Origin of the sequence: Pseudomonas sp. WC2, from assembly GCF_050586545.1 — a bacterium.
Taxonomy (GTDB): Bacteria; Pseudomonadota; Gammaproteobacteria; order Pseudomonadales; family Pseudomonadaceae; genus Aquipseudomonas.
The window spans coordinates 286,841-343,203 of the sequence record NZ_JBOBDR010000003.1 but is presented as its reverse complement, the minus strand read 5'-3'; the positions used below and the strand labels follow the sequence as shown (position 1 = coordinate 343,203).

The following is a 56,363-nucleotide window of genomic DNA, read 5'->3' as shown; positions in this document are numbered from 1 at the left end:
TCGGCGTCATGATGAACTTGCGCTCCAGCGAGGTGACGGGGAAGGGCAGGCGCTCGTGTTCTTGCGGCAGCATCAGGTGGTAACCGCGCTCGGTGTCCAGCGGGACTTTTTTGCCGGTGAGTGCAGTGGTGAGTTTTGCCGAGTGGGCACCGCAGGCAATCAGCACGCGGCTTGCACTGATGTCGCCATTGCCGGTGATCAGCGAAACGCCGTGCTCCTGCACATAACCCCCTTGCACCTGTTGTTGCACGAAACTCACGCCACTGACTTGCGCCGCTTCGACCAGTTCGCAGACCACGCGATACGGATCGAGGAAATGCCCGGTGCGCGGGAAGAACAGGCCGCCCTGAATCTGTTCGCTGAGTTGTGGCGCGGTGTCGCGGATGGCGCTGGCTTGCCAGAAATCAACCGCCACTTGCTGCTGAGCCATACGGGCTTGCAGGGTTTCGATGGCTTGGCGGGATTCAGGTTTTTCGAACACCAGCAACGAGCCGTCGACCTTGAGCAGTTCAGGGCGCTGGATATCGCTGAGCAACCGCTGCCAGGCGTCGAGACTGCTTTCGTTGAGCGCACGCAATCCAGCCACGGTTTTCTGAAACGGCTCGGCGCGCAGGTTCAGCAACAACCGTGTAAACCACGGCAGAGCGCGGGGCAGGTATTTCCAATCGAGGCGCAGCGGGCCCATCGGGTCCATCAGCATCACCGGCAAGCGCTTGAGAATGGACGCGTCGGCAATCGGAAAGACCTGTTCGGTCGCCAGATGCCCGGCGTTGCCAAACGAGGCACCGTGGCCGGGTGGCTGCTGATCGATCACCACCACGCGCAAACCTTGGCGCGCGAGACGCAACGCGCAGGCGACGCCGATGATCCCGGCGCCGACCACTGCGATGTCGTACGAGAGGTTATTCGCCATGGTTCGAGGCTTCCCTTTGCCCGTCGAGCAAACGCCGCAAGTGCAGCGGATTGGCGTGTTTCAGTGCGCTCGGCAACAGGCTGTCGGGGAAATCCTGATAGCAGACCGGGCGCAGGAATCGCAGGATGGCGGCAGTGCCAACCGATGTCGTGCGGGCGTCGGAGGTGGCCGGGAAAGGCCCGCCATGCACCATGGCATCGCAGACTTCGACGCCTGTTGGCCAGCCGTTTACCAGCAGGCGACCGGCCTTGCGTTCCAGTGTCGGCAGCAAGGCGCGCGCCAATTCAAGATCAGCCTCGTCGAGGTGCAGAGTCGCGGTCAGTTGGCCTTCCAGATGCTCGGTGACCTGACGGATTTCATCTTCACTGCCGCATTGCACGATCAATGACGCCGCGCCGAACGCTTCGGCTTGCAGGGTGTGATCGGCGAGGAAATGCGCCGCTTCGGTGACGAACACATGGGCCTGACCCTGATTCATACCCGTACCGATTTGCCCGGCCGCAGCGATACGCGCGTTCGCGTTTTCGGCCAATGCATTCACGGCCGATTCGTAAGCCTTGAAGATTCCCGGGGTCAGCATCGTTTGCGCCGCACGCACCTCGACGAGTCTGGTGGTCGCATCAATAAACGCATCGAGAGCCGGCCCTTTGAGTGCGATCACCAGCCCCGGATTGGTACAAAACTGTCCGGCGCCCAGGGTCAGCGAACCGACAAACCCTTCAGCCAATGCCTGCGCACGGTTGTGCAACGCTGCCGGAAACAGCAGCACTGGATTGATCGAACTCATTTCCGCATACACCGGAATCGGCTCGGGCCGCGCCTGCGCCGCATGAATCAACGCCGGTCCACCGCTGCGCGAGCCGGTGAAACCGACGGCTTTGATGCGCGGATCGCTGACCAGCGCGATGCCGACCTCGCGCCCGGAACCGTACAACAAGGAAAACACGCCCTCTGGCAAACCGCAGGTTTTCACCGCCCGAGCCACCGCGCGGCCAACCAGTTCGCTGGTGCCGGGATGTGCGCTGTGCGCCTTGACCACCACCGGGCAACCAGCGGCCAGTGCCGAAGCGGTATCACCGCCCGCCACTGAAAATGCCAGGGGGAAATTGCTCGCGCCAAACACCGCCACCGGCCCCAGCGCGATCTGGCGCTGACGCAAGTCCGAACGCGGCATCGGCTGGCGTTGCGGCTGCGCGCTATCGACGCGCACATCCAGCCATTCACCGGCGCGCACCGTGCGCGCGAACATTTTTAATTGCTGGCACGTGCGCCCGCGCTCACCCATTAAACGCGGGTGGGGCAGGCCGGTTTCGGCGTGTGCGCGGTTGATCAGATCATCGCCAAGGGCTTCGATTTCCACGGCGATGCTTTCCAGAAATTCGGCGCGGGCATCCAGCGTGGTTTCGCGGTAAGCGTCCAGCGCCGCCCAAGCCAACGCGCAAGCCTGATCGACATGCTCGGCCGATCCACCGGCGTACGGCGGTTCCAGCGCTTGATCCGTGGCCGGGTCGATCCCGCGAATGGCTTCGCGGCTGCCCGCAACCGAGTGCTGCCCGATCAGCATATGGCCCGTCAGAGTCATGGTGTCTTCCTGATAAAAAAGGGAGGGCTGCCGCGAAACGCAACGTTTCGCGGCAGGAGAGAGCGGCTGTCAGGCGAAGTTCTGTTGCGCCGACCAGTTCTCGTACCAGTGACGGAACAGCGCGTACTGCTTCTCGGCATAACGCCGTTGCGAGTCGCTCAATACATCGGTTTCGTTGAAGTGCAGGGTGTATTCCTTGTCGCCGTTGAGCACCATCAGATGCTTGTAATACAGCACCAGATCGCAACCCTCATCGAACGACGACAGCACAGCCAGCGCCGACTCCAGTTCCCGCGCCTGCTGTCGGGCCTTCGCATCACCTTGGGCCGCCTTCTTGCTCAGCGCCACCAGTTGCAGCACCTCGCGGGGCAGGGCGTTGCCGATGCCGGTGATCGCGCCGGTGGCGTTGCAGTTGACGAAGCCGTGCACCACTTGCGTGTCGACGCCGACCATCAGGGTCACGTCATCGTCTTTGGAGGTGATGTTTTCGGCGGCGTAACGCAGGTCGGCACCGCCGCCGAATTCCTTGAAGCCGATCAGGTTCGGGTGTTCGCGGCGCAGTTCGAAGAACAAGTCAGCGCGGGTGGCAAAACCGTAATAAGGGCTGTTGTAAATCACCGCCGGCAAGTTCGGCGCCGCTTTTAGAATTGCCGCGAAGTGGGCCTTTTGCGCGGCGGGCGAAGCACCACGGGACAGCACGCGTGGAATCACCATCAGACCTTGCGCGCCGACTTTCGCTGCGTGCGCCGCGTGGGCAACCGCTTCACGGGAGTTCACCGCGCCGGTACCGACAATCGTTGGAATACCTGCCGCCACCAGACGCGCCACGCCTTCCTGACGCTCAGCCTCGGTCAGCAGCGGCCAGTCGCCCATCGAGCCGCAATACACCACGGCGCTCATGCCGATATCGATCAGCTCGCGCCCTTTGGCCACCAGTGCGTCGAAGTCCGGCTTGCGCTGGGCGGTGCATGGGGTCATCAGGGCCGGCATGCAACCGGTGAAGATGTTGTCGCTCATTGTTTTAACTCCTTGGCACATCATTCAAATTGAGGTGAAGAATCAGCGTGGGCGCTCAGATGCCCCACGCAAACGGGTCTGCTTCGTCGATCAGCAAGGTGCTGTCGGCGGTCATGTAGGCGCGGCCAGTGATGAACGGGCGAATGCGTTCGCCCTCCCATTCGAAGCGACCCTCGAACTGACTGCCGGTGATGCTCGCCTGCACCCAGATAGCGCCGGGCTGCAGCTTGTCGTCGGCGGCGAGGCAGGCGAGTTTGGCGCTGGTGCCGGTGCCGCACGGGGAGCGGTCGTAGGCTTTGCCGGGGCACATGACGAAGTTGCGGCTGTCGGCGCTGGCGTCATCGGCGAACAGTTCGATGTGGTCGATTACTGCGCCGTCTTCGCCGTAGATGCCTTGGTCTTCGAGGGCTTTGAGCATCGCCCAGGTGTAGGCGGTGAGGTGTTCTACGTTGTCCATCGTCAGCGTCTGGCCGTGCTCGGACACCAGGAAAAACCAGTTGCCGCCGTAGGCGATGTCACCGAAGACGCGGCCGAATCCCGGCACGTCCACGGGCACTTGTTTGCGATGACGGTAAGCGGGGACGTTGCCCAGCGTGACGGAGCCATCGTCATGCAGCGTGGCGCTGACCGGGCCGACTGGAGTGTCGATCTTGTGCACGCCCGGTTGGATTTTCCCCAGGTATTGCAGCGAGTTGATCAGACCGATGGTGCCGTGGCCGCACATGCCGAGGTAGCCGGCGTTGTTGAAGAAAATCACCCCGCACGTGGCGTCCTGTGAGACCGGCGCGCAATACAACGCGCCGACCAGCACATCGTTACCGCGCGGTTCGAGCAAGCAGGCGCGGCGCCAGTCATCATGTTGATTGCGCAGGGCATCGCGCTTTTCCACCATGCTGTGGCCGGGCAGATCCGGGAAACCGCTCATCACCAGACGCGTGGGTTCACCGCCGGTGTGGGAATCAATGACGTGTACTCGTTTCATGAACAACTCCCGTTGGGTGATTCAGTAAGCGCCGGCAGGGCGCGCGGACGCGGTCGAGACAGGTGCGGCGACTTCGCTTTCTTCGTCGTCTTCTTCAAGGCGCAGCAGGTGCGCGGGCACACCGGTCGCGGCGCCCCAGTAATAAATGCCAGTGGCACAAGCCGCGACGACGATAGTGTCAAAGGGGTGAGTGAGGATGCCGAGGCCGCCGAAGGTGCCGAGTTTCGACAGGACGATGGTCACCGCGTAGAAGGCGATCAGCCACGCCGACGAGCGCACCTGGCTGGCCAGATTGAGGTGGGCGGTTGGCACAAAACGGCCGCACAGCAGATACACAACGAACATCAGAATTTGCAGGCCAAGCAGCCAGGACACGGTGTTCCAGCCTGACCAGTAGACGATCAACGCAGCAATGATGAACGACACCGGCCCAAGCACGCCCATGCACTTGACCCGAAACGGGCGCGGCATGTCCGGCGCGTTGCGACGCAGCGCTGCGACGGAAACGGGGGCCACGGCGTAGCTCAACACCAATGCAGCGGAGACCACGTTGATCAGCGCTTCCCACGACGGGAACGGCAGGGTCCAGAACACCGAGAGGGCGAAGGTCAGCCACAGCGCCGGACGCGGAATGCCGGACTTTTCATCGATGTGGGTGAACACCTTGAAGAAGGTGCCGGTCTGCGCCCAGCCGTAAATCACCCGCGGAGTGGCGTTCATGTAGATGTTGCCGCAGCCGCTCGGCGAGATCACCGCGTCGGCGACCACCAGATACGCCAGCCAGCCCACACCCAGTGCCAACGCGATGTCGCGATACGGCAGAGCGAATTCCTTGCTGATCCCGGCCCAGCCGTTGGCGAGCATTTCCGTCGGGATGCTGCCGAGAAAGGCGATTTGCAGCAGCACATAAATCAGTGTCGACAGCAGCACCGAGAGGATCAGGGCGATGGGAATGGTGCGCTGCGGGTTCTTCACTTCACTGGCCACCGAGATGATCGGGGTCAGCCCCAGATAAGCGAAAATCACGCCACCCGCCGACACTGCCATTTCGATACCGGACAAGCCGAACGGCGCGAAACCTTGCACTTGAAAATTAGCCGGTTTGAAAAAGGTGAACAGCACCCCGATCACCAGCAGCGGCACGATGAACTTGAACACGCTGACCAGATTGTTGGCCTTAGCGAAGGTCTTCACGCTGCGGTAGTTGAGCAGGAAAAACACGCACAGCAGCGCGAACTGCACCATCCAGCCGAGGATCGTCGGATCGCCACTGCCAGCCTTGGTCAGGCCGGGAAACCACGCCGCCGCGTATTGACGCGAGGCAACCACTTCAATCGCGACCAGACTGGAAAACGCGATCAGGGTGATGAAGCCCATCAAATAACCGAGCAGCGGCCCGTGGGAGTAAACCGGATAACGCACCACACCGCCGGCACGCGGTAACGCCGCGCCCAGTTCGCAGTAAACGATGCCCAGCAACAGCACGGCAAAACCGCCCAGCAGCCAGGAGAAAATCCCCGCCGGCCCGGCAATCGCGGACACATGACTGGCCGCGAACAGCCAGCCGGAGCCGAAAATCGCGCCGAGTCCGATAAATGTGAGGTCGATCAGTGAAAGCTGTTTTTTGAACTTGCCTTGGCCTGACATGGCATCGCCTTCTTGTGAGTTATTGGATAGGCAGTTGTGTCACTGGGACGGCCAGACTTTGAACTCATCGAGGGCATGGCGATTGATGTTTTGCGCTGGGTTGGATGACGAAATCAGCACAATCGGGTTGATCGGACGCGGTCCTCGACATGACTTCATTGATCCTGCAATCTGCACGCAAACGCCGCAGGGCGGGCTTTTGGCCAATCCACGTTACGAGGGGGTTGTTTGATGCAGCAGGCGTTTTCGATCTTGGCCCAAGGCGTTGACGGCCATCGCCCGCAGACCCTTGAGGAGCTGTTGGCCGGCGCGGCACTGCTGTTGCCGATGCTCGACGTGATCCCCAACGCGGCGATTTTCATCAAGGATGTGCAGGCGCGTTACGTCCTCGCCAACCGCACGCTGGTGCAACGCTGTGGCTTGAAGGATTTGCGTCCGTTGCTCGGCAAAACCAGTGCGCAGGTGTTCCCGGCGCAACTGGGGCCGGGTTATACCGAGCAGGATCGCAAGGTGCTGGAAGAGGGGTTTGTGCTGGAGGATCAGCTGGAGCTGCATTTGTACGGCAGCCGCGAACCGGGCTGGTGCCTGACCCATAAGCATCCGCTGTACAACCGCGACGGACATATCATTGGTTTGGCCGGCATCTCCGTCGATCTGCAATCAGCCAGCGAAACCCATCCGGCGTTCGAACGGCTGGCCGCCGTCGATGAGCATATTCGGGCGAATTTCAATCGCCGGGTGACCCTCGGCGAGCTGACGCGAATTGCCGGAATTTCCGTCGCGCAACTGGAGCGCTACTGCAAGCGCGTGTTCCATCTGACGCCACGGCAAATGATCCAGAAAGTGCGCCTCGAACACGCGCATCGGTTACTGCATTCGGACCTGCCGATCACCGAGGTCGCGCTGCAATGCGGTTACACCGATCACAGCGCCTTCACCCGCCAGTTCAAGGCCTCGACCGGCTTCACTCCACGCCAATATCGCCAAGCGACCGGGCATTAGACCAATACCGTCAACCACGCCGACACCAGCAGCAAAAAGGCCAGCACCGCATTCATGCGCTTGAATGCCTGCGCTGAGCCGATCAATCGCCTGCTGCCCACGCCCAGCAGCGCCCACAACGTCATGCATGGCAACGACACCAGCAAAAACGCCAGCGACAGCACCATCAGTCGCAACGTCTTGTCGCCACCACCGAGAAACACGCTGACCACCGCCATGGCCATCATCCATACCTTGGGGTTGACCAGTTGCAGCATCGCCGCGCCGAACACGCTCAAGCCTTGTTCTTGCGGCTCGGCCGGGTCGAGTGATGGCGGCGCGCTGCGAAAGATCTGCCAGGCCAGCCAGCTCAGCCAGAGCACACCGGCCCAGGCCATGGCTTGCTGCACACGGGGAAAGCGCAGCAGTGTTTCGCCAGCGCCGAGGCCCACTACCAATACAATCAACGCCGCCGCTGCGCAGGCGCCAAAAATGATCGGCAATGTGGCGAGCAAGCCTTGGCGAGAGCTATGGCTGAGTACCAGGATATTGGTCGGCCCCGGGGTGATCGAAGCAACGAATGCAAACAGCAGGAAGGGCAGTAATGACGCCATGGTTCGGATTCCCTGAAAGTGAAAACAGGGGGCCATGATTACCCGTCGAGGTGCGTCAGTCTGGAAGGTTTGAGCAGCGCTTGCGGTAGTCGGCGGGGGTGAGTTGGTAGGCGCGGCGAAACCAGCGGCCCAAGTGGCTTTGATCGGCAAAACCCAGCACGCTGGCGACTTGCGCCGGCGTTTCACCGCGCGCCAGCAACTGCCGTGCTTTGGCCAGGCGTAATTGAATCAGGTAAGCATGGGGCGCCAGACCGAAGGCGGTCTTGAAGGCGCGGCTCAGACGAAAGCGATCGACCCCGCAGACACGCGCGAGGTCATCGAGACCGATATCTTCATAGGTATGCGCGTGCAGATAATCCCGCGCCATCTGCGCCACCAATGGCAGGCGCGGATCGAAGGCCTGACGCTTGCGCCACGCGAGGTGGCCAGTGAGCGAACCCAGCAGGCCGTCGATGGCGGTCTGGCGGACGATGCGCAGATCACCGTCATGCAGTGCGTGAAAGGCCTGAGTGATTGCGGTGGCCAGACGCGGATCCTGGCTGAGTGTGTCGGCAAAACCGGGCTGGCTGTCGGCCGGCGCGTCTTCGAACAGCGCGTGCATTTCACGCTCCAGCCAATGCGGATCGAGGTACAGCATCGAATAGGTGAAACCGTCCTCGGTCGGCGCATGCCCATCGTGGATTTCCCCCGGCTCCAACAAGATCACCTGACCCGGCGTGCTGCGATGACGCACACGGCGGCAATTGAACTGCTGCACCCCTTGCTCGGTGACGCCGACGAGAAAGCTGTCATGCCAGTGCGGGTCGTAGGCATGGCCTTCAAAGTGAGCACGAATCGATTCAATCCCGGTGTCGACATCCTGGGACAAATCGATCCAGTTGCGTTTATCCACGGAAGGCTCCAGGGCTCGTCTTTGAAAAATGCGGCCTCATAAAATAACGCGCAATGCGCAGTGACGTTTAGAAGATTTGTGCAGAAGGCTGAGTGCAAACCGCTAGAATCAATAGCACACGACCCTCCTGCGACAGGTGCCTCTGCAATGATCAACCGACGCTCGCTATGGGTTCTGCCTGCACTGATCGCCCTAAGCCTGACGCTGATCGCAGGCTGCTCAAGCCGCAAACACTATCCACCCTCGGGCGTTGGCGACAGCTGTTATGCCAAGGCCTTGCCGACGGTAGGTGAGGGAGGCTTGGCGTGGGGTTCGAGTCTGAACATGGCGCGGCAAAAATCGATGAACAACTGCATTCGTTATGCCGGGCGCTCGGGAGGCACGCCGAACACCTGTCAGGTGGTATTGGCGAAGTGTAAATAGCGTTGCGTTGGCTGGGGCGCGGAGCTTGTTTGCGCATGAAGTGCTGAATTGCAGACGAAAAAAAACCGCCTTTGCGGGGCGGTTCTTTTTGTAAACCTCGGTTTGCGGTCGAGGTTTGCTGCTTCACTAGCCGAACTGACGTGGGGGAATGGTAAGAGTCTACGCTTCACCTTGCAACGTTAATCTGTGCGCGGAATCGGTTTTTTTATAGTTGTTTATTTGGTTAAACAGGCAGAAATAACGAAGGCTGTAGGTCATTTCCACCGACCGCTGTAGGCATCATCTCAATCTACCTATTATTGACTGCATCAATAACGACCATTAACCCAATGAAGTTCTCATATCAAACCGGCGGCGTAAGATCGGCTCCATTCCCAACACATGCAATCGGAGCACATCACCATGAAACGCCAAGTCCTTCTCGGTATCGCTTTCTCGATCTTCGCACTGAATGCTTTTGCTGCCACTGAAACCGATCCGTTGTTCAGCGATGCCGTCGCCGCTACCGAAACCGATCCATTGTTCAGCGATGCCGTCGCCGCTACCGAAACAGATCCATTGTTCAGTGACGCCGTCGCCGCGACTGAAACCGACCCACTGTTCAGCGACGCCGTTGCTGCTGACGGTTCCGATCATCTGCAGGGCAATCGAGTCGCCGAAGGTGGCGCGGATCGTCTGCTCGAGCGCCGTGCCGTCTGAATGCCACAACTGACCGCAATCCTCAACGAAAAGCCTGGCTTCAACCGCCGGGCTTTTTTACGCCTAAGGTAATGCGAAAAAGATATTGGATTGGTGTTTTTAAGATCGTTTAGTTTTGTCTCAACCACGAATCAAAACGCATCAAACCGATAGACCCCGATTGCCATGACGGCACACGCTGAATCGATCACAGGTTCTTCAGGTTTGATTCACACGGGAGTGAATCATGCCGCATGCCCTCGACATCACCACATTACCGACCCTCGACCTGTCTCTGTTCGAAGGCACGGCGCAGCAGCGCTATGGGTTTCTTGAAGATCTGCGCCACGCCGCCCGCGATGTCGGGTTCTTCTATTTAACCGGGCATGGCATCGACAGCCGCTTGCTCGAGCAAGTACAAGATCACGCCCGTCAGTTTTTCGCTTTGCCTGACGCCGAAAAAGCCGCCGTCGGCATGATCAATTCGCCGCACTTTCGCGGCTACAACCGTGCAGCGTCGGAAATCACCCGAGGTCAACCCGACTGGCGCGAACAGTTCGATCTGGGCGCCGAGCGCGAGGCTTTGCCGATAGAAGCGGACAGCCCGTTCTGGGCACGGCTGCAAGGTCCCAACCAATGGCCGACGGCATTGCCCGAACTCAAACCGTTGCTACTCGAATGGCAGCAGGCGATGACACGCATGTCCCTGCGTTTGCTGCGTGCCTTCGCCCAGGCCCTGTCGCTGCGGGCCGATGCGTTCGATCAACTCTATGGCGACAAACCCAATGAGCACATCAAACTCATGCGCTATCCCGGGCAATCGCCCGAGGCGAGCAAGCAAGGTGTTGGCGCGCACAAGGATTCCGGGTTCCTGAGCTTCTTGCTGCAAGACCAGCAAGCCGGCCTGCAAGTCGAAATCGAAGAGGGCCGCTGGATAGATGCGCTGCCACGCGAGAACACCCTGGTGGTGAACATCGGCGAGCTGCTTGAACTGGCCAGCAACGGATATTTGCGCGCCACGGTGCACCGGGTTGTCTCGCCGCCGCAGGGCAGTGAGCGCCTGTCGATTGCGTTCTTCCTCGGCGCGCAACTTGACGCCACGGTGCCGCTGTATCCGTTGCCTACTGCGCTGTTGCGCGAGGCGCGGGGGCCGGCGAGTGATCCGCTCAATCCACTGTTTCGCGATGTCGGCTGGAACTACCTCAAAGGTCGTCTGCGCTCACATCCCGATGTCGCGCAGCGCTTCTATGCCGACGCGCTGTTGCCGCCGGCACCCGTGCGTAAAACTGCCTGATTCATCCCCCGCTCAAGGACTATCGATATGTTGAAAAAAGCAGGCTTGACCCTGGCCGTCCTCGGCGCGCTGGTGAGTTCGTGGGGTGTTCAGGCGCTGGAACCGTTGCGCGTTGCTGCCGATCCGGTGCCCCACGCGCAGATCCTTGCGTACATCCAGAAAATCGATCCGCAACTCAACCTCAAAGTCATCGAAATCCCCAACGGCGTGAATTCCAACGAGCTGTTGGTGCACGGCGATGTCGACGCCAATTACTTTCAGCATCTGCCGTACCTGAAGTCTCAGGAGCAGGCGCTCGGCGAGAAGTTGGCGGTTGCCGCCACGGTGCATATCGAACCGTTGGGCATTTACTCGCACCGTCACAAAAGCTTCACCGCCGTCCCGGAAAAAGGCATCGTCGCCGTGCCCAACAACGTCACCAACTTGAGCCGCGCGCTGTACCTGTTGCAGGACAACGGTCTGATCAAACTCAAACCCGGCTTCAACGATCCCGCCACCGACCAGGCAACACCCAAGGACATCGCCGAAAACCCGAAACAGCTGAAGATCCTCGAAATCGAATCACCGCAGATCCCGCGCTCGCTCGACGATGTCGATCTGGCAGTGATCAACGGCAACTATGCGCTCGACGCCGGGCTGGTGCCGGCCAAGGATGCGTTGGGGCTGGAGAAGGCTGAGCACAATCCCTACGCGAACATTCTGGTGACCACACCGAAGCTTGCGAACGACCCGCGCATTGCGCAACTGGCCAAGGACCTGACCTCGCCCCAGGTGGCCAAGTACATCACCGACAACTTCGCCGGCTCTGTGATTCCGGTGGTGGGCGGCAAGCCATGATCGCCGTCGAGCAGTTGAGCAAGACCTATGCGGCAGCCACGCAACCGGCGCTGGATCAGGTATCGCTGAGCATTCCCGACGGCGCGGTGTACGGGATTCTCGGGCGCAGCGGGGCGGGCAAGTCGACGCTGTTGCGTTGTCTCAACCTGCTCGAACGCCCGGACAGCGGGCGCATTCTGTTGGATGGCGTTGACCTGACGACGTTGTCCGCCAGCGACCTGCGCCAGCAACGCCAGCGCATCGGCATGATCTTCCAGGGCTTCAACCTGCTGCATTCGCGCAACGTCTTCGACAACATCGCAGTCCCGCTGGAGATCGCCAATGTCGGCAAACCGTGGCGCCATGTGCGGGTTCGCGAGCTGCTGGAACTGGTCGGCTTGAGTGACAAGGCGCAGGCCTTTCCTTCGCAATTGTCTGGCGGGCAAAAACAGCGTGTGGGGATTGCCCGAGCGCTGGCGGCGGAGCCGGCGTATCTGCTGTCGGACGAAGCGACCAGCGCCCTTGACCCGGAAACCACCGCGTCGATTCTCGAACTGCTCAGCGACATCAATCGGCAACTGGGCCTGACCATTGTGCTGATCACCCATGAACTGGACGTGGTCAAGTCAATCTGCGATCACGCGGCGTTCATGGCTGACGGTCGCTTGGTGGAGGCCGGGCCGGTGCCACGCTTGATGGCCGACCCACAATCGAATCTCGGCAGCCTGTTGCGCCCAACGTGCGGGTTGCCACTGGGCCATGCGGCCCCCGGCCTGAGCTTCCTCAAGCAATACGGCGTACGGGCAGCGCAGTCATGAACCGCTCAATCGATTGGCATGAAATCCTCCAATTGGTGCTCAACGCCACCGGGGAAACCGTGTACATGGTGCTGCTCGCCGGGTTGTTCACGTTGCTGATCGGTTTGCCACTGGGCGTGTTGCTGTTCATCAGCCGCCGCACCGGGCTCTATCCGCTGCCACGTCTGAATACGGCGTTGAGTGCCTTGGTCAATCTCGGTCGCTCGCTGCCGTTCGTGGTGATGCTGATTGCCCTGATTCCGCTGACCCGCCTAGTGGTCGGCACGACATTAGGCAGCACCGCCGCTGTGGTGCCGATCACTATCGGCGCGTTTCCGTTCTTCGCGCGCATCGTCGAAAACGCACTGGATGAAGTCGACAAGGGGCGCATTGAAGCGATCCTCGCCATGGGCGGTGACATCGGTCATGTGATCTTCAAAGTGTTGTTGCCCGAAGCGTTGCCAGCGTTGCTCGCCGGGATCACGTTGACGCTGGTGATGTTGATCGGTTTTTCCTCGATGGCTGGGGTGATTGGCGGCGGTGGACTCGGTGATCTGGCCATCCGTTACGGCTATCAGCGTTTCAATAATGAAGTGATGGTCGTCACCGTGGTGGTGTTGGTCATCCTCGTTCAGGGCGTGCAAAGCCTGGGCGATCGACTGGTACGTTCGCTGGCTCATCGCCGCTAAGGAATTTTATGAGTGCGCCTGTCGCCGTGGCTCGCGAGCCACTGATTCGTGTGCGTGAGCTGAGCAAGTCGTTTGCTTCGAACCGTGCGCTGGATCGCGTCAGTCTGGAGATTTATCCCGCCGAAGTGGTGGCTTTGCTCGGCGCCAATGGCGCGGGCAAGTCGACGTTGGTGAAGATTCTGGCCGGTAGCCAGAGCGCCGATGCCGGCGAGATCAGCGTCGATGGTCAACCGCTTCATTTCAACTCACCGTTATCCGCGCGCCGGGTCGGGATTGTTGCGGTGCATCAGCAGATCAACGAGGGCATTGCGCCGGGTTTGAGTGTGGCCGAGAACCTGCTGCTCGATGAGTTGTGCAAGCCTGACGCAGACTTCTGGCTCAATCGAAAACGCCTGCTGGCGCGTGCTGCGAACATTGCTGCCGGGCTCGGCCTGACGTTGCCGCTGGAGCAGCCAATCGAACATCTTGGCCAAGCCGAACGCCAATTGGTGGTGCTGGCCCGAGCGTTTGCCTTGCAGCCCCGCTTGCTGATTCTCGATGAACCGACGGCGGCGTTATCCGATGCCGAAGCGCAGCGCCTGTTTGCTTTGATCGACACTTTGCGCAGCCGTGGGGTGGCGATTGTCTACATCTCCCATCGACTGTCCGACCTGCAACGCGTGGCCGACCGCGCCATCGTGCTGCGGGATGGACGGATCGCGGGTGACTTCACCTCGCAACAATTGCCCGAAGCGGTCACCGCCATGCTCGGCCAGGCGCTCGCCGAGCATGCGTATGCCCCGCGAGCGTCCGGGCGCGCAGTGTTGCAGCTCGACGCGATGAAGATCCTGCCGCGCTCGAAGGCCTTCGATCTGACCCTGCATGAAAACGAAGTGGTGGTGCTCACCGGCCTACTGGGCGCGGGTAAAAGCGAGATCGCCGAAGTGCTGTTCGGCCTGCGCCAAGCGACGTCGGGCAGCGTTCGGCTGGACGGCGTCGAAGGGGTTGCGCGCTCGCCGCGGGAGGCGATTCAACTCGGTATTTTTTTCGCTGCTGAAGACCGCGCCAGTCAATCGCTGGTGCCGGATTTCTCCCTGCGTCGCACGCTGACCTTGCCGTTTCTCGAACGCTTTACCCGTGGCGGATTCATCCGTAATCGCGCCGAAGCGGCAGCGGTCGAGGCGCAGGTCGCAGCGCTCGGCATCAAGACCACCGGCATCGATGTGCCCATGACCGCGCTGTCCGGCGGCAATCAGCAAAAAGTCGTCCTCGGCCGCTGGCTGCTGGGGGAGGGGCGGGTGTTGATTCTCGACGAACCGTTCCAGGGTGTCGACGTGCGTGCCCGCCGTGAGATTGGCCAACTGCTGCGCGACAGCGCCCACGGCCGCGCGACGTTGGTGATTTGCGCCGATGTCGATGAAGCCCTGGAAATTGCCGATCGCATCCTGCTGGTGCGTGATCACACCTTAGTTGCCGAGTACCCGCGCGCCGATCTGAACCGCGCCGATCTGGTCGCCGCACTGGCCGGTATCGAGGTCGGCGAACATCCCCTTCAAGCCACGCCAAGGAGCAGAGCGAGTGCCTGATTCAAGTTCACTGTTATCGACTAACACGGCACCCGCCGAACGCCTGCTGCAAGCGTTGATCCGCTATGGCCTGCTGTGGCTGCTGGCATTGATCGTGGTGTTTTTCAGCGTTGCCGAACCGGCGTTTCTGCGGGTTGGCAATCTGTTCAGCATTCTGCAATCGGTGTCGATCGTCGCGCTGTTGGCATTGGGCGTGACCCTGACCATGGCGGTCGGCGGCCTCGATCTGTCGATTGGCGCAGTCGCAGCCATGAGCCTGATGATCGCCAGTTACGTGATGGTCGTGCTCGGCTGGGGCGCCGTGCCTGCGGTGTTGATCAGCCTGGCCGGCGGTGCGTTGGTCGGTCTGCTCAACGGTTGGCTGATCGTCAAATTGCGGGTGCCGGACATTCTCGCGACGCTCGGCAGCATGTTTCTGGTGATCGGTGTGCAGCTGATTCCCACCGGCGGCCGCTCGATTGCAGTCGGCATGACCTTGCCCAGCGGTGAAGAAACCGAAGGCACATTCAGCGCCGCGTTTCTCGCGTTGGGGCGCGGGCGCTTGTGGGACGTGGTGCCGATTCCGGTATTGATCACTGCCGTCGTCGCGCTGGCGGTGTGGCTGTTTCTCGAGCGCACGCGCATCGGCCGTTTGTTCTACGCCATCGGCGGCAACGAGCAGGCAGCGCGACTGGCCGGTGCGCCGGTGCACCGCTTCAAGTTGCTCGCTTATGTGCTCTCGGCGGTGCTGGCGTCGCTGGGCGGTTTATTGCTTGCGGCGCGGCTGGGCCGTGGCGACGTCAGTTCCGGTAACGGCTTGGTGCTGGACGCACTGGGGGCGGCGCTGATCGGTTTTGCCGTGCTCGGCGCGAAGAAGCCCAATGCCTTTGGCACGTTGATCGGCGCGCTGTTGGTGGCATCGCTGCTTAACGGCCTGACCATGCTTAACGCGCCGTATTACGCGCAGGATTTCGTCAAGGGACTGGTGCTGGTGCTGGCCCTGATGTTCACCTTCGGCCTCGCGCATCGGGCGCGCTGAGCCGCATTTATTCAAGGAAGTGGTATGCACGGTTCAATCAAACAGTTCGCCCGCCAGTGCGTCGCGGCTGCAGTGTTGTCGACGTTGGCGCTGGGCGCGCAAGCCAAGGCCTTGCCCGGTGCGCCGGCGCCGTTCGACAAAGGTCAGGTGCAGATCGCGCTGGTGGGTTACCTGTTCTCCGGGGATTTTCCCGAGGCGTATTTGCGCGGCGTCGAGCAACAGACGCAAGCGCTGGGTGCCAACCTGCGGGTGTTCGATGCACGCCAGCAAGCGGCGAGTCAGGGCGAGATGATCGATCAGGCGATTGACCTGGGCGTTGACGGCATCATCGTTCAGCTCGGCCTCGCCGAAACCCTTAAAGCGCCGATTGACCGGGCCATCGCCAAAGGCATCAAAGTCGTTGCATTCGACGTCGATCTGAACACGCCGCAAGTGACCCAGGTCGAGCAGGATCACCACGCCCTGGCACGTCTGGCCCTGGATCAAGCGGTGAAGGACAACGGCACGCGCTTCGATGCCGGTTATGTGTACATCAGCGGTTTCACCCCGATGGAGCGCCGCGACGAAATCTGGAGCCAAGTGAAAAAGGCCAATCCGGGGATCGTCGAGAAGGCCCGCTTCGGCACGCTGAATCCGCCGATTGCCAACTCGGTAGCCGATCAGGCGAGTGCGGTGCTGCGGGCGAATCCGGGGATCAGCGTGATCTTTGCGCCGTTCGATGAATTCGCCAAAGGCGCGAAAATCGCCGTGGACGAGGCGGGGCTGGCGAGCAAAGTGAAGATCTACAGCGCCGACATTTCCACCGCCGATATCCAGATCATGAAAGAACCGGACAGCGCCTGGGCCGCGACGGCGGCGGTCAACCCGCAAGTGGCCGGAGCGATCAGCGTGCGCAGTCTGGCGATGTTGATTGCCGGGGAAAATCCGGGGCATCAGGTGCTGGTGCCGCCGACCTTGATCACCCGTCAGCAGTTGCTCGACCTGGACGTGAAAAACGTCCGCGACCTCGCGCAAAAACTCCCGGCGTTTGGTGATACCGCGAATGTCGCGCGGGCGCCGTGGATTCCGGTGGCTAACTGAAAATCTCTGGCTGACTGACCTATTGCCATCGCTAGCAGGACAGTTAATGGTTGTGTCGGCTGACACACCGCTATCACTGCGGGAGACAAGGAGTACACATGAATAACAAGGCTGCGCGTTTGCGCAAAAGCCGTTCGCCAAGCGCGGATCCGCAGTTCGGCACACGACTGCCGCCAGGCCAGGTGCTCACCGAGCGTTTTCCGATTCTCCACGAAGGCGAGGTACCGCAATACGCCCTCGCGGATTGGTCGCTACGGCTATTCGGCACACGCCAACAGCCGCTCGAATTGCGCTACGCCGATCTGCAAGCCCTGCCGCAACGTCAATTGCAATGCGACATCCATTGCGTCACGCGCTGGTCGAAGTTCGATACCCATTGGAGCGGTGTACATCTGCGGGATCTGTTGCAGGCTTTCGAGATCCAGCCGACCTCATCCTTCGTCATGGCCCACGCCGACCACGATTACCAGACCAACCTGCGGCTCGAAGACTTGCTGCACCCCGACAGCCTGTTGGCCACCCATTACGACGGCCAGCCCTTGACCGCGCAACACGGCTGGCCACTGCGGTTGGTGGTGGCTGGCCGGTATTTCTGGAAGAGCGCGAAGTGGTTGCGGGGTCTGGAATTTGTCGATGAGGAGAAACCAGGATTTTGGGAACAGAACGGCTTTCATCTGCACGCTGATCCGTTTACGGAACAGCGCTTCAGTGGGGATGCACTGGATATTGCTGAGGATGCGTGGAAGGAAAAAGCGTTCGACTGAGCCTCTTCGAATCCATCGCTACGCGCGCAACCGCATTGACTTTGCAATGCGATCAACCTGTGGGAGCGAGCCCGCTCGCGAAGGCCTCGGGTCAGTTACATAATTTGTGACTGTTAAAACGCTTTCGCGAGCAGGCTCGCTCCCACAGGGATATTCGTTTGCGTCTGAATTAGTTGTTCGTTAGTTGGATAAACTGTTCGCCCAGCAACACTTCTGTTGAACTAAGCACACACCATTAACGCGATATAACCTAAGCGTTATTGGTTCTTTGTCGAACGGCGCCGGCTCGTCTAGCATCAGGCTTCAGGGGGGAATTTATTACGCTGGGGATCTTGCGCTTTACCGATATTCTTCACTCAAACTGCCTTTCAAAATCAAAACTACAGCAGACATTGCCGTGCACTGATTGTCGAACTTTTATGTGTCGGCAACGGGCCGGTATTAACTGCGATTCCAGGAGCTGTTACATGCACTACCGTTCCCGTTCATTACTGGCCGCTGCTGTTGTAACAGCCATTTGGCAACTTCCCGCCAAGGCTGAAGAAACTTCTGCGAGCGTAGAAGACGAATCACGCCTCGGCACGGTGTTGGTCACCGGCACCCGCGGCACTTCGCGCACGGTGCTCGACTCACCGGTGCCAGTCGATGTACTCACCGCCGAAGACCTGAAAACCGCCGGCGCCGCTGACGGCGAATTGGGCGCGGCGTTGCAGACGTTGTTGCCGTCCTTCAGCCTGCCGCGCCAATCCAATTCCGGTGGCGCTGACCATGTGCGCGCCGCGCAACTGCGGGGCATGAGTCCAGATCAGGTGCTGGTGCTGGTCAACGGCAAGCGCCGCCACACCTCGGCGGTGGTCAATGATTCGTCGAAAATCGGTCGCGGTACAGCGCCGGTGGATTTCAACTCGATCCCCATCAGTGCGATCAAACGCATCGAAGTGCTGCGCGACGGCGCAGGCGCGCAGTACGGTTCCGACGCGATTGCCGGGGTGATCAACATCATCCTCGACGACGCTCCCGAGGGCGGCGAAGTGTCGACCAGTTATGGCGCCTATCACACCCATCAGGATGCGATCGGCAAGACCACCACCGACGGCCAGAACAGCGTGACTACCGCGAAGATCGGCACACGTCTTGGCGAGGAGGGCGGTTTCATTCGTGGCGGCACCGAATACAAGGATCGCAACCCGACCAACCGCGCCGGTTTCGATGGCTTCGACGACACCCCCAACCAGCGCAATTACGTGATGGGCGACGGCATCGCCCGTGACGTCAACCTGTGGTTCAACAGTGAACTGCCGCTGGCCGGTGGCAAGGCTTACAGTTTCGGCACCCTCAACCAGCGCCACACCACCGGCGCCGAATTCTATCGCTACCCGTACGAGCAACCGCAGTTCTATCCCAACGGCTACCTGCCGCAATCGCTGGGTGACAACAAGGACGTCTCCGCCACCGCCGGTTTCAAAGGCATGCTCGGTGACGACTGGGACTTCGACAGCAGCGTCACCCACGGCCGCAACCGCTTCGAGGGATCGACGCGACGCACCCTCAACGTCAGCCTCGGCGAAGACTCACCGACGAAGTTCGACACCGGTGATTACGAACTGCGCCAGACCACGTCCAACCTCGATTTCAGCCGCGAATTGCGCCTCGGCGAGCGTTCGTTTGTGCTCGCGGTCGGCGGCGAATACCGCTACGAAAACTACCTGACCTACGCTGGCGATGAAGCGTCGTATATCGGCTCCGGAGCTGACGGCGCGAATGGCCTGCGACCGAGTGAAGAGTCGGATCTGGATCGCAACGTATTCGGCACTTACGCCGAATTGTCCGGGGATTTGACCGACAACTTTTTCGTCGATGCCGCCACGCGCTGGGAGCATTACGACGACGCCGGCAGCAAACTCACCGGCAAGCTCAGCGGTCGCTACAAGTTGACCGAGCAGTGGGCGTTGCGCGGCGCGATGTCCAACAACTTCCGCGCGCCTTCGCTGGCGCAGAGCGGCTTCCAGAACACCACCAGCAACTTCGGCGATGGCGGCACCCTGACCGATATCCGCGTGCTTTCGGTCAACGACCCGATTGCCCGCGCGTTGGGTGCGGAAAAACTCGATCCGGAAACCTCGAAAAACTTCAGCCTCGGCCTGACCTTCCAGTTGAACGAGCGCTTCGATGCCTCGCTGGACGTGTTCCGCATCGACGTCAAAGACCGCATCACGTTGTCGCAGCGGATCGGCAGCGATGCGCTGGAAAACTACATCAACGACAACTTTGGCGTGGCCGGCGTGCACGACGTCAACTTCTTCACCAACGCCGCCGACACCAGTACCCACGGCGCCGAGCTGGTGCTCAACTACCATCAGCCGTTCTACGAAGGGCAACTGGGCCTGACCACCGCGTACACCTACAACCACACCAAAGTCACCAGCACCAAAGGCACACCGTCGCAACTCACTGCGCTGGGCATCGGCAACGACGCGCTGGTCGGCGTCGAAGAAACCAACACGCTGACCGACGCGGCGCCAAAGGATCGCTTCATCGTTTCCGCCAACTGGGCCAGTGAGCATTGGGGCTTGCTCGGACGTCTGACCCGCCAGGGCGAGACCACCCGCGTGTTCGATTTCGGCGATTCGCAACCGGAACAAACCTACGGCGCGGTGTGGCAACTGGACGCCGAGGTGACCTACAAATTCACCCCGAAATTCAACATCGCCGTGGGCGGCAATAACCTCACTGACAACTACCCGGAGCGCTCGGGTTCGGAGATCAACTACGGCGGCAATTTGCCGTATGACGTGCTGTCGCCAATCGGCACCAATGGCGCCTATTACTACGCCCGCGCCACTTATGGGTTCTAACGTTGGGCCGGGGCGGCATCTGCCGGTATTTCAGGCGTTGTTGATCACGCTGGGCATGGTGATCACCACCGATATCCTCAAAACCGCGCCCACCGTGGCACTCAACGTCGGGCCGGATTATTTCTACCTGGTGTGGGTGCTCGGCGGCGTCGCCTCGATGATCGGCGCGCTGTGTTTTGCCGAGATGGCCACGGCGTTTCCGCATCCCGGCGGTGACTACCACTTTCTGCGCACGGCGTATGGCGAGCGCATGGGATTTCTGTTCGCCTGGTCGCGGTTTTCGGTGATGCATACCGGGTGGATTGCGTTGTCGGCGTTCATGTTCGCCGATTATTTCAATGCGGTTGTGCCGCTGGGGCCGTACGGCTCTGGATTGTTCGCCGGCGCGGTGATAGCGGCGTTGGTCCTGCTCAATCTCAGCGGCAAACACATCGGTTTCATCACCCAGACGTTGTTGGTGGGCCTGCTCGCATTGGGCTTTTTGAGCATTGCCAGCGCCGGCGTCTGGCTGAAATGGCAGGGCATCGAACCACCCACACCGAGCGTAATGGTCACGCCGGAAAACACCGGCATGGCCGGGTTTTCGGCGGCGATGATTTTCGTTTTCCTGGCCTTCGGCGGCTGGAGTGATGCGGCGACGTTATCGGCGGAAGTGCGTGACGGTCGGCGAGGGATTTTCATCGCCATGCTCGGCGCGTTGACCGTGTTGATGATCATCTATCTGGCGCTCAATTGGGCATTCGTCCAGGGCTTGGGATTCGCCGGACTGGCGGCGAGCAATGCGCCTGGGGTTGAGTTGCTGAGCCGTGCATTCGGCGCCCCCGGGGTCCTGCTGATTCTGTTGATGGTCGGGATTGCCGCCATCGCCACCATCAACTCGACGTTGCTGGTGGGCGCGCGCACCACCTACGCCGCCGCCCGCGATGTACCGCAATTGCGCAGTTTCGGTGACTGGGACGATCGCCACGGTGTGCCACGCAAAGCGCTCTTGGCAGAAGGTGCAGTGGCGTTGCTGCTGGTGGTGTTCGGCAGTTTTACCCAGAGCGGCTTCAACACCATGGTCGAGTATCTGACCCCGGTGTATTGGCTGTTTTTGAGTTTGAGCAGTGTCGCGTTGATCATTCTGCGCCGGCGCTTTCCGCGCGTGCCGAGGCCGGTGCGGGTGCCGTTGTATCCGCTGTTGCCGTTGCTGTTTTTGGCGTTGTGCCTGTACATGCTGTATTCCAGCGTGACAGTGGTCGGGTACGGGGCGTTTGTGGGGATTGGCGTGTTGCTGATGGGCGCGGTGTTATTGGCGGGATTGAGCCGCGTGGCGTCGACGCCTCGGCAGGCTCCACAGCAGACCCTGGACTAGAACGACACCTCGGCCGGTTGTGACAGGCGCAGGACCGACAAATCCCCGGTAATGCGTTTGTACGCCAGGCGAATCGCTTCGATGCTGCCCGCATTCTTCGGGCTGTTCTCATGCAAAATCACAATGACTTTAGTGCTCAAACGCTCAGGCTCCTTCGCGCCTTTATCGCTCCACTGCCCATAAGCATCGAGCACCGTGAACCCATCCGGAAAACGCGGCGTCACTTCCTTGTCGAGAAACTCGCGCCAGCGCGCCGGGCTGACCGCGCCTTCCTTGCGATCAATCGACCCCACGGAGAAGTACAACTCAGTGCGCAACCATTGCGCCTGCGCCGGCCGCGCGGCATCGCCTTGCAGGGTCGAACTGGCGGGATCGTGGGTGTGAACGGAAGCAGGAGGAGGGCTGGCGCAACCGGCGACTGCGAGGAACAGTGCCGCCAGTAAAAGACGTTGAGGCATGGAGCATCCTTAGTGAACGGTGGGTGAATGTGGCGAGTATAAGGTTGCCCGTTGACCGTCAATAAAGACCTAAAAAGCAGCCTGATAGGCGCTTCGGGAATAACTCATTTACACCCCTTGTAGGAGTGAGCCTGCTCGCGATAACGGTGTGTCAGCTTAAGGAAATATTGAATGCTCCGGCCCCTTCGCGAGCAGGCTCGCTCCCACATGAATTTGTGGCTGCTACGCACTCGCCGGTTTGGCCAACGCAATTCCCGCCGCCCCCAGTCGTCTGAGAATCTCGAACAGCAGATCACTCTTGGTCACTCCGACAATCCTCGGGCTGGCGACATACCCGGTCACCGTCAAGGTAATCCCGTCCGGCGACAGCTTGCTGAAGCGCACAAACGACGCCGGTTTATCGAGGATGGTTTCGTTCTCGCGGTAGGTATTGAGCAGTAAATCCTTCACTTCCTCAGGATCGATATCCAGCGGGAACACCAGCTCCAGCGATGCCACACCCTGAGCGCTGCCACCGAGCGTCACGTTGCGCAGGTTCTGCGAAATCAGCTGCGAGTTGGGCACGATCACGATCGAACGGTCGCTGAGCTGAATCTCCGTGGCGCGCACGTTGATCCGCCGAATGTCGCCTTCGACGCCGCTGATGCTGATCAAATCGCCAACCTTCACCGGTCGCTCGGTCAGCAGAATCAGACCGGAGACGAAGTTCTTCACGATCTCCTGCAAACCAAAACCGATGCCCACCGACAGCGCACTGACGATCCACGCCAGATTGGTCCACTGCACGCCCAGCGACGACAGCGTCAGCAGGATCACAAAGGCATAACCGATATTGGAAAACAGCGTGCTCAGTGACGCGCACATGCCCGGGTCCATGTCGGTCTTGGGCAGGAACTCGTTGTCGAGCCAACGGCGCAGCGCGCGGATCAGCCAGATGCCGATCATCAGCGCGAGCACTGCGTTGAGCAGATGCGCCGGGACGATGTTGAATTTGCGCAACCCGGCGCCGCCGAGAATCGCCATGATGTTGCTCGCCAATTGCCCCAGCGTGGTGCCGATGCCGCCCACGAACAGCGCGATCACCGCCAGCAACAGCAGCGCGGCGCGGCTGAAACCGGAGAGCAGAATCGAGATCTGGTCGAGCCGTCGATCGCCGATGCCGAGTAACTGTTTGAGCGCTTTGCCGCTCGCATGCTTGGGCGAAAACGCGTATTCGCAGCCGTCCTTGATCACCTGAATCAGCAGGTAAAAACCCGACAGCACGATGTACGCCCAGACCACCTCGTAGGTGATGAAACGGGACAGCGACACGTAACCGGTGAGCAGCGCAATCGCCGAGACGAACATCGCAATACTGGCGATGGTGTACATCACGCCGGCAAACGTACTGTTGGCTTGCGCGTCATTGGCGGCGACCAAAGCCTTGCGCACTTTGCCGACGCGCAACAGCAACGTCACGACAATCACCATGACCACGATTGAAGTGACACCGCGCCCGGCCAGCACAATCTGGCTGCTCATGCCGGTGGCATTGCACACCTGCACCAGCGTCACCAGCACCAACAGCGTGCCCGACAGAATCCGTGGGAAACGCTTCAACGCTTGCGCCACCTGATCATGAATTGCCGGCAGTCGCCACGACGGGTGATCGATCGACAACAACGCGCGGCTCAGGCCGGTGATCAATACGCAGGCGTACACAGCTTTTTCGAATTCTTCGGAAAACGTCGAGAGCACCGGCGTCAGCGGCGCGTGGCGGGTGAGCGCGTAAAACAGCAAATGCAGGGCGAGGGCGGTGGTTGCGATTGTCGCCAGCGCCGACGCAAACGCCAGCGCACTGCGGCGCAAACGCCCTTCGGGCACGCGATGGATGCACAACCACGTCAAACCGCGCTCCGCCAAACGGCGCCCGACCGTCCACACCACGAGCGCCAGCAGCACCAGCACCACCGTAAAAAAATACCGACCCGGCACCCACACGGTCGCCCAGGTTTGGCTTATTTGCTCGACGAAAAAACCGAAGCGCTGACGATCATCCAGCGAAGGCTTGACCAGCGGCGCCCAGAAATCCGGATTGAGCACGCTGAGCGTGCCCAGGGTCAGTTCGCTCTCCAGCAACGTACGCCGAATGCCGGCGATCTGCGTGATCAAATCCGCCGCACTCTGCTTCAATGCCGCGAGACTCTTCAGCGTCCCATCGACCTTGTTCTTCTGCTCCGTCAGCGCTGCCCGTTGCGCGACAATATCCGCCTGCTCAGCGGCGATTTCCGTATCCGGCGCCGCGCCCAACACACCCAATTGCACCGTCAACTGCGCCTGCTGCGGCAACAACGAGGCCGACAACTTATCGACATCCAGAATGAACGCCTGTACCCGATCCTGCGGGCCTTCGAGCTGGTTGTAATTGTTGGCGGCAGAGATTTGCTGTTTTAGGCCGTCGAGGCGTTGTTGCAGGGCCTGAAGATCGCTTTGCGAAATCACCGGAAGCGGGGCGGCACTGGTTGTCGAAGACGCAGGAAGATCGGCGGCCCACAGCGAGGGGCTGCCGATCGTGCACAGCAGAAGTACAACGGAAAACAACGATCTGAGTAGATGGCGCATGGATGGAACAGGCTCGGATTGATCACACAGTCTAAGAGGTTAGGTGATCAGGCCGTACAGGGCGGAAAAGTTTCGGGGGCAGTGTTGCCGGGTCAGGTAAAAGCCCCACCTTCAACATGGTAAACCGTCGGTTCTGCAGAAAAGCAGGCCTCCAGACCCAGCATGAACAGGCGATGGTCTTCGCTCGCCTCGAAGCCTGGCGTGTGATCCTCGAGGGATTGCCATTTTACGATCAGGTTGAATACGTCAGGGGTTTCGATCCCTTGCGCCAGCACGTGGCCCAGGTAGCCCTTGGCACGGGTGAGCAAAGGGACGACCTCGGCAAACGCTGTCCGGAACATTTCGAGGCGTTCCTGACGAATGGGAAGTTGAGCGATTTCATAAATCATGGCGTGCCTCTTCAGCGGTTCAAGCGGTTAGAAGTTTTGATCAGGCGACAATCGATGGCCGGACAGCGATGGCGATTTTTCCTTGAACACCGTTGTTGGGTGTCTCAAGTCGGCTATGGGCGAGCGGGATGTCGACCAGTGAGTAAACAGCGCCAACGTGTGGGCGCAATTGGCCGCGCTCGACCAGCGCGCTCAATTCATCAAGCTTGCCGCGATTCTGCCGGGTGAATACAAAGTGAATACTGGCGTTCTTGCCCCAGGCCTGAACCAGGTTTTGCGGTTGGGCGATGTCGACAATCGTCACCACGCGACCCAGTTGCGCCAGCACATCCGGGCTGCGCGACAGGGTGTTGCCGCCGATGGTGTCGAACACTACATCGACACCTTGGCCCTTCGTTTCGCGCAGGATGACGTCGAGGTAATCCTCTTTCTCGTAATCAATGACCACGTCGGCACCCATGCTCCGTGCGAACTCGGCATTGGTTTCACGCACGGTGGTGAACACTTTCGCGCCGATTGCTTTCGCCAGTTGGATCGCCACATGACCGACGCCTCCCGCACCGCCGTGTATCAGGATGCTTTCGCCCACCTTGAGCGCCGCACGTGTGACCAGTGCTTCCCATGCCGTACCGCCAACCAGTGTCAGGCTGGCGGCCTCGAGATGGCTCAGCGAGGACGGCTTTTTGCCGATGATGCTTTCGCTGGCGACGTGGTACTCGGCGTAACTGCCGGGGCCGTCGAATATCTGTGGCGTGTACCAGACCTCGTCGCCCACCGCGAACGCCGTCACCCCGGGCCCGACGGCTTCGACAACGCCAGATACGTCGTGGCCGGTAATGCTCGGCAGTGTCACCAGGTCCGGATAATCCCCGCGGCGGATCTGATAGTCCAACGGATTGATGGAAGTTGCGTGTACTTGAACCAACACCTGTCCCGCTCCTGGCGCCGGTTTGGGCACGTCACGGAGCTCGAACGATTCAGGGCCGCCAAATGCTTTAAGGGTCATCGCTTTCATGGTGTTACCTCGTATCGATAAAAAGGGATATCGAGATATCTCGATATCATGCGGTAAAAAATTACAGCTCTTTTCCTATGATCTCGGCCAGAACACTGATGGTTGCTTCATTGCGCTTGTAGTAGGTCCACTGACCGATACGCCGGACTTCGACCAAACCCACCCGTTGCAGCGTCGCCAGATAACCCGACACGGTGGACTGCGACAGCCCGATGCCTTCTTGAATACTGCTCACGCAGACGCCCACCTCATGCACGTCCCCTTCGTCTTGCGCAGGGAAGTTCTTGGCTGGGTCCTTCAACCCCTTCAGGATCTGAAGGCGCGTCGGGTTCGAGAGGGCTTTGAAGATTTCGAGTAGGTCCATGGGGTCGAGGATATCGAGATTTATCGATATGTCAATGCGTAAGTTTCTGCGCGCCGGACCGCGCTCAGGCAACACCGAATCAAAAGGTCAGGGCAGGAGATGGATCAGTTGCGGCTCCAGAGCATCGGCGCCCAAGTCCAGCAGGGCCAGCGTGACCGGAAGTTTGAAACGCCGGCGACCGGCGCTGCCCGGATTCAGGTACAGCCGCTCACCACGCCATTCGATCAACGGCTTGTGGGAGTGGCCAGTGATGATCAGACGGGTGTGGCTGTCGAGCAGGGCGGGGACGTCGGCGATGTCGTGGATGAGTAGGGTTTGCCAGCCGTTGAGGTCGAGGGTGAGGTGATCGGGAAGGTCTTTTGCCCAAGGCAGATCCAGATCATTGTTGCCGCGGACGGCATGGACCGGGGCGATTTGCGCCAATTCGCTGAGGATCTCCGCGCTGCCGATATCGCCGGCATGGAGGATGAGTTCAACGCCCTGGATCGCGGCTAAAGCCTCGGGACGGAGGAGGCCGTGAGTGTCGGAGATGATGGCGATTTTCATGGGCAGAGATTAGCAGGATTGGCCCGGATGGAGCATTCAGTCAGTGGGTACCAAAGTGGTTGCGGGTGTACCGCCGGTATACTGCGGGATCAAACAATTTGAAGATGATCTTTTGAGGAGCATGCAATGCCTGCCGGGAAACGTGAACTGGCGCGAATGGAACGCCTGCTGATCACCACACTGACCGAAGCGTGCGAAACAGCCAAAAGTGAAATCAAAGGCTTTACCTGGCTCACCCACACGGGTGACCTGAACGCAGCGGCTCAAACCCTGAAAATAACCTGGGTGTTCGAAACCCTCGCCGACAGAAAGCTCGCCCAGGTTGAGGCGAAAGCGCGCATCTTTGAGCTGACGGCCACCGCATTGAATGAAGCCGGCGTCGAGCTGAAACTGACCGATCACAATGTCCGCTTCGACTCGGAGCAAGAGTGCCAGAGCAGCCAAGGTGGCGATTGGCAGAAGCGTCTGGCCAAGCGCTAGGTGCGGGCATTCGCCGGAAAAGTGCTCGAAGTCAGTCATTCATCTACGACGTCAAAACGCAGCAAAAGAATTTGAACCGCTTCCGGGCACGCTCACCTAATGATTAGCCCATGGATAATTCCACAGGCGATCTGCCAATACCGGCATGCTCCGAGAGGTGGTCAACGTGGCTAAAGACGATAAGAAAAGCAAAGGTGAAGCTTCCAAAGCCAGTAAGGAACTGAAAGACAAGAAGTCATCACCGACGAAGAAGGCTGCGGCCGTTTCGACTCTTTCGAAATCCTCCGATAAGGATAAGAAAGACAAGAAAAAAGATGCCGAACCGAAGAAGTCTGCCAAGAAGGCTGATAGCAAGCCCGAAAAGGCCAAGAAGTCAGACAAATCAGAGAAAGCAGAAAAACCGGCGAAGAAGAAAAAGTAACTTCGCTGTCGGCCAGGGCTTTGTGCCCTGGCTACTTCTGGCCGTTAAAATCAATTCGGCATCAGCACTGTATCGATCACATGAATCACACCGTTGGATTGCATGACGTCAGCGATGGCAATAGCTGACTTGCCTCCTTTGGCATCCACCAACCACAGCTTGCCCTCGTGCAGCATGATGGTCAGCGACTCTCCCTGGACGGTTTTCAGCATAACTTTGCCGTCGTGCATTTTGGCGTCAGCCATCAACTGCTTTGCGGTATGAGTCCCCGGTACGACGTGGTAAGTCAGGATCTTTGTCAGGTCTGCCTTGTGTTCCGGTTTAACCAGCGTATCAACAGTCCCAGCGGGCAGTTTGGCAAAGGCCTCATTGGTGGGGGCGAAGACGGTAAACGGTCCTTTACCGTTGAGGGTATCGACAAGCCCGGCAGCCTTTACCGCAGCGACGAGCGTCGTGTGATCCTTGGAATTGACTGCGTTTTCGACAATGGTCTTGGTCGGATACATGGCGGCGCCACCGACCATCACGTTGTCGGCGGCGAAACCGAGTCCAGCGCCAAGGCTCAGCACTGTCAGGCAGGTAATCGCGATGCGTTTGAAGAGAGTGTGCATGGTGTGTCTCCTGGATTCTTCGACCCTTCGAGTGAGGGTATTGAATTTACGGAGCGGAGGCGGGAATGGATGCAGTTTGGCGGAAATGTTTTTATGGGAGCGCCGTTTTTGGTCCGAAGAGGGCGTTTGTGGATGGCAGCTTTCGGCCAGAAGCAGCCACTCGTAACCGGCAGTTTCCGCGGTGAGTCAGGCAACCGTCGATCAATCTCGCGGAGTCTGGCCAGTCGAGTTTCCAATGCTCGCGAGAAAAATGTGGGTATCCCGATTAGAGCGCAGACAAACGACACGGCAAGCTGAAGGCGCTGTTCCAACAAGTTGCTGCATCTTTGCTCGCGCTGATTTTTTCGTCCGCCACATGAATCTAAAAAACTCTGGCAGGTTCATCAGCAGTTCGGGGCAGTTCTCCGGCAAGTCAGGCCGAGACTGGCCGCGTTGGAGCAGCGTCCTACGCAGTACGCGCAAGAATCGAAGCGTCGCCGAACGATCAATCCATATCAAAAGATCTGCACGGGCCAGCCGGTTGTCCCAAGTGGCTGAATGGCCACCTTCGAATATCCAACAATCTCGGGCTTCTACATCGAGACAAAGCTGTGTCTTCTCGTCCCGACTTCGTTCGATCCACCCTGGCTGCCAGTGAATAGTATCGATATGAACGACCGGCAAACCCGTGCGCCGACCAACCTCACGCGCCAAAGTGCTTTTGCCTGACCCAGGTTGACCAACAATCATCACCCGTTGCATCGAAGCTCCTTCTCGCTATGCAAGCTGATTTTTGGGGGTGGCGATTTTACGTCAATGCCTATCTCGGTCAACGACAAGCGGTCAGCGTGACAGGCAGCTTTAGGCCGATTACTGCCTAATGTGGGTGCTGCAGCAACCCAAAGCGGACGGATCGACCCAGAACTTGAGTCGATCTATCAATGCCGGTTAGAAATGCCAGTCCTCAGCGTGAACCACACGGCAGAATGGGCCCGCCAGGGTTGCATTATGATGAGCGATGATATTTTCAGCCTTCAAAGCGGGAGTGTCGGTGCAGGTATGACCATCGGCGATCAGTACTGCATCGAATCCAAGATCCCGTGCGGCGCGGCAGGTGCTATCGACACAATACTGGGTCTTCATCCCGGCAATAACCACGCCCTGAGAACCACAAGCCTTTAGTCGATCGGCTAGGTCAGTCATGGCAAAAGCGTTAGGCCGGCTTTTTTTGAAAATCACTTCGTCACCCTGCAGCAACAGTTCCTCTACCAGTTGCGTCAACGGGCTTCCTGGTTCGATAGGCGAGCCGGGCGGCCCTTCGTGGCGACCAAGAAAAATTGGCGCGCCGGCCATACGGGCTTTAATCAATAGATTATTCAACGTATTCAGCAGCGCCTCACCAGCCCACGGTTTATCCGGGCCATGAAACAATCCAACCTGCATATCAAGAATCAACAGTGCATGCATAGTGCTTTTCCTTGCATTTGGACCAGCGACACAAGGGCAAAAGAAAAGGCCCTATCCATCACTGGCGGGCCTTTGAAGTTCGTGCGTTATTGGCTCACGACACCTCTCACGACCCGCCTCGGGCGGTCGTGGTAGTCGTGGTCGAGGCAATCTGTAGCTGATGCATAAGTGGACAGTACCCGCGTGGTACTAGGTTGGCAAGGGGACGAGATCTACGCGATGGCTACTTCTTGTGTTGCTCGTTGACGTCCGCTTTTGTTTGAAAACTGAGACCAAGACTGACCGGTTTTGGCCGAAAGCTGCTGCTCGCGAACGACTACTTTCGGCCAGAAGCAGACATCCGTGATGGGTAGCATTCAGCTCGAAGTTGCCTCCCGCACGGTAGTTAGGTCAGCTTTTCAATCAAAATCGAGGTAGCTGTGATCGTTATATCTCCAAAATCACCTTGAAGGGATAGAACATTATCAACAATGTTTATCCCTTCAAGCTCTCCGAGTTCGCTGGAGTTTTGAACGTTAAGAGCGCCAAGCCTGATAGTTAGGTCAGTGCCGTCCGCGTTCCATGCCATCAGCTTATTTCTGGTCCCGTCATCCAGTCTGACCATCATCTCGAAATAGCGATGGGCTTGGTCCACTGTGATCGATAAGACACTGCTTTCTTCAAGTGCGTGAACATCCATGATGAAGCTTCTTTTGTTCAAATCCGCATCCTACTACAGGCCACTATAGGCGAATGCATGCGTCTGAAATGAAGGTCCGCTTGTGGCCGAAAGCTGCCATTCGCAAGCGCTGGAATATCTAATCCAATTTCCATCTGCCGTTTGTCCTGATGGAGTGCATGCGGCAGAGTTACAAAGCTTGTTTGGCGAAGCTGCGACTGACAGCGTGTGGCCAAAACTCTCGACGCTGCGTGACCGATGACTAGGCAGGGAGCAGGATGCACCACGAAACGCAGCTAAAGGCTTTGCTGGCTGAGGATCGGGTACGGATGCAGGTTCTGCGAACTGTTCGTGGCCTTGATTTGCCGCACTGCTGGGTCTCGGCAGGTTTTGTGCGCAGTCTGGTTGATTTCATCATTGGCAAGGGGCGTTTTGTTGCTATACCAAACCGCGCTTGACCTCTTCGCTGATCAGGTCAGCCATCATCTGCACCGGTTCAGTCAGGCTGCTGCGCGAGCGATGTATCAGCCCGATATCCCGGTGAAAGGTGTGTTCGCCAAGATCGAGCGCGCGGACGCCTGGCGGCCATTGCGGATCGGGCGTTGTTTGCGGCACCAGCGCCACGCCGACGCCGTTTTCCACCAGTTTGATGATCGCCTCCAGTTCGTCCAGTTCGCACACTTCGTGCAGGGTGAAATGCATCTGGCGCAGAAAGCGGTCGACCTGTCTGCCGCCGAAAGATGATCTGTCATAGCGAATAAAGGGTTGGCTGGAAAGCAGGCCTGCCCAGTCATCGCCCGGCACATCGCGCGGCACAATCAACCGGTAAGGTTCAAGCGCCAGAGTGGTCCAGCGCAGGTCGCTCTGCAGCGAGAAGGGCGGGCGGATGATGACGGCCATGTCGATTTCGCCGGCGTCCACGAGGTTCACCATTTCCATCGACAGCCCCGGGACAACGCGCGTGCGGCATTGCGGGCAATGTTGGTGAAACTTCGCCAGCGCATCCGGCAGATACGAACGTTGCACGGACGCGATCGCGCCGATGTTGACCAGCACACTCGGCGGTTGTCCCATCGTCGTAGAACCCAGATTCTCGTAAAGCCTGAGCAACTCCTGCGCTTGCAGAAGGATCTGGTGACCCATTTTGTTGAGGTGCGCCGAGCGTCCTTTTCTGTCGAACAGCTCGAAGCCGAGTTCAGCCTCCAGGCGCTGGATTTGCGCACTGACGGCGGCCTGGGTGAGGCCGATCCTGTTGCCGGCTGCGGCAAAGGTGCCTTCCCGCGCCACGGCGATGAGTGTCTTGAGTTCTTTGATCATTCACAAATATTAATTGTGTTTCTAAGAAATATATATTGATTTTTATGTTCGGTTTTCCGGCCTAGGATGTTTCCCATCCCCGGCAACGGCTGAACCCAAAGAGCCAATGACAGCGGGACTGTTCGCCAACCAACAACAAATATTTGGAGTTCTGATGAGCCTCTCGCCCTTTCACCTTGCAATCCCTGTGTACGACCTGGCTGCAGCGCGGACTTTTTACGGGGAAGTCTTTGGTCTTGAAGAAGGACGCTCCAGCAATCAATGGGTCGATTTCGATTTTTATGGTCATCAACTGGTCATTCACGAGCACCCGAAAACCGCCTCGCAAGAGAGCGTCCACAGCAACCCGGTCGATGGTCACGATGTTCCCGTGCCGCACTTCGGCATCATCCTGGGTTGGGAACAATGGGAAGCGCTGGCCGAGCGTCTCAAGTCTTTCGGCACCGAGTTTGTGATCGAACCGTACATTCGCTTCAAAGGGCAGGTCGGCGAGCAAGCCACCATGTTCCTGTTTGATCCGTGCGGCAACGCTCTTGAATTCAAGGCGTTCAAGGATATGAGCCAGCTGTTCGCCAAGTAACAACCGGCGTGGCACAACCCCGTTGTGCCATTTGATCTCAAGTGAGCTGGATGCTCATGACTCTAGCAACTGCGAATAGCCGCAGACCTTTCATTCCAACAAGAAGGCTAGACATGAAACGTATTCCCTTGGTGTGGCAAATCATTGCCGGACTGTTGCTTGGCGTGCTCGTCGGTTGGTACTTCAATGCCCATCCGCAGTATCAAAGTTGGGTGAGCGCGGAGATTCTCAAACCGCTCGGTGACATCTTTATCAAGATGATGAAGATGGTGGTTGTACCGATTGTGTTCTGTTGCATGATCCTGGGGATTGCAGGAGGTGGCGACAGCAAGTCGTTTGGCCGCATGGGCGCGAAGTCGCTTGGCTACTTCTTTGCGATTACTGCGCTGGCGATCGTCATAGGTTTGTGTTTCGCGAACTTGTTCGAGCCCGGAACAGGCACCGACATTTCAGGCATCTCGCACAGCACGGCAGCCATTAATCTGGAGCCGTCGAAAGGCGCCTTGGTGATTCTGCAGAACATCGTTCCAGACAACGTAGTCGTGGCGATGTCGGAGGCGAAGTTGCTGTCGGTGCTGTTCTTCGCTGTGCTGTTGGGCCTGGCATTGAATGCTTTACCGAAAGACAAAAGTGCGCCTTTCATCGCCGTCGTGCAGAGCCTTTCCGATGCGATGTTCAAGGTGGTTTCCATCGTCATGGCCTACGCGCCGATCGGTGTGTTCGGCATGATTGGCGCAACCGTCGCAACGTTTGGTTTTGCCTCATTGCTGCCGCTGCTCAAGTTGATTGGCGTGGTGTATCTGGCGTTGATTGTTTTCGCTTTGGTCGTGCTGGGTGGCATTTGCTACTTGATTGGCGAAAACATCTTCAAGTTGATCCGCTACTTCCGCAACGAGTTGATTCTGGCGTTTTCCAGTGCTGCTTCGGCCGCCGTCATGCCGCAATTGATGACCAAACTGGAAAGCTACGGTGTGCCGCGTCGAATCGTCAGTTTTGTGGTGCCGGTGGGGTATGCCTTCAATCTTGATGGTGCGTCGATTTTTCTCGGTGTGGCGACGATCTTTGTCGCCCAGCTTTACAGCATCGACCTGTCGCTGTCCCAGCAGATCCTGTTGGTGGTGACCATGGTGCTGACCTCGAAGGGCGCCGCCGGGGTGCCGGGGTTTGCCATCATCATTTTGTCAGCCACCTTGGCGTCCGCCGGGCTGCCATTGGAAGGGGTGGCATTGATTGCCGGCATCTTCAGGATCATCGACAGCGGCACCACCACGCTGAATGTTTTGGGTAACGCCATTGCACCACTGGTGATCGCCAAGTGGGAAAAGGTCGAACTGCAACCTGCATTGGCTCAGCCAGTGGCAAGGGGTTAGTTGACACCACGGCAGCAGTTGCACTGATCACACGTATACGTCTGCTGACAAAGGGACGTTTTTTTTGGCCTGGTTTACTAGACGACCGGTCTATTGATTTGGAGGATGCATGACAGATTTCGCTTTTGACACCGATCTTTTTTCGCCGATGCAGATGGGCGCGTTGCAGTTGGCTAACCGCATCGTCATGGCGCCGGTGACCCGCAGCCGAATGGCTGACGACGGCGTGCCGAATGAAATGCACGCCACTTACTACGCCCAGCGCGCCAGTGCCGGCCTGATCATCGCCGAAGCGACGAACATTTCTGCCCAGGGCCGTGGCTATGCGATGACGCCGGGCATCTGGTCGGAAGAGCAGGTCGCCGGCTGGAAAAAAGTCACCGATGCCGTGCACGCGGCGGGCGGCAAAATCGTTAGCCAGTTGTGGCACGTCGGGCGTTTTTCCAGCGTTGAGTTGCAGCCTGACGGCGCAGCCCCGGTGGCACCTTCGGCAATCAAGGCTGAGGGCAGCACGTACACCGAAAAAGGCTTTGTCGAAGTGTCGATGCCGCGCGCGCTGGAGACCTCGGAGATGCCCGGCATCATCGAGCAATACAAGCGCGCCGCCGAGAATGCCAAACGCGCCGGTTTCGATGGCGTGGAAGTGCATTCAGCCAACAGCTATCTGCTCGACCAGTTCCTGCGTGATTCCACCAATCAGCGCACGGACCGATACGGCGGCTCCATTGAAAACCGCGCTCGGCTGACCTTGGAAGTCACCGAAGCCGTGGTGTCGATCTGGGGCAGCGCGCGAGTCGGGATTCGCCTTTCGCCGGTGACTCCGGATGCCGGAAATACGCCACCCGACAGCAACGTCATGGCGACTTACGGCTACCTCATCCAGCAGCTCAATCGATTCAATCTCGCTTATCTGCATTTCGTCGAAGGCGCCACGGCCACCTCCCGCACGGTGCCTGAAGGTGTGGATCTGGACGCCCTGAGCGCGCAGTTCGACGGCGCATTCATCGGCAATAACAACTACGACCTGGCGATGGCTCTTGAGCGCCGGGCACAGGGGCGGATTGATGCGGTGGCATTTGGTCGCCTGTTCATCTCCAACCCCGATCTCGTCGAGCGCCTGCGTCGCGGTCTCGAGCTGATCATCGCGCCCCGCGAGAGTTACTACGGCGGAGGCGCCAAAGGTTACATCGATTGGCCAACGGCTAACGCTTGAGCAACCCGCCCCCGTAAGCATTCACCGTTAAGAGGCACTCAACATGAATTATCTGCAAAACAAAGTCGCCATCGTCACGGGCGCATCGTCCGGCATCGGCGCGGCCACCACCCGCGCGCTGGCAGCACACGGGGTTCGTGTCGTCGCCGCCGCATTGGATGAAAAGGGCCTGCAAGCCTTCGTCGCCGAGCTGCGCGACGCCGGCCACGAAGTGGTCGCTTTCACCACGGACGTGACTCAACCGGAGCAAACCCGGGCACTGGCGACGTTCGCCCAGAAAACCTACGGCACCGTCGACATTTTGCTGAACAACGCCGGGCTGATGCTGTTTTCCAACTGGGTCGATCTGGCCGTGCAGGATTGGGAAAAGATGATCGACGTGAACATCAAAGGCTATCTCAACGCCATCGCGGCGGTGCTGCCGTTGATGCTGGCGCAGAAGTCCGGGCAGATTCTCAACATGGACTCCGTTGCGGGCCACCAGGTCGGACCGGCCGCAGGTGTTTACAGCGCCACCAAGTTTTTCGTCCAGGCCATGACCGAGTCCATGCGCAAGGAACTCGGTGTGCAGCATGGCATCCGCGTCAACACGGTCAGCCCCGGCGTGATCAATACCGGTTGGGCCGACAAAGTCAGCGATCCCGCAGGGCGCGAAGCCGCCCAGGCACTGAACAAGATTGCCATTGCCCCCGACGATATCGCCCGCGCGGTGATCTACGCGCTCAACCAACCGGAAAACGTCACCGTCAACGACTTGATCATCTCGCCGACCCGCCAGGATTGGTAACGATCATCCGCCTTCATCAAGAGGAAACAACCATGTCCAAGAACATCAAAGCCGTCCCGACTGCTGAATACAACGCCGTCATCGCCACCGCCACGCAGTACGTCGAAGGTCTGCGAATCGGCAGCGCTGCCGGCGTCGCCCAAGCCTTCCATAAAGACGCCGTGATGTACGGTTTCACCAACGGCGAACTGCTCGGCGGGCCGATCAAAAACCTGTTCGATTTCGTCGAGAAAAACGGTGGTGCCCCCGAAATCACCACGCGGCTCGACGTACTCGCCATCACACCGACCACCGCCGTGGTGCGCGTCGACATGGAGAACGATGCGATCGGCGCCGACTACAACGACTACCTGACCCTGATCAAAATGGACGGCGTCTGGAAAGCCATTGCCAAGGTGTACCACCAGTTCGACGCGTAAACCTCGACCGGTCCCGGCGCCTGATGCCGGGATCGGCAAACCACCTGTTTCAAGGATCTATACGATGACGATGGTTGAGTATTCCGCTGTTCTGGAAGGCAACGCAGAACGGGTCTGGAGTGTGTTGAAAAAGTTTGGCGAGATCTCCAGGTGGCATCCTTCGATTGTGACTAGTGAGATCGAAGGTGGATTGGCGGATGGCCTGACAGGTTGTATTCGCAAGCTTGTACTCGCCGACGGCGGGGTGGTCAGAGAGCGTTTGTTGTCGGTTGATGATCGTGTGTTGGCGCTGTCCTACCGTTTCGAAGAAGCGCCGTTGCCGCTGGATAACTATGTGGCGACGGTTCGGCTGGTGGCTTTGACGGAGCACCGTCAGACGCTGATTACATGGGTGGCTGATTTCGACCTGCAAGAGCCGAACACGGCTGAGCATTATCAGGCGCTGATTCGTGGCTTGATTGTCGAAGGGCACAAAGGGTTGCAGACATTGCTTACTCAATAAGGCGATGAGCGCGCCTTCAGCTTCATCAGGCCGAGCTTGCCTTCGGCCTGCATTCCCAACAGGAATGCAGCACATAAAATTAATGAATTTTTCTTATTTCACCACCCGGCGTAAGTTGCTCCAAAGGACATGGAGACTCGCCTGTGAATACACCCTCAGCTGATAAGTTCGACACTTCCCGCGCCAGCGAATACGCCAGACAAAGCCGCATCGCGTTGGCCGGCTATGACGCTTGCCACGATCTGGCGGCGTGTATGCTCGCCGCCAGCCTTGGCCAGTCCCGCGCGGCAAAAACATTGGTGGTGGGCGCCGGTGGTACGGCGCAGGAAATCATTGCCATGGCCGCGTTGGAACCGGCATGGCACTTCACTGCTGTCGACCCTTCCGAGCCCATGCTGGAAACCGCTGTGCAGCAGTTGCACGCCCATGATTTACAGCACAGAACGACGGTGCATCTTGGCCACGTTGATGATTTGCCGGTGGCCGAACGCTTCGACGCTGCAACGCTGATCGGCGTCCTCCATCACCTGAAGGGCGATGAAGCGAAACAGCAGATTCTGTGTTCGGTTCAGGCGCGGCTGAAACCCGGCGCGCCGCTGATTGTGGCGGGCAACCATTACGCCTACGCCAGTCAGCCGCTGTTGCTGGCGGCGTGGGGGCAGCGCTGGCGGCAGCAGGGCGCAAGTGCGGAGGAGGTGAGCGCCAAGCTTGGGAAGATTCTGCAGGGCGCCGACCCGCCGCATTCCGAGGCAGCGGTTCAGCAATTGCTTACCGGCGCAGGATTTGGCCCGGCTATGCGCTTTTTCAGCAGTCTGTTCTGGGGCGCGTGGCTGACGTGCAAGGTTTGAAAAATGATGGCTGATCCAGACGGGTGACCTTGGTATTCGTCAAAACCGCCCTCATAACCATGGCTAAACCCGATGCCCGAGAGGAAGCACTGATCATGACCACTCAAACCGAAACTGCGATTCTGGCCGGCGGCTGCTTCTGGGGCATGCAGGATTTGCTGCGGCGCTATCCTGGCGTGCTGGAGACGCGCGTCGGCTACACCGGCGGCGAGGTGCCGAATGCGACCTATCGCAACCATGGCAATCACGCCGAAGCCATTGAGATCGTCTTCGATCCTGCGGTGATCAGCTACCGGCAGATCCTCGAGTTCTTCTTCCAGATTCACGACCCGAGCACCCCCAACCGTCAGGGCAATGACCTCGGTCCCAGCTATCGCTCGGCGATCTATTACCTCAACGAACAGCAACGGGATATCGCCGAAGACACCGCGGCCGACGTCGATGCTTCAATGCTGTGGCCAGGCCGAGTGGTGACCGAGATCGAACCGGCGCGGGAATTCTGGGAGGCCGAGCCGGAGCATCAGGATTACCTCGAGCGTATTCCGAATGGCTACACCTGCCACTTCATCCGCCCGAACTGGAAGCTGCCAAAGCGCGCCTGAAAAGGTAGTGCATAGCCTTGAGCCCATGGCAGGCATTTGCCATGGGTCGATGCACCTCCACCGATTACAACGCCGACGCCATCGAGTGGCCGGCCCGGATGTCGACTTCGATTCAAAAATAATGGAATGAGCAAGGCCATATGGACATGAAAACCGTCACCATCGCAGCGGTAGCTGTTTTGTCGCTCACTCAAGTAACAGCGTCCCTGGCGGATAGCAGCAATGGAAAAAATCTTTATGTGCAGCGCTGTGCGATGTGTCACGGCGCTGATATCAAGGGCACGGGGCCCTTGGCGCGCAAGAGCAATCCGCCGACACCGGACCTGACCACCGCGGCTTTCAAGCAACGCCTGAAGGATTATCCGGGCGTCATTGTGTCCTCGGTCATCCTTCGCCCCAATGGCGACCTGATCCCAAGAACTTTGCGAGAAAACGGCGTGAAGGTCGCGCCGCACGCTTGGAGTGTTGAGGACTTTCGCGATTTGAATCAGTACATGCGCAGCCTGATTTCCAAGGGCTGAGCACCGCTTTACTGGGAATGTAAAGCAGTGCCCGAGCGCCGCAATACCCGGCTTAACGCGAGTAACGATTCCCCGGCCGCTGCAAGCCCAGATGATCACGCAACGTGCTGCCGCTGTATTCGTGGCGGAACAACCCGCGTTGTTGCAGCAACGGCACCACGCCATCGACGAAGTCATCCAGCCCTTCAGGCAGAAACGGCGGCATGATGTTGAAGCCGTCGGCGGCCTGGCCGACGAACCATTCTTCGAGGGTGTCGGCGATGGTTTTCGGCGTGCCGATCACGGTGTGATGGCCGCGCGCGCCGGCGACTTTCAGGTACAACTGACGAATCGTCAGATTTTCCCGGCGCGCCAGATCGATGAACAGGGCCTGACGACTCTGCATCGAATTGCTCTGCGGCAGCTCCGGCAACGGGCCGTCGAGATCATATTCGGACAGGTCGAACCCACCCGCCATGCCCGCGAGCATCGCCAGGCCGACCCGTGGCTCGACCAGATCTTGCAACTGCTGGTATTTGTCTTCCGCTTCACTCTGCGTGCGGCCAATCACCGGGGAAATCCCCGGCATGACTTTCAGCTGTTCAGGCGTGCGCCCGTAGCCGGCGAGGCGACCTTTGACGTCGGCATAAAAAGCCTGGGCGTTGCTGAGTGTTTGTTGCGCGGTGAACACCACTTCGGCGGTGCGCGCGGCCAATGCTTTGCCGGGTTCGGATGAGCCCGCCTGAATCAACACCGGATAACCCTGTGGCGTACGTGGAATGTTCAGTGGCCCGCGTACCCGGTAGTTCTCGCCGTGGTGATTGAGCACATGCAATTTGTCCGGCTGGAAAAACACGCCGCTGGTTTTATCGCGGATGAAAGCGTCGTCTTCAAAACTGTCCCACAGACCCGTCACCACATCGATGAATTCTTCGGCGCGCTGATAACGGTCGCCGTGCTCGAAATGCTTGTCGCGACCAAAGTTCAGCGCCTCCAGATCGGTCGCCGAGGTCACCAGATTCCAGCCACTGCGCCCGCCACTCAAATGGTCGAGGGAGGCGAACTTGCGCGCCAGTAAATAAGGTTCGTTGTAGCTGGTAGAAACGGTTGAAACCAGACCGATGCGCTCGGTCACCGCCGCCAGTCCCGAGAGCAGCACCAGTGGGTCGAAGACATCGCCGGCGGTGGTGAATTGGCCCAGTTCCGGCGAGCCCATCAGGGCCAGATTGTCGGCGAAAAATATCGCGTCGAACTTGCCGCGTTCGGCGGTGGTGGCGAGTTTTTTGAAGTGCTGGAAATCCAGTCCACCGCCGGCCCATGCACGCGGATGGCGCCACGCGGCGAGGTGATGGCCGCTGCTCATGAGAAACGCGCCCAGGCTCATTTTTGCTGTTGTCATAGTGTCCTCAGAAGTCATAGCGCAAGGTCAGGCCGGCAGTGCGCGGCTGGCCTGGCGAGGCGGTGTAGAGACCGTTGGAACCACTGCCAACGGCCAGGTAATACTCACGATCGAAGGCGTTTTTCACCCACAGCGAGGCGTCGAGCAAACCGTCGCCGTAGTCCACCCGCGCGCCGACCGAGAAGTTGGCGAGGCCGTAGCCGTCGATCTTCGCCAGATCAGAATTGTCGAGGGTGCCTTCGCTGGCCGAGCGATAGGCGTAACTGCCGGTGGCGTAAGGTTCGATGCCGTCGATGCGCGGCCATTTGTATTCGCCGTTGACGTTGCCGATCCAGCGCGAGGCGCCGGCGACACGCTGGCCACTGAGGTCGCAGTTGGTTTGGCCCGGGGTTTCTGCGGGGCAGGGCGCGTCTTTGAACGACAGGTAAGTCACGTCGTTGAACGAGCCGTTGACGTTCAACGTCAGGCCGCGCACAGGCACGGTGGTCGCCTCGAATTCGAGGCCGCGCGAGCGCACGGTGCCGGCGTTGGTCAGCAACTGGTAACCGGTCAACGAGCCCGGCGGCTGGTAATAGGTGGTGGCTTGATAGCCGTTGACGCCGGTCCAGAACAGGTTGGCGTTGAGCTGCAAACGCTGATCGAACAGCTGACTCTTGATGCCCAGTTCGGCATCGTTCGCCCGTTCCGGGCCGACCAGCAATGACTCCGCGCCAGCGCTGGGCGCCGAGCCGACCGCGAGGTTGACGCCGCCGGATTTCTCGCCGTGGGACAGCGAGGTGTAGCCGAGCACATCGTCGCTGAAGTGGTAGCTCAGACTGGCCAGAAACGACGGCGCCGCGTTGTACAGGTGCAGCTCGCCGGTGTCATAGGCGCCGACCTGGCCGGCGCGAATCGCGTTGCCATCGACCACACCCGGGATCACCACCGGCGCGCCACCGCCCACCGGGGCAAAACGCTTCACGTTGGCCTCTTTTTCTTCGTAGGTGCCGCGGATGCCGGCGCTGAAATCCAGGCGCTGAGTCAAGTGCCAAGTGCCTTGGGCAAACAGCGCGTAGCTCTCGGTGTCGATCTTGCCGTTGACCTTGCTGTTGACGTTGTTCAGCGCATTGAGATTGGCGCCGATCAGGTTGAGATCCGCCAGCGGCCCGAGGTTGGTGAAGATGCGATTGCCGAGGTCTTGCTTGAACGCATAGGCGCCGACCACGTAATCGAAGAATTCACCTTTGGGCGAGGCCAGACGCACTTCCTGAGAGAACTGGCGGTCATGCACCTCGTAGCCGAAGTCGTTGATCACCGGGACTTCCAGTTGATCGGCGTCGTTGGCTGGGTTGAAGTGCCAGCTGCGATAAGCGCTGATCGAGGTCAGCGTGTAGCCGCCGGCGAGGTTCCAGTTGGCTTCGACGGAACTGGCGTTCTGGTGGACGCTGACGTTTTGCCGGCCATCGATGTTGCTTTCGCCGACCTGCGGGTTCGCCCCGACCAATGCCGCCCGGCGCCAGAACACCGGGCCGGCGCCATAGATCACGCTGCTGCCGCTGCTGGAATTTTCCGTGTTGTATTCGTTGATCCAGCGCAGGCTGAAATCGTCGTTGGGCTTGAACAACAATTGCCCGCGCAGGCCTTCGCGCTCACCGCCGAGCAGCGTGCGGTCGTCATGACGGTTGTTGAGATAGCCGTCATCGCGGGTGCGGTAGAACGACAGGCGCCCGGCGAGGGTATCGGTTAACGGCCCAGACACCGTGCCTTTGCCCTGAAAGTAGCCGTCCTGCCCGCCGGAGATTTCGAGGCTGCGCTCGGGGGTGAATGTCGGCCCGCGCGTGGTGATATTGAGCACGCCGGCCGTGGTGTTTTTGCCGAACAAGGTGCCTTGCGGCCCGCGCAACAGCTCCAGTTGCTCGACGTCGAGCATGTCAAACGCGGCCATGCCGGGGCGACCGAGGTAGACGTTGTCCAGATAAATCCCGGCGCTGCCTTCCAGACCATCGCTGGCGGGGTTGTTGCCGATGCCGCGCACGGCGAAGCTGGAAACCCGCGCATGCACATAGGCGACGTTGACGCTGGGCAGGGCCTGCTGCAGATCCTGAATCTTGTAGATGCGCTGGCTTTCCAGATTGGCGCCGCTGAGGGTGGTGATCGGCGTCGGCACGTCCTGCGACTGTTCCTCGCGGCGGCGCGCGGTCACGGTGACCTGTTCCAGCCGAGGCGCCGTGCTGTCGGCCTGAACCGCCGTCGGTGCGGACGCCTCGGCTTCATCCGCCGCAAAGCTCTGAGTCGAGCAAAGGACACCGGGCAGCGCCAGCCATAAAGAAAAGCTCAGGGGCTTGAGGCGGTGGGCCGTGGTGGCCGAGTAACGTAAAAGCATGGACGCAAAGCTCCTTTCATTGCCGCGCGACTCTGTCGGTCGGGCTCGGTAGAAAGGCCATGCTAGAGCGTGTGAAGGAAGGAAAAGGGGCCTGCGCGGACAACCTATGGTCCGGCGCAGACAAGTGACTCAAACCGCGATTGAAAGAGCCCGCTCAGCCACGAAAACATTGAGCCGAGGCACGTAGCGTTCAGGCTGCGACGGCACGTCATCACGCCGCCATTTGCCCGGACTTTCGCCGGTCCAGCGACGGAACGCGCGGTTGAAACTGCTCGGTTCATTGAAGCCCAGTCGATAGCAGATTTCGTTGATCGAACAATCGGTCTGGCGCAGGTAACTGAACGCCAATTGCCGCCGACAATCATCGAGCAAGGCCTTGAAACTGCTGTCGTGCTTGAGCAAATGCCGATGCAGATTGCGCACGCTCATGCCGAGCTCATCGGCCACCCGACTTTGCTGAACTTCGCCCAGTGGCAGGTCACGGATAATCGCCGCGCGAACCCGTTGCGGCAGGTTCAGGCGTCGCTGGCGTTCGAGGTAATCGTTGAGCACGCTGTCGAGGCCTTGGGCCACGGCGTGATTGGCCGTGGTCAGCGGTGCATGCAGCCAGCGGTTGCTGTATTCAATGGCGTTTTCGCCAGCGTCGAAGCGGATCGGGCAACCGAGCAGACGCGTCCAGCGCAGCGGATCTTGTGGGGCCGGGCGGGCCAGGCGCACACCGTGGACGATCGGCAGATCGACCCAGGTTTGCCGGGTGAAACGCACCGCACAGGCAATCGACGCCTCGGTGGCGATCTGCTCCACCTCGGCGCCGTCGGCCACGCCGTAGACCATCCGCGTGGTGTGCGGCCCGCGCACCAGCCGCAGCGCCGCCGACGTGGTGATCACCGGGGCGTAACGCACGCCACGCTGCAACGCTTCGATCACCGTCGAGCTGCTTTGCGCGGCGAAAAACAACCCATGAAAATCCGTCGGATAACTGTACTGCGCCACGTGCAGGCCGAAGCATTCATCAGCACTGATGCGCCGCGCCGCCCGCCACAGCGTACTCATGGCGGGGAGGGCGATGCGCTGGTCAGGGTCGTGCAAATGACACCGATCGATACCGGCCTCGCGCAGCAGTGGGGACGCGTCGATGCCCTGTGCTTCCAGCGTGCGGGCGATGACTTGGGCCCAAGTGGCAATGGTGTCGGTGCTTGGCATGCTGTTTCTCCGCTTGCTCGGTGGTCCGTCCTCGGGATGACTCAGGCGAGGCCTTCGGCGCTGGCGGTCTGCACCACCGATTTACGCGCGCGGAAGCGCCCGAGCGCGGCTTGCAGCGCCGGGAAATCACCCAGCACACCGACGCGGGCGCTCCAGCCGAGGAACACGCCGAGGTAGATGTCCGCCAGCGTCAGGCGATTGCCCACCAGATAATCGCTCTGGGCCAGTCGCGCTTCGATCGGTTTCAGGGCATTGGTCAATTGCTCCAGAGCGCGCTGACGAATGCCGGGGAATGCCGCTTCATCGGCGCTGTAACGCTCAGGCCGGTTGATCGGGCGAAACGCACCGACGTGCACCTCGGTGGCGATGTAACCGAGCCAGCCTTGAATCTGCGCTCGCTCGACCGAACCCGCCGGCGCGAACAACGGCGTGCCGGGTTTGAGGTCGGCGAGGTACGGCAGGATCGCGGTGTTTTCGGTCAGCAGGGTCTGGTCATCCAGCAACAACGCGGGCACGCGACCGGTCGGGTTGATCTGGCGATACGGCGCGTTCGGGTCGCCCAGTGTCACGGGCTCGACGCTGATCGGCAGTTGCAATTCGTGAATCACGACATGGGCAGCGAACGAGCAGGCACCGGGAAAAATGAACAGCGTGGTCATGGCGAGTCCTTGTTGTTAGAGGCTGGCTTGTGGGGTTTGAGCGGCGGTGTCGGTCTGTTGCAGGGCGGCATCGATGAAGCGCGGCTCCGCCCAGGCCTTGACCTCGAAACGTTTGCGGATGAGCTTAGCGTCTAGCGCCAGATCAACGCTGCGCTGTAAGTTGTCGAGGAACGGCGCATCGAGTTGCGGGGCGAAAATCTTCACCAGCGACTGATCTTTCGCGTCCGTGGTGAGGATGTCCGCCGGGTAACTGGCGAGCTTCGAGACCAGGTTGATGTAGTCCTGTTTGTGCTCGTCGTTGCGCAACCAGGTAATCGCCGGCTGCTGTGCTTTGATCAGGCGTGCGACCAGCTCCGGGTGTGCGTCGACGAAAGCGCCACGGCCCAGCAATACACCCTGCATGCTGCCGGCGCCATCGAGGTCAACGGTGGTCAGCGGCAGTTCGGCGAGGCCGCGCGCCTTGAGCGCAATCACCCCGGCGCCTGACCATGTCGCGTCAATCTGCTTGGCCGCCAGCGCTGCGTTGGCAGCGTTGTAATCGAGGTTGACCACTTTGTAGTCGCTCTCTTTCAGGCCTCGATGGGCCAGCGCCGAAGCAAAGGAAAGTTGCGTGGCGGTACCGCGAAAGATCGCCACGCGCTTGCCCTTCAAGGCTTCGAGGGTGGTGATGCCCGAACCTGGCTGCACCGCGAGATAGAGTTTGACGTCACGCGCGGTTGCACTCAGCAAGCGCGTGTCGAGACCGCCGGCCTTGCCGATGATCGCCGGCAGATCGCCGAGGTACGCGAAGTCTTCCTGATTGTTGGCCAGCGCTTCGTTGATCGCCGGCCCCGCGCCTTTGAAAAAGTCCCAACGAATTTTGATCCCGTCTTTCTCGAACTCCTTTTCCAAGGTCTGCCGGTCGCGCAACACATCGACGATGCCGGCACCACTGGGCGTCGGGCCGGCGCTGATGTCCGGTACCGCGATGCGGATTTCTTTGACCGTGTCGGCCAAAGCCACACTGGACACCAACAGCGCAGCGAGGGTAAGCGCTGCTCGCGAGAGGGGGGAAGAAGTCATTCGAATCACACGTCTGCTCCTGCAAAGGCCGGCGAGGTGCCGGATCGAAGGCGCAGGTATAGCGGCGTGTTGAGACGGAAATAAAATACTAAAAAATATGTCGGTTATTCATTTGTGGCATATGGCCGATAGATCAACGGCTGCGTGGGCGATGCTTGAAAGGCATAAAAGATATGCGCGGAATGTCTCCGGCACTTTCCTCGACTTACAAAAAAAGCCCCTGATGTCAGGGGCTTTCTGTTGCGGGCTTGCTTTGCGGTCAGCGAACGGCGGTCACCACGTATAGCGGTAACCCAGGTTGACGGCATAAGGCTGCTCGATACCGTTGCCTTTGCTGTATTCCGCGTCGAGGTAGAACTTGTGCTTCTGCGCGGTCTGCAAGATTACCCCGCCGCCGACTTCGGCCCGCGAACCCGGCAGTTTGCTGTCCAGACGAACGCCGTTGACGTTCACATGGCTGTCGCCGGCATGCTCGGTGATCCACGATGCTTTGGCGTAAGGCTGCACGGTCATGCCGTTGTCCAGTTTCAGATTGCGCCCGAACAGGCTGCCGATGCGGCTCTGCACCGACGTCACGGAATCCTGCTCGACCTTCAAACCGTTGCTGGAAGTGTAATCGGCGCTGCCGACGCGGAAGGCTTGCAACTCCACTTGCGGCTCGACGAACCAGCCTTTGCCGAGGTCGATTTGCTTGCCGACTTCAACGTCAACGGCCACCGCGTGGTTTTTGTATTTGCCATCGATCTTTTCACCGACGTTGCTGGTCATGTCGACCTTGTTCTCCAGGTGGGTGTATTTCAACACGCTGTCGACGTACACACCGCTCTGGTCAACATAGGTCGCGTAGGTGCCGAGCATGGCGCTGTCGATCGTGCCTTTGCTGCCTTCGCCGAACTCCTGCCGGGCCTCACCTTTGCCGACCATGCCACCGAGGTAGAGCTTGCCGTTGTAAAAGGGAATGGCCTTGTCGGCGCCGAGCTCGAAACCGTTGACCTGTTGCTGGAAGGCACGGCTGGAACCGGTGTCGATGTGCTGTTCCTTGGTGAAACCGCGCGTCCACAGACCACCGTCGTCCTCGCCCATGCGCAACTCGCCGAGACGTTTGACCAGCGCATTCATCTGCGCGCCGATCAGCGCGGTGGCCGCTGCTTGCTGGCCGATGGCAGCGTTGGAACCCTTACTCAGGTTCTCCGGTTGCGGTGCAGGCGTCTCGGGCTGATCGACCTCGCGGGCAGTGCCGGCCAGATACCAGTCATCCCCACGCTGTTCGAGACCGTAACGAAACGCACCAACGTCAACTTTGCCGCCGTACAAGTCGAACTTGCCGGCACCGCCATTGCCATCCACCAACATCAACGCATCACCCCGGGCTTCGTGACCCGAGTCCGCAACGATGAGGGTGTGCTCGCCGCTGACCTGACCTTCAATCTTGAGCAAGTCGCCTTGCACCGAGGCCAGGTCGGTATTGAGCAGGAAACTGCCATTGCCGCTCAAGTCGCCCACGGTCAGGGTTTTGAATACGCCGTTGCTGTGGTCGAAGTTGACGCGGCTGTCTTGCAGCGCCAGTGCGCCGACCGAAGAATCGCCGGTCATTGTCCATGCACTGCCGCCGTTCAGTTCCAGGCGATGCAAACCTGCAGAGGCGCCTTCCCAAGTGGACACGTTGTTCAATTTGACGGCGCTGTCGAGGTTGTAGTCCCGGTCAATCGCGACATCCCCTTTAAGCCGGGAGCCGTTACTGGCGTCCAGTTGAACCCGAGTGACTTGCAGCCCACCCGAATTGGCGGCTCCGCCCGCCATCAGGGTTTTACCTTCGAGGGTGGAGCCATCAACGGTGACGTCGAACTCAACTAAATCGTTGGCGTTGATCACAACGTTATCGGTACTGACCACGGTGTTTTTCAGCTGAATTCGCTGCAGACCCCTTGTTCTGGCGAGCAGGGCGATGGCGTTGGATCCATTGACCACGACGCGTGAGTTTTCAAGTGTTACCGAGGTGTCGCTCGCTCCGTTGCTGACAATGATGCCGTTGTTCCAGTTGGTATCACTGCCACTTATCTCGATATCGACGTTATTGCCCACGGTAGTGCCGCCGTATCGCGTCACCAGACCGACGCCACCTTGATCACCCTGTATGCGCACGTTGTCAAGTGTCGCCGTGCCACCGTCGTTATAAATAGCCTGGGCCCCTTGCGCCGCCAGGTCGATTTCACTGTTGGTCAGGTTCAAATGAGAGCCGCCGAAGCCCCAAATAACCGGCACACCCGCGTCTCTTTCTTTTTTCATGTAGACATTGTTACCGTTGACCGTGCCCTCGCGGATCCACACAGCAACGCCTGGGGCCGTCAGGTTTGTCGACTCGAGATTGACCGTGCCCCCCACATCGACGAAAACGGCCGCACCGCCGCCAAAGCCTGGCTGCCCGCCCTGAGTCGTCGTGATGTCCATGTTCTTGACGTCGAGGATTGCTCCCCGAGTGGACTGAACACCATAAGCGTTTGCGCCGATGGTGTTGATGCTGCCCCCGTCCAGGCTCACCCGAGTCCCGGCGCCAGTGGACACCACGCCGCGACTGCTGGCCCCCGAAGCGGTAATCGACAGGCCGGTCGCCGTTACCGTGCCTCCCGTGGCGTGAATCCCGGAAGCACCAGTATTGCTGGTGTTGATCGTGCCGCCGTGAATATTGACGGTGCTGGCACCCAGCGTATGCACACCATAACCGGATACCCCGGTGGTCCCGACATCGAGATTGCTGATGTCGACCTGTGAGTCGGTTACCCGCATGCCAGTACCAGCGCTTCTGACCCGCAAACCGTCGCCGCGAATCTGGCTGCCTTCATTGACGCTCAACGCAACGCTGTTGCCCAGCGCGCTGACCTGGCTGTTCGCGCTGTTAAACACGGAACCGCCAAACAGCGCCAAGGCCGGCGTATTGGCCTGAAGGGAAGACAGACTCGTGCCGTTCAGATTCAGCGTCGAAGCGCTCTGAACCAACACTGCACCGGCGCCTGTGCCGGACGCAGTGAGTTCACCCACGCCCCAGGTAGCTTCACCACCATTGATCACTTGCAGCACGGGGTTGTTGTTGCCCGCCGAGGCTTTCAAACCGCTGTCGCTGTAAGTCGTGCCGTCGACAACTATTTCAGCGGCGTGACCCAGCGTGGAGAACGCCATCAGCAGGCTGGCGGAGAGGGCGCTCAGCGGCAGAGCGCGGCTGAGATTCTGCTTATTCTTGCCGGCGCCGGGTTCTGAAGGAGCGACAAAGCGACCCTGAGTGCTATTCCAGATCAATCGATAGAGGCTGTTCATGGTGTCTCTTCAAGTGAGTACGTTGACTCAAACGAGCCAGAAATTTGAAGAGCGATGAAAACAGGACGGGTGGAAGCAAGAAGCTGGAATGTTCCTATGTGCTTGTAGGAATTTTCCTGCGCGGATCAACGTGTCTGGCAGGACGCGCGAACATCGCATTGAAAATACGCTGACCATAGAGGCCGACGGCCAAGCCGAGCACGATCAGCACCACCGCCAGCACTTTGCTCATCGGCACACTTTCGTTGAACACCACTACCGAGCCGAGCATGCCGAAGATCGGCACCAGCAGGGACAGCGGCGCCACTGTGGAGACTGGATAGGTTTTGAGCAGCGAGTTCCAGATCCAGTAGGCGAACAAGGTGTTGGGGTAGACCTGGAACAGGATCGACAACACCGCCGTCATGTTCACCTGGCTGACGAACGTGGTGTAGCCGGCGCTGCCGTTTACCGCATAGTCGAGGGCGAACAGCGGGATCGGCGCAAAGGCGCTGGACCAGACCAGAAAACCGAAGACATCTTTGGTATTGGCTTTCTTGCTGATGAGGTTGGCAACGCTCCACGATGCCGCGCCTACCAGCACCAGCAACACGCCGGTCAGGCTCACTGAACCGTCACTGATCGTGATGATGCACAAAAGCCCTGCGAGGGCGATCAACATGCCCAGAATCTGGAAGCGGGTCAGCGCTTCCTTGAACACCCAGCCGCCGAGCAGGAGGGTGAAGAACGCGCTGAATTGCAGCACCAGCGACGCGATGCCCGCCGACAGCCCAGCCTTGATCCCTAGATTGACCACGCCCCACAGACCGATGCCGAACACCAGGCCATAACCGATGAGGTAGCGCCATGCCACGTCGGGCTTACGGATAAAGAAAATCGCCGGCAGCGCACAAAGACTGAAGCGGATGCCCGCCAGGATCAATGGATCGACGCTGGCCAGTCCCAGTTTGATCACCGAGAAATTCACACCCCAGATTGCCGTTATCAATACAGCCAACACGACGTGCAGTGGTTTCATGGATTGTTTGCCTTATTGGGGGAGGGGGGCGTAGCGAGAAGTCTTTAAGCGTTACTTGCGAGTCAGTTCCAGATAGATCCAGTACAGCAGAGCGACTGCGCTGATCGCGGCACCCAATACACAAACCGCTGCCCAGCCGAAGTGCGCATACGTGTAAGTAGCGGCTATCGCGCCCAATCCACTGCCCACTGAGTAGAAACACATGTAGGCGCCCACCAGTCGACTTTGTGCATCGGGCCGGGCGGCGAAGATCAGGCTCTGGTTGGTGACATGAACGGCTTGCACGGCGAAATCCAGCAACACCACCCCCACGATCATGGCGAACAAAGAGCTTTCGACAAAGGCCGTGGGTAGCCAGGACAAGGTCAAAAGGGCCAACGCGATGCCCGTGGTGCGATTGCCCAGTCCTTTGTCGGCAAGCCGTCCGGCCCGCGCCGCTGCCAGCGCGCCGGCCACACCGGCGAGGCCGAACAAACCAATCTGGGTGTGTGACAGCGACAGCGGTGGGGCGCTGAGTGGCAGCACCATCGACGTCCACAACACGCTGAACGCGGCGAAGATCAGCAGCGCGAAGATGCCCCGGACACGCAACGTGCGTTCGGTCAAGAACAACTGGAAGACCGAGCGCAGCAGCTGCCAGTAACCGCCCTTGGCCGGCGGCGTAGTAGAGGCGGGCATGGTGCGCATCAGCACCAGCGCCATCCCGATCATCAAACCTGCCGAGACAAAATAAACGCCGCGCCAGCCGGCCAGATCAGCCACTGCCCCAGAGACGAAGCGGGCCAGCAGAATGCCCAGCACCACGCCACTGGTCACCGTGCCGACGGTTTCGCCACGCTGTTCGGGACTCGTCAGCGAAGCGGCAGACGCCACCAGCACTTGCACCACGACCGCCATCAGGCCGACCAGCACCATCGCACCGAGCAACATGGCCCAGTCCTGCGACAGGCCAACTGCGCACAGGGCCAGAGCCGACACCAGCATTTGTGTAAGGATAAGTTTTTTGCGGTTGAGCAAATCACCCAGCGGCACGATGAACAACAAACCGACGGCATAACCGGCTTGCGTTGCGGTCACCACGACACCAATCATGCCCGGCGAAACCGACAGGCTGGCCGCCATCGACTCCAGCAAAGGCTGGGCAAAATAGACGTTTGCAACCGCCATGGCGCAGGTAATGGCAAACAGAAAAGTCTGATAGCGACTGAGCTTGGAGGTGTCACGGGTGTGGGTAGATTCCGCGCGTCCGCCACTGGATTTTTCCGCTTCGAAGTCCATCTTGACCGGTGCATGAGGCTTGAACGGCATCACTCCATCCTTGGGTCGTGTGGTTTCGAAATGAAACCGATTTGTTGATTTTTATCCACTCAGGTTTTTAAATGCAACCACTTCGGCAAAACATTTTCGTCTGACGTTAGACGTTTTCCCCTTCCTACTGACTCGCCCGCCAGGAGAACCATGGCCAGACAGCAATTATTGGCAGAGAGCGAATGCCCGGTCGCCCGAACGCTTGAAGCCATCGGCGATCGCTGGGTATTGATGATTATCCGCGACGCGTTCGACGACGTTCGCCGCTTCAGTGAATTTCAGAAACGTCTCGGGCTGGCCAAAAACATCCTCACGGTCAAGCTCAAGCTGCTCGTCGAATTGGGCATATTCGACATCCAGCCGGCCTCCGACGGCAGCGCCTACAAGGAATATGTCCTGACTGAAAGGGGCCGCGCGGTGTTTCCCATCGTCGTCAGCATGCGCCAGTGGGGCGAGCGCTACTTGTTCAACGCAGGCGAGAGCTATTCGGTGCTGCTCGACAATGAATCGTCTGAACCGGTCGAAACCATTGCGGTACGTTCCAGGACCGGTAAAGGGTTAACTCCGGCGGACTGTCACCGGCAGGTGGTCAAGCGTGGCGGGTGAGAGGAGCTGAAATGCGCCTGGGTAACTGACTTCAGCCCCTGTAAAGCAACACATCGACCACAACTCCAAACGCTCACGAGTGGTTGCGGTGATCCGGGTAATAGAGGTCACTTCACCGACGCCGCGAGCGCTTGAGTCAGTGCCGCGTTGGCGCGCTCGGCAGTCTGGGCATCGCCGTGCTGTTTCAGCAGCTCGCTCACCTGACGCAACTGCGCCGCGCTCAGCCCGACGCGCAGGCTCGCCGCCATGTGCGAGCGCAACTGCGACTCCACGCCCGGCGTGGCTGCCAGCGCCCCGACAGTCGCCAGTTCGCGGCTCTGCCAGTCGAGGTTGTCGCGTTCGAAAATGTCGCCGAACAAGTGGGTTTGCAGGAAGCGGTTGATCACCGGGGCGAACTCGAACACCGGGCCTTTGACCGGACCGCCGGAGATCTTGGTTTGATTGGCGGTGCCGGCGGCCAGCAGCTCATCACCGACCGGAATCGCCCGGTTCGGCTCACGTCCCGGCGCATCTTCGATGCCGCGTTGTTTGCGCGCCTCCACCAACGCCATCAGCTCATTCAAGGCATTGAGGCTGCGCGGGAAGCCGACGTAAGCGTAGAGCTGCACGAGCACTTCGCGGGTTGCGCTGACGGTCAGTCCGGCGTCGAGTCCCTGGTTCAGCGCGGCGTTGAGATTGGGCATATCGCTGGTCGCCATGAACGCGGCGATCAGCGGAATGGCCTGTTGTTGGCGCGACAGTGTTTCTGAATTGGCGGGTGTGCTGGTCATGGTTTGCGCTGCCTCGGTTGCTTGAGTGGGAACACTGAACATCGCCGCGATGCTCAGGCACAGAGCCATGAGTGCGGGGAAGGCAGCGGGATTACGGGCTTCAGTGGTCATCGTGAAACGCTCCATCCATTGCGGGTCACTGCGTGTCGCTGGATCGTACGGAGGATGGTCGCAGCGATTAAGCCCTGAATTGCGCATGAACTCTTGAGCTGAGCTCATGAGTCCAACGGATCGTGATCGTCGCTCATCGGCCGACGCGCGCTTTGAGGGCTTCGGGATAGCGCTCGCCTTCGATGCTGATCTGCGCCAGTGCAACATCAATCGCCTGGAGTTCGGCGGCGTCGAGGGTGATGTCCGCACCACCGAGGTTTTCTTCCAGACGATGCAGTTTGGTCGTCCCCGGAATCGGCACAATCCACGGCGCCTGTGCGAGTAACCAGGCGAGGGCGATCTGCGCGGGTGTCGCTTGTTTTTGCGCGGCGATCTGGCGGATCAGCACCACCAGGCCCTGATTCGCCTGCAGCGCCGACTGGCTGAAGCGCGGCACGATGCTGCGGAAATCGTCGCTGCCGTACGTGGTGTCCGCCGATACCGTGCCGGTGAGAAAACCCTTGCCCAGCGGACTGAACGGCACGAAGCCAATGCCCAGCTCCCACAGCGTCGGCAAAATGTCCTGCTCAGGCTCGCGCCACCACAGCGAGTATTCGCTTTGCAGCGCTGTAACCGGCTGCACCGCATGCGCGCTGCGAATGGTCTGCGCGCCAGCCTCCGACAGGCCGAAATGCTTGACCTTGCCTTCGCTGATCAGGTCTTTCACCGCCCCGGCGACGTCCTCGATGGGCACGTCCGGATCGACGCGGTGCTGATACAGCAGATCGATGTAATCGGTCTTCAATCGACGCAACGAACCCTCGACAGCCACCCGGATGTGCTCAGGGCGGCTGTTGAGAATCTGCTGTTTATTGTCGTCGCCGAAGGTAAAGCCGAACTTGGTGGCAATGACCACTTGATCGCGCACCGGTGCCAAGGCCTCGCCCACCACTTGCTCGTTCAAGTAAGGCCCGTAGACCTCGGCGGTGTCGAAAAAAGTCACACCACGATCTACCGCCGAACGAATCAACGCGATCGCTTGCGCAGTGTCCGTCGCGGGGCCGTAGCCATGGCTCAAACCCATGCAGCCAAAGCCGAGTGCCGACACTTCAAGTGTGCTGTTGCCAAGTGTGCGCTTGTGCATTTCGTTCTCCCAAGATTGCGTTGGGGAACAGTAAGCGCGCTGACCACTGAGCACTAGACGGTTAAATCGGCATGGCTTCATGAGCGATGTTCATCAATGCGCCGAAACGCCACCCTCGCCAGCAGCGCACACGGCAACTGCCAGACGAGGGCTATCGCTTATGTTTTCGGCACCACGTTATCCAGCGCCTGATTCACCGCCAACTCCCCCAACATCACCACCTGGGCGATGCCCAACAGCGTATTGCGGTTCGGCCCCTGCAACGTCCCGGCAAAATCACCGAGCATCACCGTCGCCGACGCCAAAGACTCGCAGGCATTCGCCAGCAAGGATTCGGTGTCGCTTTGCGGATTGACCATAAACAGACTGTTGGGCGAGTAGGGCGCAGCCATGATCGCCGCCGGCAAAAGATAATGATCGAGCGCACGCTCGGCGGCATCGTGGAGCTTTCGTGAATTGAACGATTCGTAAGGCGAGGCCGGATCGCAATCCGGTGCAAGCGGTGGGGTCTTGGACATCGACTGAGACTCCAGAAAGTGAAACATCGCGACCGCGAACGGCCCGTGTGCAGCGAGGGGCGCACGCCCCTCGCACATCAACCAGACGACTAGTGCGGCACGCGGTAGTTTTCCAACACGCGATTGACCGCCAGCTCACTGAGCATGATCACCTGCTGCAACACCAGCATCGCCCGACGCTGCGAACCGTCCATGGAATCAGCAAAATCACGCGCCATATCACCGGCCGTGGACAGCGATTCGCACGCCTCGACGAGCAGGGTCTCATCGTCGACGGTGGGGTCGATGACGTAGATCTTGCCGGTTTTGCGGGATGGGATTGAGGTCTTTGGAGTGCGCGGGTTTAGATAGAAATGAATCGCCCGGTCGGTCGCCTCTTTGATGATTTGAGGTTCGAGCGCGGCGTCGTAAGGGATTGAATCGGTTTCTGGAGGATTTGGTGTGGCTTTGAACATGGATGAAACTCCTATCGCAGAATTCAAGGAGCCATCACCTTCGCTACCAAACGATGGGTGGTGGCCATACGCGGGTTGGTAGACCGGCTGCAATAGGAACCCGGCGCTCACGAATGAGCCCCCCGCATGACCACCATAAATTCGTCTCGCAAGAGACTGATCAAGGTGTCGCCACACAACTATTACAGACGGGCTACCAAACCCGATCACTGTTTCTCAGTGACCAGCCAACGATAACGCCCGCCCCACAGCCGCGTAAGCCGGCGGATTCTGGCGCACGCGTAGGCAACGGCGCAAGGTGTTGTAGGGTGGGTGCAGTAACAGGGGGTGTCTTTTAAACGGGGGGTGTTGAAAGGGGCGGATTCCCGGATAGTCTTGTGTTGGACAGGGGGTGGGAAACGCGGGCGGTCAAAATCTATGACTGGCGGTATCTCCATATCCGCCAAAGTGGCTCGGGAAAGGTCCGGGCCAATGGCTGCTATCGGCCAGAAGCGGACCCTCCACCATCGCATCACATAGACTAAGAACCCCATTGGGTAGTACAAACAGCAACTGCGCTGAAAGCCAAAACCCGGCATTGCGCCGGGCCTTCGTCAACAACCCAAACACATTGACTTTAAATGCGCTTCAAGCTTTCCAGCCGCCTGACGCATAGAGACTCACGCGCAATTCGAGCCTGATCCGATTGAAAAAGCTCAAATCAGCGGCGCAGTGATAAAGCGTCGCGGTTCGGCGCTACGCCGAAAGCCTTCTTGTATTCTCGACTGAACTGAGAGGGGCTGGCGTATCCGGTCTCAAATGCGACACCTGTAACATTTGATGCTCCGGATGCGAGCAGCCGTCGAGCAGCGAGTAGCCTAAGTTGTCGCTGGTAAGCGAGCGGACTATGTGCAGTAACCGCCTTGAAATGTCGGTGGAACGACGTGACGCTCATACCGACATGAGCGGCAAGCCAATGCACACTCATCGGCTTATCGGCGTTCGCGCTGATCCAGTCTGCCGCGATTTTGATTTGTCCGAACCGGGTGTTGTGCATTCCAATTTGGCAGAGCCTGGAGCCTAGCGGACTTAACAATAGGCGGTAGTAGAACTCGCGCTCGAACTGGGAGCCAAGCACCTTAACCTCTGCTGGCGTGTCAAGCAGACCGATGAAGCGAACCAACGGCTCGACAAAACTGCTATCGGCTTGGGCGATAGAGATAGCGCCCGCCTGCGGATACGGTTGGGTGGACTTGCTCATATCGAGAAGCAAGCCAGCGACGATCCCTGCATCGAGCATCAATTCGACACTGATATAAGGTTTTTCCGGGCTCGCCTCTACCACTTCACTCACGAACGGTAACCCGACCGATGCCACTGCACAGGTGCCCGG

General features: G+C 59.5%; 56 protein-coding genes (2 of these 56 running past the window's edge). 25 read left to right on the top strand and 31 right to left on the bottom strand.

The genetic code is table 11. The features are described 5' to 3' along the window. The 5 genes from ACQ4OE_RS05490 to ACQ4OE_RS05470 form a co-directional block, all read right to left on the bottom strand. A protein-coding gene (locus ACQ4OE_RS05490; RefSeq protein ID WP_430946015.1) for an FAD-dependent oxidoreductase crosses the window boundary here: on the bottom strand, positions 1 to 913 show its 5' portion. It extends 353 nt beyond the left edge of the window; the window shows 913 of its 1,266 coding nt (coding positions 1-913); its start codon is at positions 911 to 913; its stop codon lies beyond the left edge, outside the window. Then, positions 903 to 2,495, bottom strand: a complete 1,593-nt coding sequence (locus ACQ4OE_RS05485; RefSeq protein ID WP_430946014.1) for an aldehyde dehydrogenase (NADP(+)) — start codon at positions 2,493 to 2,495, stop codon at positions 903 to 905. Before ACQ4OE_RS05485 ends, ACQ4OE_RS05490 begins: the two co-directional genes overlap by 11 nt. Positions 2,496 to 2,564: 69 nt before the next feature. Continuing rightward, positions 2,565 to 3,512 carry a dihydrodipicolinate synthase family protein gene (locus tag ACQ4OE_RS05480; RefSeq protein WP_430946013.1) on the bottom strand — a complete coding sequence of 316 codons (948 nt, stop codon included), beginning with the start codon at positions 3,510 to 3,512 and terminating at the stop codon, positions 2,565 to 2,567. A 55-nt stretch (positions 3,513 to 3,567) separates the two neighbouring features. Next, positions 3,568 to 4,494: a 4-hydroxyproline epimerase gene (locus ACQ4OE_RS05475; RefSeq protein WP_430946012.1), complete on the bottom strand. Its 927-nt coding sequence runs from the start codon at positions 4,492 to 4,494 to the stop codon at positions 3,568 to 3,570. 21 nt (positions 4,495 to 4,515) lie between these two features. Next, complete coding sequence (locus ACQ4OE_RS05470) at positions 4,516 to 6,141, bottom strand: APC family permease (protein WP_430946011.1); 1,626 nt, start codon at positions 6,139 to 6,141, stop codon at positions 4,516 to 4,518. Between the two features lie 231 nt (positions 6,142 to 6,372). Here ACQ4OE_RS05470 and ACQ4OE_RS05465 point away from each other — a divergent pair, with 231 nt between their 5' ends. Then, positions 6,373 to 7,143 carry a helix-turn-helix domain-containing protein gene (locus tag ACQ4OE_RS05465; protein ID WP_430946010.1) on the top strand — a complete coding sequence of 257 codons (771 nt, stop codon included), beginning with the start codon at positions 6,373 to 6,375 and terminating at the stop codon, positions 7,141 to 7,143. On the opposite strand, the gene ACQ4OE_RS05460 is transcribed toward ACQ4OE_RS05465, so the two are convergent. After that, positions 7,140 to 7,736, bottom strand: a complete 597-nt coding sequence (locus tag ACQ4OE_RS05460; RefSeq protein WP_122595546.1) for a LysE family translocator — start codon at positions 7,734 to 7,736, stop codon at positions 7,140 to 7,142. The two genes, ACQ4OE_RS05465 and ACQ4OE_RS05460, sit on opposite strands and share 4 nt — an antisense overlap. Before the next feature lie 55 nt (positions 7,737 to 7,791). Next, positions 7,792 to 8,628 (bottom strand): AraC family transcriptional regulator, encoded by an 837-nt coding sequence (locus ACQ4OE_RS05455; protein ID WP_430946009.1) that lies wholly within the window; start codon positions 8,626 to 8,628, stop codon positions 7,792 to 7,794. 147 nt (positions 8,629 to 8,775) lie between these two features. On the opposite strand from ACQ4OE_RS05455, the gene ACQ4OE_RS05450 reads away from it, so the two are divergent. The 12 genes from ACQ4OE_RS05450 to ACQ4OE_RS05395 all read left to right on the top strand — a co-directional run bounded on the left by ACQ4OE_RS05450 (position 8,776) and on the right by ACQ4OE_RS05395 (position 21,961). Further along, entirely contained in the window at positions 8,776 to 9,051 is a 276-nt protein-coding gene (locus tag ACQ4OE_RS05450) for a hypothetical protein (RefSeq protein ID WP_122595548.1), read from the top strand. A 402-nt stretch (positions 9,052 to 9,453) separates the two neighbouring features. After that, the gene (locus ACQ4OE_RS05445; RefSeq protein ID WP_430946008.1) at positions 9,454 to 9,750 is read left to right on the top strand and encodes a hypothetical protein; all 297 of its coding nucleotides are present in this window, start codon (positions 9,454 to 9,456) and stop codon (positions 9,748 to 9,750) included. 226 nt (positions 9,751 to 9,976) lie between these two features. After that, on the top strand, positions 9,977 to 11,023 hold the full coding sequence (locus ACQ4OE_RS05440) for an isopenicillin N synthase family dioxygenase (RefSeq protein WP_430946007.1): 1,047 nt from the start codon (positions 9,977 to 9,979) through the stop codon (positions 11,021 to 11,023). Between the two features lie 27 nt (positions 11,024 to 11,050). After that, positions 11,051 to 11,860: a MetQ/NlpA family ABC transporter substrate-binding protein gene (locus ACQ4OE_RS05435; RefSeq protein ID WP_430946006.1), complete on the top strand. Its 810-nt coding sequence runs from the start codon at positions 11,051 to 11,053 to the stop codon at positions 11,858 to 11,860. Beyond that, positions 11,857 to 12,657: a methionine ABC transporter ATP-binding protein gene (locus ACQ4OE_RS05430; RefSeq protein ID WP_430946005.1), complete on the top strand. Its 801-nt coding sequence runs from the start codon at positions 11,857 to 11,859 to the stop codon at positions 12,655 to 12,657. Before ACQ4OE_RS05435 ends, ACQ4OE_RS05430 begins: the two co-directional genes overlap by 4 nt. After that, entirely contained in the window at positions 12,654 to 13,325 is a 672-nt protein-coding gene (locus ACQ4OE_RS05425) for a methionine ABC transporter permease (protein WP_430946004.1), read from the top strand. Before ACQ4OE_RS05430 ends, ACQ4OE_RS05425 begins: the two co-directional genes overlap by 4 nt. A gap of 8 nt (positions 13,326 to 13,333) precedes the next feature. Then, positions 13,334 to 14,890, top strand: a complete 1,557-nt coding sequence (locus tag ACQ4OE_RS05420) for a sugar ABC transporter ATP-binding protein (protein ID WP_430946003.1) — start codon at positions 13,334 to 13,336, stop codon at positions 14,888 to 14,890. After that, complete coding sequence (locus tag ACQ4OE_RS05415; RefSeq protein ID WP_430946002.1) at positions 14,883 to 15,908, top strand: ABC transporter permease; 1,026 nt, start codon at positions 14,883 to 14,885, stop codon at positions 15,906 to 15,908. Before ACQ4OE_RS05420 ends, ACQ4OE_RS05415 begins: the two co-directional genes overlap by 8 nt. Before the next feature lie 24 nt (positions 15,909 to 15,932). Further along, entirely contained in the window at positions 15,933 to 16,988 is a 1,056-nt protein-coding gene (locus ACQ4OE_RS05410; RefSeq protein ID WP_122595556.1) for a substrate-binding domain-containing protein, read from the top strand. 98 nt (positions 16,989 to 17,086) lie between these two features. Further along, positions 17,087 to 17,752 carry a sulfite oxidase-like oxidoreductase gene (locus ACQ4OE_RS05405; protein ID WP_430946001.1) on the top strand — a complete coding sequence of 222 codons (666 nt, stop codon included), beginning with the start codon at positions 17,087 to 17,089 and terminating at the stop codon, positions 17,750 to 17,752. A 467-nt stretch (positions 17,753 to 18,219) separates the two neighbouring features. Then, positions 18,220 to 20,607, top strand: coding sequence for a TonB-dependent receptor plug domain-containing protein (locus ACQ4OE_RS05400; RefSeq protein ID WP_430946000.1), 2,388 nt, complete (start codon positions 18,220 to 18,222; stop codon positions 20,605 to 20,607). Then, the gene (locus ACQ4OE_RS05395) at positions 20,597 to 21,961 is read left to right on the top strand and encodes an APC family permease (RefSeq protein ID WP_430945999.1); all 1,365 of its coding nucleotides are present in this window, start codon (positions 20,597 to 20,599) and stop codon (positions 21,959 to 21,961) included. Before ACQ4OE_RS05400 ends, ACQ4OE_RS05395 begins: the two co-directional genes overlap by 11 nt. Here the strand turns inward: ACQ4OE_RS05395 and ACQ4OE_RS05390 are convergent. From ACQ4OE_RS05390 to ACQ4OE_RS05365, 6 genes are all read right to left on the bottom strand, one after another. Then, complete coding sequence (locus ACQ4OE_RS05390; protein WP_430945998.1) at positions 21,958 to 22,419, bottom strand: DUF3574 domain-containing protein; 462 nt, start codon at positions 22,417 to 22,419, stop codon at positions 21,958 to 21,960. The two genes, ACQ4OE_RS05395 and ACQ4OE_RS05390, sit on opposite strands and share 4 nt — an antisense overlap. 222 nt (positions 22,420 to 22,641) lie before the next feature. Next, positions 22,642 to 25,020, bottom strand: a complete 2,379-nt coding sequence (locus ACQ4OE_RS05385) for a DUF3772 domain-containing protein (protein ID WP_430945997.1) — start codon at positions 25,018 to 25,020, stop codon at positions 22,642 to 22,644. Between the two features lie 92 nt (positions 25,021 to 25,112). Continuing rightward, complete coding sequence (locus ACQ4OE_RS05380) at positions 25,113 to 25,409, bottom strand: antibiotic biosynthesis monooxygenase family protein (RefSeq protein ID WP_430945996.1); 297 nt, start codon at positions 25,407 to 25,409, stop codon at positions 25,113 to 25,115. Positions 25,410 to 25,449: 40 nt separating this feature from the next. Further along, positions 25,450 to 26,424: a zinc-dependent alcohol dehydrogenase family protein gene (locus tag ACQ4OE_RS05375; protein ID WP_430945995.1), complete on the bottom strand. Its 975-nt coding sequence runs from the start codon at positions 26,422 to 26,424 to the stop codon at positions 25,450 to 25,452. Between the two features lie 61 nt (positions 26,425 to 26,485). Beyond that, complete coding sequence (locus ACQ4OE_RS05370) at positions 26,486 to 26,788, bottom strand: ArsR/SmtB family transcription factor (RefSeq protein ID WP_122595564.1); 303 nt, start codon at positions 26,786 to 26,788, stop codon at positions 26,486 to 26,488. A gap of 87 nt (positions 26,789 to 26,875) precedes the next feature. After that, positions 26,876 to 27,334, bottom strand: a complete 459-nt coding sequence (locus tag ACQ4OE_RS05365; RefSeq protein WP_430945994.1) for a metallophosphoesterase family protein — start codon at positions 27,332 to 27,334, stop codon at positions 26,876 to 26,878. Between the two features lie 126 nt (positions 27,335 to 27,460). Between ACQ4OE_RS05365 and ACQ4OE_RS05360 the strand changes: the two genes are divergently transcribed. Both ACQ4OE_RS05360 and ACQ4OE_RS05355 read left to right on the top strand, forming a co-directional pair. Then, positions 27,461 to 27,814, top strand: coding sequence for a hypothetical protein (locus ACQ4OE_RS05360; protein WP_430945993.1), 354 nt, complete (start codon positions 27,461 to 27,463; stop codon positions 27,812 to 27,814). A 157-nt stretch (positions 27,815 to 27,971) separates the two neighbouring features. Continuing rightward, positions 27,972 to 28,235 (top strand): hypothetical protein, encoded by a 264-nt coding sequence (locus ACQ4OE_RS05355; protein WP_430945992.1) that lies wholly within the window; start codon positions 27,972 to 27,974, stop codon positions 28,233 to 28,235. 50 nt (positions 28,236 to 28,285) lie between these two features. Here the strand turns inward: ACQ4OE_RS05355 and ACQ4OE_RS05350 are convergent, their stop codons facing one another. The 5 genes from ACQ4OE_RS05350 to ACQ4OE_RS05330 form a co-directional block, all read right to left on the bottom strand. Next, positions 28,286 to 28,846, bottom strand: coding sequence for a fasciclin domain-containing protein (locus ACQ4OE_RS05350; protein ID WP_430945991.1), 561 nt, complete (start codon positions 28,844 to 28,846; stop codon positions 28,286 to 28,288). A 201-nt stretch (positions 28,847 to 29,047) separates the two neighbouring features. Next, positions 29,048 to 29,587, bottom strand: a complete 540-nt coding sequence (locus ACQ4OE_RS05345) for an AAA family ATPase (protein WP_430945990.1) — start codon at positions 29,585 to 29,587, stop codon at positions 29,048 to 29,050. Positions 29,588 to 29,773: 186 nt separating this feature from the next. After that, positions 29,774 to 30,292, bottom strand: a complete 519-nt coding sequence (locus tag ACQ4OE_RS05340; RefSeq protein WP_430945989.1) for an isochorismatase family protein — start codon at positions 30,290 to 30,292, stop codon at positions 29,774 to 29,776. A 385-nt stretch (positions 30,293 to 30,677) separates the two neighbouring features. Further along, a complete protein-coding gene (locus ACQ4OE_RS05335) occupies positions 30,678 to 30,971 on the bottom strand; it encodes a hypothetical protein (protein ID WP_430945988.1) in 294 nt (97 codons plus the stop codon). Positions 30,972 to 31,388: 417 nt separating this feature from the next. Continuing rightward, a complete protein-coding gene (locus ACQ4OE_RS05330; protein ID WP_430945987.1) occupies positions 31,389 to 32,267 on the bottom strand; it encodes a LysR substrate-binding domain-containing protein in 879 nt (292 codons plus the stop codon). A 154-nt stretch (positions 32,268 to 32,421) separates the two neighbouring features. Here ACQ4OE_RS05330 and ACQ4OE_RS05325 point away from each other — a divergent pair, with 154 nt between their 5' ends. From ACQ4OE_RS05325 to ACQ4OE_RS05285, 9 genes are all read left to right on the top strand, one after another. Further along, on the top strand, positions 32,422 to 32,847 hold the full coding sequence (locus tag ACQ4OE_RS05325) for a VOC family protein (RefSeq protein WP_122595572.1): 426 nt from the start codon (positions 32,422 to 32,424) through the stop codon (positions 32,845 to 32,847). A gap of 113 nt (positions 32,848 to 32,960) precedes the next feature. Beyond that, the gene (locus ACQ4OE_RS05320) at positions 32,961 to 34,217 is read left to right on the top strand and encodes a cation:dicarboxylate symporter family transporter (protein WP_430945986.1); all 1,257 of its coding nucleotides are present in this window, start codon (positions 32,961 to 32,963) and stop codon (positions 34,215 to 34,217) included. 109 nt (positions 34,218 to 34,326) lie between these two features. Then, the gene (locus tag ACQ4OE_RS05315; protein ID WP_430945985.1) at positions 34,327 to 35,430 is read left to right on the top strand and encodes an alkene reductase; all 1,104 of its coding nucleotides are present in this window, start codon (positions 34,327 to 34,329) and stop codon (positions 35,428 to 35,430) included. Positions 35,431 to 35,473: 43 nt separating this feature from the next. Next, entirely contained in the window at positions 35,474 to 36,217 is a 744-nt protein-coding gene (locus ACQ4OE_RS05310; protein ID WP_430945984.1) for an SDR family oxidoreductase, read from the top strand. A gap of 32 nt (positions 36,218 to 36,249) precedes the next feature. Continuing rightward, entirely contained in the window at positions 36,250 to 36,636 is a 387-nt protein-coding gene (locus ACQ4OE_RS05305; RefSeq protein ID WP_430945983.1) for a nuclear transport factor 2 family protein, read from the top strand. 64 nt (positions 36,637 to 36,700) lie between these two features. Continuing rightward, positions 36,701 to 37,138, top strand: a complete 438-nt coding sequence (locus tag ACQ4OE_RS05300) for an SRPBCC family protein (RefSeq protein WP_430945982.1) — start codon at positions 36,701 to 36,703, stop codon at positions 37,136 to 37,138. Positions 37,139 to 37,281: 143 nt separating this feature from the next. Next, positions 37,282 to 37,986, top strand: a complete 705-nt coding sequence (locus ACQ4OE_RS05295; protein ID WP_430945981.1) for a class I SAM-dependent methyltransferase — start codon at positions 37,282 to 37,284, stop codon at positions 37,984 to 37,986. A gap of 95 nt (positions 37,987 to 38,081) precedes the next feature. After that, complete coding sequence (gene msrA / locus ACQ4OE_RS05290; RefSeq protein ID WP_430945980.1) at positions 38,082 to 38,588, top strand: peptide-methionine (S)-S-oxide reductase MsrA; 507 nt, start codon at positions 38,082 to 38,084, stop codon at positions 38,586 to 38,588. 146 nt (positions 38,589 to 38,734) lie between these two features. Then, the gene (locus ACQ4OE_RS05285) at positions 38,735 to 39,109 is read left to right on the top strand and encodes a c-type cytochrome (protein WP_122595999.1); all 375 of its coding nucleotides are present in this window, start codon (positions 38,735 to 38,737) and stop codon (positions 39,107 to 39,109) included. 52 nt (positions 39,110 to 39,161) lie between these two features. Here ACQ4OE_RS05285 and ACQ4OE_RS05280 read toward each other — a convergent pair whose 3' ends face one another. The 8 genes from ACQ4OE_RS05280 to ACQ4OE_RS05245 form a co-directional block, all read right to left on the bottom strand. Beyond that, entirely contained in the window at positions 39,162 to 40,487 is a 1,326-nt protein-coding gene (locus ACQ4OE_RS05280; protein ID WP_122595580.1) for an LLM class flavin-dependent oxidoreductase, read from the bottom strand. Positions 40,488 to 40,494: 7 nt separating this feature from the next. Then, entirely contained in the window at positions 40,495 to 42,849 is a 2,355-nt protein-coding gene (locus ACQ4OE_RS05275; RefSeq protein ID WP_430945979.1) for a TonB-dependent receptor, read from the bottom strand. A 129-nt stretch (positions 42,850 to 42,978) separates the two neighbouring features. Beyond that, on the bottom strand, positions 42,979 to 44,052 hold the full coding sequence (locus tag ACQ4OE_RS05270; protein WP_430945978.1) for an AraC family transcriptional regulator: 1,074 nt from the start codon (positions 44,050 to 44,052) through the stop codon (positions 42,979 to 42,981). A gap of 41 nt (positions 44,053 to 44,093) precedes the next feature. Next, positions 44,094 to 44,711 (bottom strand): glutathione S-transferase C-terminal domain-containing protein, encoded by a 618-nt coding sequence (locus ACQ4OE_RS05265; RefSeq protein ID WP_430945977.1) that lies wholly within the window; start codon positions 44,709 to 44,711, stop codon positions 44,094 to 44,096. Positions 44,712 to 44,726: 15 nt separating this feature from the next. Further along, positions 44,727 to 45,773, bottom strand: coding sequence for an ABC transporter substrate-binding protein (locus tag ACQ4OE_RS05260; protein WP_430945976.1), 1,047 nt, complete (start codon positions 45,771 to 45,773; stop codon positions 44,727 to 44,729). A 273-nt stretch (positions 45,774 to 46,046) separates the two neighbouring features. Then, positions 46,047 to 49,082, bottom strand: a complete 3,036-nt coding sequence (locus ACQ4OE_RS05255) for an autotransporter outer membrane beta-barrel domain-containing protein (protein WP_430945975.1) — start codon at positions 49,080 to 49,082, stop codon at positions 46,047 to 46,049. 94 nt (positions 49,083 to 49,176) lie between these two features. Beyond that, the gene (locus ACQ4OE_RS05250) at positions 49,177 to 50,100 is read right to left on the bottom strand and encodes an EamA family transporter (RefSeq protein WP_430945974.1); all 924 of its coding nucleotides are present in this window, start codon (positions 50,098 to 50,100) and stop codon (positions 49,177 to 49,179) included. Between the two features lie 51 nt (positions 50,101 to 50,151). Then, on the bottom strand, positions 50,152 to 51,408 hold the full coding sequence (locus ACQ4OE_RS05245; protein ID WP_430945973.1) for an MFS transporter: 1,257 nt from the start codon (positions 51,406 to 51,408) through the stop codon (positions 50,152 to 50,154). A 150-nt stretch (positions 51,409 to 51,558) separates the two neighbouring features. Here ACQ4OE_RS05245 and ACQ4OE_RS05240 point away from each other — a divergent pair, with 150 nt between their 5' ends. Further along, entirely contained in the window at positions 51,559 to 52,014 is a 456-nt protein-coding gene (locus tag ACQ4OE_RS05240; RefSeq protein ID WP_122595587.1) for a winged helix-turn-helix transcriptional regulator, read from the top strand. Positions 52,015 to 52,121: 107 nt separating this feature from the next. Here ACQ4OE_RS05240 and ACQ4OE_RS05235 read toward each other — a convergent pair whose 3' ends face one another. The 5 genes from ACQ4OE_RS05235 to ACQ4OE_RS05215 all read right to left on the bottom strand — a co-directional run. After that, positions 52,122 to 52,895 (bottom strand): carboxymuconolactone decarboxylase family protein, encoded by a 774-nt coding sequence (locus tag ACQ4OE_RS05235; RefSeq protein WP_430945972.1) that lies wholly within the window; start codon positions 52,893 to 52,895, stop codon positions 52,122 to 52,124. A 133-nt stretch (positions 52,896 to 53,028) separates the two neighbouring features. Further along, complete coding sequence (locus ACQ4OE_RS05230; RefSeq protein WP_430945971.1) at positions 53,029 to 54,018, bottom strand: aldo/keto reductase; 990 nt, start codon at positions 54,016 to 54,018, stop codon at positions 53,029 to 53,031. 158 nt (positions 54,019 to 54,176) lie between these two features. Beyond that, positions 54,177 to 54,536 carry a DUF6124 family protein gene (locus ACQ4OE_RS05225; RefSeq protein ID WP_430945970.1) on the bottom strand — a complete coding sequence of 120 codons (360 nt, stop codon included), beginning with the start codon at positions 54,534 to 54,536 and terminating at the stop codon, positions 54,177 to 54,179. An 89-nt stretch (positions 54,537 to 54,625) separates the two neighbouring features. Continuing rightward, positions 54,626 to 54,991 carry a DUF6124 family protein gene (locus tag ACQ4OE_RS05220; protein WP_430945969.1) on the bottom strand — a complete coding sequence of 122 codons (366 nt, stop codon included), beginning with the start codon at positions 54,989 to 54,991 and terminating at the stop codon, positions 54,626 to 54,628. Between the two features lie 700 nt (positions 54,992 to 55,691). Continuing rightward, positions 55,692 to 56,363, bottom strand: partial view of an AraC family transcriptional regulator gene (locus ACQ4OE_RS05215; protein ID WP_069556797.1) — the 3' portion only. The gene runs 195 nt beyond the window's last position; the window shows 672 of its 867 coding nt (coding positions 196-867); its start codon lies beyond the right edge, outside the window; the stop codon is at positions 55,692 to 55,694.

Coding starts and splice junctions, on each gene's coding strand:
- ACQ4OE_RS05485 (WP_430946014.1), bottom strand. CDS start 2,495: ATGACTCTGACGGGCCATATGCTGATCGGGCAGCACTCGGTTGCGGGC.
- ACQ4OE_RS05480 (WP_430946013.1), bottom strand. CDS start 3,512: ATGAGCGACAACATCTTCACCGGTTGCATGCCGGCCCTGATGACCCCA.
- ACQ4OE_RS05475 (WP_430946012.1), bottom strand. CDS start 4,494: ATGAAACGAGTACACGTCATTGATTCCCACACCGGCGGTGAACCCACG.
- ACQ4OE_RS05470 (WP_430946011.1), bottom strand. CDS start 6,141: ATGTCAGGCCAAGGCAAGTTCAAAAAACAGCTTTCACTGATCGACCTC.
- ACQ4OE_RS05465 (WP_430946010.1), top strand. CDS start 6,373: ATGCAGCAGGCGTTTTCGATCTTGGCCCAAGGCGTTGACGGCCATCGC.
- ACQ4OE_RS05460 (WP_122595546.1), bottom strand. CDS start 7,736: ATGGCGTCATTACTGCCCTTCCTGCTGTTTGCATTCGTTGCTTCGATC.
- ACQ4OE_RS05450 (WP_122595548.1), top strand. CDS start 8,776: ATGATCAACCGACGCTCGCTATGGGTTCTGCCTGCACTGATCGCCCTA.
- ACQ4OE_RS05445 (WP_430946008.1), top strand. CDS start 9,454: ATGAAACGCCAAGTCCTTCTCGGTATCGCTTTCTCGATCTTCGCACTG.
- ACQ4OE_RS05440 (WP_430946007.1), top strand. CDS start 9,977: ATGCCGCATGCCCTCGACATCACCACATTACCGACCCTCGACCTGTCT.
- ACQ4OE_RS05435 (WP_430946006.1), top strand. CDS start 11,051: ATGTTGAAAAAAGCAGGCTTGACCCTGGCCGTCCTCGGCGCGCTGGTG.
- ACQ4OE_RS05430 (WP_430946005.1), top strand. CDS start 11,857: ATGATCGCCGTCGAGCAGTTGAGCAAGACCTATGCGGCAGCCACGCAA.
- ACQ4OE_RS05425 (WP_430946004.1), top strand. CDS start 12,654: ATGAACCGCTCAATCGATTGGCATGAAATCCTCCAATTGGTGCTCAAC.
- ACQ4OE_RS05420 (WP_430946003.1), top strand. CDS start 13,334: ATGAGTGCGCCTGTCGCCGTGGCTCGCGAGCCACTGATTCGTGTGCGT.
- ACQ4OE_RS05410 (WP_122595556.1), top strand. CDS start 15,933: ATGCACGGTTCAATCAAACAGTTCGCCCGCCAGTGCGTCGCGGCTGCA.
- ACQ4OE_RS05405 (WP_430946001.1), top strand. CDS start 17,087: ATGAATAACAAGGCTGCGCGTTTGCGCAAAAGCCGTTCGCCAAGCGCG.
- ACQ4OE_RS05400 (WP_430946000.1), top strand. CDS start 18,220: ATGCACTACCGTTCCCGTTCATTACTGGCCGCTGCTGTTGTAACAGCC.
- ACQ4OE_RS05395 (WP_430945999.1), top strand. CDS start 20,597: ATGGGTTCTAACGTTGGGCCGGGGCGGCATCTGCCGGTATTTCAGGCG.
- ACQ4OE_RS05390 (WP_430945998.1), bottom strand. CDS start 22,419: ATGCCTCAACGTCTTTTACTGGCGGCACTGTTCCTCGCAGTCGCCGGT.
- ACQ4OE_RS05385 (WP_430945997.1), bottom strand. CDS start 25,020: ATGCGCCATCTACTCAGATCGTTGTTTTCCGTTGTACTTCTGCTGTGC.
- ACQ4OE_RS05380 (WP_430945996.1), bottom strand. CDS start 25,409: ATGATTTATGAAATCGCTCAACTTCCCATTCGTCAGGAACGCCTCGAA.
- ACQ4OE_RS05375 (WP_430945995.1), bottom strand. CDS start 26,424: ATGAAAGCGATGACCCTTAAAGCATTTGGCGGCCCTGAATCGTTCGAG.
- ACQ4OE_RS05370 (WP_122595564.1), bottom strand. CDS start 26,788: ATGGACCTACTCGAAATCTTCAAAGCCCTCTCGAACCCGACGCGCCTT.
- ACQ4OE_RS05365 (WP_430945994.1), bottom strand. CDS start 27,334: ATGAAAATCGCCATCATCTCCGACACTCACGGCCTCCTCCGTCCCGAG.
- ACQ4OE_RS05360 (WP_430945993.1), top strand. CDS start 27,461: ATGCCTGCCGGGAAACGTGAACTGGCGCGAATGGAACGCCTGCTGATC.
- ACQ4OE_RS05350 (WP_430945991.1), bottom strand. CDS start 28,846: ATGCACACTCTCTTCAAACGCATCGCGATTACCTGCCTGACAGTGCTG.
- ACQ4OE_RS05345 (WP_430945990.1), bottom strand. CDS start 29,587: ATGCAACGGGTGATGATTGTTGGTCAACCTGGGTCAGGCAAAAGCACT.
- ACQ4OE_RS05340 (WP_430945989.1), bottom strand. CDS start 30,292: ATGCATGCACTGTTGATTCTTGATATGCAGGTTGGATTGTTTCATGGC.
- ACQ4OE_RS05335 (WP_430945988.1), bottom strand. CDS start 30,971: ATGGATGTTCACGCACTTGAAGAAAGCAGTGTCTTATCGATCACAGTG.
- ACQ4OE_RS05330 (WP_430945987.1), bottom strand. CDS start 32,267: ATGATCAAAGAACTCAAGACACTCATCGCCGTGGCGCGGGAAGGCACC.
- ACQ4OE_RS05325 (WP_122595572.1), top strand. CDS start 32,422: ATGAGCCTCTCGCCCTTTCACCTTGCAATCCCTGTGTACGACCTGGCT.
- ACQ4OE_RS05320 (WP_430945986.1), top strand. CDS start 32,961: ATGAAACGTATTCCCTTGGTGTGGCAAATCATTGCCGGACTGTTGCTT.
- ACQ4OE_RS05315 (WP_430945985.1), top strand. CDS start 34,327: ATGACAGATTTCGCTTTTGACACCGATCTTTTTTCGCCGATGCAGATG.
- ACQ4OE_RS05310 (WP_430945984.1), top strand. CDS start 35,474: ATGAATTATCTGCAAAACAAAGTCGCCATCGTCACGGGCGCATCGTCC.
- ACQ4OE_RS05305 (WP_430945983.1), top strand. CDS start 36,250: ATGTCCAAGAACATCAAAGCCGTCCCGACTGCTGAATACAACGCCGTC.
- ACQ4OE_RS05300 (WP_430945982.1), top strand. CDS start 36,701: ATGACGATGGTTGAGTATTCCGCTGTTCTGGAAGGCAACGCAGAACGG.
- msrA (WP_430945980.1), top strand. CDS start 38,082: ATGACCACTCAAACCGAAACTGCGATTCTGGCCGGCGGCTGCTTCTGG.
- ACQ4OE_RS05285 (WP_122595999.1), top strand. CDS start 38,735: ATGAAAACCGTCACCATCGCAGCGGTAGCTGTTTTGTCGCTCACTCAA.
- ACQ4OE_RS05280 (WP_122595580.1), bottom strand. CDS start 40,487: ATGACAACAGCAAAAATGAGCCTGGGCGCGTTTCTCATGAGCAGCGGC.
- ACQ4OE_RS05275 (WP_430945979.1), bottom strand. CDS start 42,849: ATGCTTTTACGTTACTCGGCCACCACGGCCCACCGCCTCAAGCCCCTG.
- ACQ4OE_RS05270 (WP_430945978.1), bottom strand. CDS start 44,052: ATGCCAAGCACCGACACCATTGCCACTTGGGCCCAAGTCATCGCCCGC.
- ACQ4OE_RS05265 (WP_430945977.1), bottom strand. CDS start 44,711: ATGACCACGCTGTTCATTTTTCCCGGTGCCTGCTCGTTCGCTGCCCAT.
- ACQ4OE_RS05260 (WP_430945976.1), bottom strand. CDS start 45,773: ATGACTTCTTCCCCCCTCTCGCGAGCAGCGCTTACCCTCGCTGCGCTG.
- ACQ4OE_RS05255 (WP_430945975.1), bottom strand. CDS start 49,082: ATGAACAGCCTCTATCGATTGATCTGGAATAGCACTCAGGGTCGCTTT.
- ACQ4OE_RS05250 (WP_430945974.1), bottom strand. CDS start 50,100: ATGAAACCACTGCACGTCGTGTTGGCTGTATTGATAACGGCAATCTGG.
- ACQ4OE_RS05245 (WP_430945973.1), bottom strand. CDS start 51,408: ATGCCGTTCAAGCCTCATGCACCGGTCAAGATGGACTTCGAAGCGGAA.
- ACQ4OE_RS05240 (WP_122595587.1), top strand. CDS start 51,559: ATGGCCAGACAGCAATTATTGGCAGAGAGCGAATGCCCGGTCGCCCGA.
- ACQ4OE_RS05235 (WP_430945972.1), bottom strand. CDS start 52,895: ATGACCACTGAAGCCCGTAATCCCGCTGCCTTCCCCGCACTCATGGCT.
- ACQ4OE_RS05230 (WP_430945971.1), bottom strand. CDS start 54,018: ATGCACAAGCGCACACTTGGCAACAGCACACTTGAAGTGTCGGCACTC.
- ACQ4OE_RS05225 (WP_430945970.1), bottom strand. CDS start 54,536: ATGTCCAAGACCCCACCGCTTGCACCGGATTGCGATCCGGCCTCGCCT.
- ACQ4OE_RS05220 (WP_430945969.1), bottom strand. CDS start 54,991: ATGTTCAAAGCCACACCAAATCCTCCAGAAACCGATTCAATCCCTTAC.